This is a genomic window from Pseudomonas sp. AK-TSAG1-1 (genome assembly GCF_056821665.1).
In genome coordinates, this window is sequence record NZ_CM165965.1 from 4,317,672 (window position 1) to 4,372,519 (window position 54,848).

The window sequence follows — 54,848 nt, forward strand, 5'->3', positions numbered from 1 at the left end:
AGCCTGCTGCAACATCCGCAGTTCATCAGCGGCGAATTCAGTACCGCGTTCATCGCCCAACACTTCACCGACCACGCTTGCCTGCACGCCTACGTGCCCGGTGCCGAGGAACTGGCCATCGCCGCCGTGCTGTTTTATCAGTCTGGCGCGCAGGCCCATCGTGCGCCGCTCAAGGGTTGGCGCAACAATGCCGGGGCGCCGCTCAATTACCGCCTTGGCCTTGAAGAACAGGACTGGACGCTGCAACTGCTGGCGGACAGCGATGGCCACTTCACCGTGAACGTGATGGAGCGCTCGCTGGCGCTGAACATTATCGATTGCAACGAGCGCTCGCTGACCCTGGAAATCGACGGCCTGCGCCAGCGTCACGCCTATCGGCTGGAGAGCGGACAACTCTGGCTGTTCACCCGCCCCGGCAACCTGCGGCTGGAGGATCGAACTCATGCACTGATCAGCAGTCAGAGCAGCGTCAGCTCCGGCACGCTGAAGGCACCGATGGACGGTGCTATCGTCGACGTGCTGGTCAGCGAAGGCAGCCCGGTCAGCAAGGGTCAACTGCTGGTGGTGCTGGAGGCAATGAAAATGGAGCACCCGCTCAAGGCCGGCATTGACGGCGTGCTCAAGCGGGTGCAGGTCAAGGTCGGCGATCAGGTAAAAAATCGTCAGGTTCTGTTGCAGGTCGAGTGAGTCACCAAGCGCAAACGCGAGGTTTGACTACGCTCTGATCTATCAGGACGCGTAAATCAGGAAACCTGCGATGCCCCATTGGCTGGTCATTGATCTGGAAGCCACCACGGATGAAGGTGGCTGGCCGGTTACGGAAATGGAAATCATCGAAATCGGCGCCACGCTGGTCGATCGTGCCGGTCGTGAGCAGGATCACTTTCAGCGCTTCGTCAAACCGACACGGCGGCCGTTGCTGACGGCATTCTGCCGTGAGCTCACGCACATCACCCAGGCGAATATCGACGCCGCGCAGCCGTTGACCGAGGTCTGGCCGGCCTTCGAACGCTGGCTCGGCCAACACCAGACGCGCCTCGAAGGCTGGGCCAGTTGGGGTGACTACGACCGCAAGCAATTGCTTCAGGAATGGCAGCGCCTGCAACTCGACAGCGTGTTGAGCCGGGTGCCGCACATGAACCTCAAACAGCGCTTTGCCAAGGCCCGGCGCCTGGAGCGGCCGTTGGGGCTGAACGGGGCGCTGCAACTGGCTGGCATGCAGTTCAGCGGTCAGCAGCATCGAGCCCTGGAGGATGCGCGCAATACCGCGCGATTGTTGCCGCTGGTATTGCCACTCTAGAGTCAGGGCGGGAACTTGCCGGACACGCCCCGGGCAGGTGACGGCGCCAGGAGCCTTGTGCATACTGGCCAGCCTTTTTTAACCCTTTTTTGCCCTTTTCGAGAGGAATCGCCCATGTTCAAAGTCAACGAGTACTTCGACGGCACCGTCAAGTCGATCGCTTTTGGCACCGCTGAAGGTCCGGCGACCATCGGCGTCATGGCCCCGGGCGAGTACGAATTCGGCACCAGCCAACGGGAAATCATGCACGTGGTCTCCGGCGCACTGACCGTCAAACTGCCGGACAGCAGCGACTGGGAAACCTTCGCCGCCGGCAGCCAGTTCAACGTACCGGCCAACAGCAAGTTCCAGCTGAAAGTCGCCGTCGACACTGCTTACCTGTGCGAATACCGCGGCTGACGCTGCAGGTTTTTCCGGTGCAAAAAAATGCCCGTGTCGAAGGACACGGGCATTTTCATTTCAGGAACGGTTACTCGAGGACTTCCACCGGCATCCCGACTTCCAAGTGACCATTGCTGTCGTTGACCAGGTTCTGGCCAAACATTGCGCCATCGGCTTGGGCACGGTATTTCTGCAAGGTAGCCAGCGGTTCGCGATCAGCACTGCGTTCGCCAGTCTGCGGGTCGATGGTGGTCAGAATGCACCGTGAGCACGGCTTCACCACCCGAAACTCGACATCACCGATGCGGATCCGCTTCCAGCCATCCTCGGCGAACGGCGCGCTGCCTTCGATCACCAGATTGGGCCGAAAGCGCAGCATCTCCAGCGAACGCCCGACCCTTTGCGAAAGATCCTGGAGGGACGCCTCGCCGATCAGCAACAACGGGAAGCCATCGGCGAACGCAACCTGATCGTCGTCGCGGCCATAGCCGTCCTGAGTCATGCGGGCGCGGTTCAGTGGCACCTGCACCAGCCGGGTGGGTTTGCCAATGAAATCGCTGACCCAACGAGCCGCTGCGTCACCGGCATCCGGTACGCGCAAGGTGTCGCGCCAAATGGTCACGCCGCGCAGGCCGGTGTCAGTATCCTGCTCGGGCAACGGCACATCCAGCGCCGCGTGCCCTGGCGCGCTGAGGGTCAGGCCGCCCTGCGCATTCCACAGCGCCGACAGCTGGCTCATTTTCGCCTCGGCCCGCTGGGTCAGAAAGCGCCCGCTGGCCTCGTCCACCAGCATCCAGCGGCGGTCGCCTTCAAGGCCCAGTTTATCCAGACCAATCGATTGCAGAATCTCGGGTTTGCCGGATTTCAACGGGTAACGATAAAGCGCGCTCAGACGCAGCATGGCCAGCTCCCTGGAGGATGAAAACGCCACCCTATACGAGCTTTATTCGCGAATCAAAGAACAAACACTGCAGGCTCACTCCTGCAAGACGTTGTGATCAGGCCGGCACTTCATCAAGCATCAGACGCTGGCGCACCACATCGACCAGCTTGTCCGGCTGGAACTTGGAGAGGAAGTTGTCGCAGCCGACCTTCTTGACCATCGAGTCGTTGAAGCTGCCGGACAACGAGGTGTGCAACACCACGTACAGGCCACGCAGACGCGGGTCGTTGCGGATCTCGGTGGTCAGGCGGTAACCGTCCATTTCCGGCATTTCCGCGTCGGTGAACACCATCAACAACTTGTCGGTCATGTTCACGCCGGTATCGGCCCAGGCCTTGAGCATGTTCAGCGCTTTCAGACCATCGCTGGCAATGTGCATTTTCACCCCGAGCTGGCCGAGGGTGTCACGCAGTTGCGAGAGCGCGACGTTAGAGTCATCCACCAGCAACACTTCACGGCCACGGGCACGCTCCAGCACCGGATCATCCAGCTTGTCGCGCGAGACCTTGGCGTTGTACGGGACGATTTCGGCGAGGACTTTCTCGACGTCGACGATTTCCACCAATTGCTCGTCGACCTTGCTGATCGCAGTCAGGTAATGCTGGCGCCCGGCGCTGGTCGGCGGCGGCAGAATGGCTTCCCAGTTCATGTTGACGATGCGATCCACGCCACCGACGAGGAAGGCCTGCACTGAACGGTTGTACTCGGTGACGATAATCGTGCTGTTGGGACCCGGTACCAGCGGACGCATGCCGATCGCCTGGGACAGGTCGATCACCGGCAGCGTCTGGCCACGCAGGTTGACCACGCCGCAGACAAACGGGTGGCGCTGGGGCATCAGGGTCAGCTTCGGCAGTTGCAGAACTTCCTGAACCTTGAACACGTTGATCGCGAACAGTTGGCGTCCGGCCAGTCGAAACATGAGAATTTCCAGGCGATTCTCACCCACCAGTTGCGTGCGTTGGTCTACCGTGTCGAGAATGCCGGCCATCAATGACTCCTGGGCTTGTTCTGATGAATTCACTAAGAGGGGTTATCGGCTGTTCATGGTGAATCTTGATCCCCGCACAAATCACCAACAAAATGCCATACACAGGCATTGATGTCACATTAACATCATGCTTTACTGGCTCGGTGATTTCATCTGCTACATTCTCTTTTGGCGCGACCACGGTTTGCGCCACAGGTTCCCGCGTGTAAGGGAATCCCCTAGTAACAATCAGGCCCAACCTGATGTTCGCAATATCCAATAGCCATTAATGTGACGCCATTCTCATTGCATGAACGGAGTCAGGCTATTGTGTGCGATCGCAGTTCGGTGGAAACGCATCCTCTCGAAACCCTCAGCTTGTGCACTTGCACGCCGGGGCGCGGTCTCGCGACGATTCACGATCGTCGACACACACGGCATTCCCTCATCAGACATGACGCTGTGGAGATAAGCATGCCAATCGACCGTAAAGACTGGGCACAACGCTTTCCCGAATTTCTCGTCGAGGCAGAAACACTCCTGGCCAAATCCGAAGAATGCCTGAGCCACCTGCAACTGATCAGCAACGACAAGGACGCCATCGACTGCATGCTCAGCACCCTGCTAAAACTCGCAGGCCGGGCTGAAGCGTTGGCGCTGGAAGCGGTTTCCGAGTTTTCCTTGCACATTCACAGCCTGCTCACCCACGCGCCGGATCATATCGATCTGCACGCACAGGCACTGGATGCGCTCAAAGACTGCTTCACCCTGATGGCTTGGCAAATCGAACTGGTTGACCAGAACACCGGCCAGTTGAGCCTTGATGACAGCGAACAGACTTCCCTGATCGAAGCCTTTGCATTCCAGGTAGGCCAAAGCCAGTTTCAGCCATCGCTCTCGACCCGATCACTATCGTTCACGCCCTACTCGGAGCGTCAGGCCTGATTGGCCGCTGTTAATACGCAAATCGAGGCTGTATATCCGAGTCGCTGAATGTCGCAATTGAATAGTTCATACCTGCCAGCGACAAGCCGAATTAAATAATCACACCCGTCAGCAGCGGATATTTTCCCGCGGCCTCAGGGTTTTCCTGTGTCCGTGTAACGAACAACTTCGAGTGACGTGGATATCTACCGAGCACAATAAAGCGACTTTTTTCCATTATGGAACTCGCGTCCAACATGGGGTCTTTCCTGACTCGTTGGACATATATGGCAAACGCGACCAACGGTATCTTAAGTGGTATTATGCCGGCCATTAGTTGCTTTCAATTAATGGCACAGTGATTCAGTGACAGGCATCCACCAAACTTGGCGGTCAAATATCGCTCACTGAACCTCGTTAAATTCAATAACATAATTGACAGCATTTTCAGACAGAGATCCGCCCGCCACCGGCCGGTCTGCCCGCAGCGAACATCCATTGGCTCCATCCGTTATGTACGCCAGCCTCAAGTCAATCACTACATGGCCACCTTCCCGGGAAAATGCCCGCCGGTTCACGCTCATATTGAGTGTCGTCGCGACTGTCGGCAGCCTGCTGACCTACGGTTTGTCGGCGCCGCTGTCACTGGGATTGCTACTGCTGAACGTCGCGGCCACCGCTTGCGTCTGGGTGCAATATCGGCTGTCGCGCAAATCGATCAAGTTCCAGCCTCAGGAACTCGCAGACCGTCTGCTCGAAGTCCAGGAAAACGAACGGCACCGACTCAGCCGCGAACTGCATGACGATATCGGTCAGTTGCTGACGGCTGCCAAGCTGCAAAGCGAATGGCTGAAGAGACGCCTGCCGCAGGACTTGCAAGAACATTGCTCGACACTTTGCGACACGCTTGAAGAAACCCTCAACAAGGTGCGCGATGTTTCAGCCATTCTCAACCCGCGCCAACTGACCAGCCTCGGGCTCGAAGCCAGCCTGCGCGCGCACTTGCTCAAGGCTCTGGCGAACACCCCGGTGCACTGGAGCCTCGATTGCCAGCAACGCCTCAATGGCATTCCGGAAGAAATGGCGGTCGCCGCCTTTCGTATTACTCAGGAAGCGGTCACTAATATCCTGCGTCATGCGCAGGCGAAAAACCTGCTGATCCGCGTACAACGCCTGCCGCAAGGTCTGACGTTGTTTATCAGTGACGATGGCCTGGGATTTGCGCCTGCCGCCGACCCGGGCCGCGAAGGACAACGTGGCATGGCCGGGATGGCCGAAAGAATCGAACAACTGGGCGGCACACTGAACGTCATCAGCGAGCCGGGCAAAGGCACTCAAATCGAAGCACTATTCCCCTGGGCGCCCCGTGCACTCGAGCGGGCCAGTACGAATAAGGTTATGCGTTGACTTGTAACTTACTTCTGGTGGATGACCACTCGCTGATCAGGGCCGGCGTGCGCGCTCTGGTGCTCGATATTCCCGGTTACGCGGTCATTGGCGAAGCCAGCGATGGCTCGCAGCTGCTCGAAATGGTCGAGCAACTGACGCCCGACATCGTGTTGCTGGATATCTCGATGAAAGAAACCGGTGGACTGGAAGCCCTGCAACGACTCAAGCGGGTGCGTCCGCAAAGCAAGGTGCTGATCCTGTCGATGCACACCGATCCGGCGCTGATCATGCAGGCACTGGAGTCCGGCGCACACGGCTATCTGCTCAAGGACACCACGGCCACCGAACTTGAACATGCCCTTGAAGCGCTGCGCAACAACGAACGCTACCTGAGCCCGGCCATCGCCCATACCGTGATCAACCAGGCGCTGACCCGCACGCAGAAAAATCAGCCGGAAGTGGCCGATTCGCACAACCTGACGGCTCGTCAGCTGGAAATCCTGCGGTTGATCGTGCGCGGCAAGTCCACCCGGGAAATCGCCAACGGCCTGGGCTTGAGCATCAAGACCGTCGAAACCCACCGCTCACAGATCATGAAGCGCCTGCAGATCTACGATGTGGCGGGTCTGGTGCTGTTCGCTGTGCGCGAACAGATCATCAGTCTCGACGACTGACCGACCGCGCGCCGCCCAACAGCGGCGAATGCTCGGGCAAGTGCACCCGCAAGGCTGCGGGGCGCACCTCGAAGCGCAGGCTTTCACCTTCCAGCGGTTCGCCGTCAAGATTGATGCTCAACCCTTCGGCGACCTTGATTTCGACCCAGGGCAAGCGCGCCCGGACAAACATATTGTCGAGGCCGAAACCGTCGCTAAGCAGGTTCTTCAGCGTGCCGAACAACTCCTGCGGTGCCGGCAGGATGCTGATATCCAACAGGCCATCATCGGCCAATGCCTGCGGACACAATTCATGTCCGCCGCCCGCCTGGCGGCCATTGCCGATACCCAGCGCCAACAACTCGCCACTCCAGTGAAAATCCGGTCCATGCAATTCGCCATAGGCCGCGTGCAACTCACTGAACCGCGACAGACCAGTGAACAGATAGGCCGCCCCGCCGAGTACTTTTTTCAGATCCTCAGACGTATTGGCGGTGACCTGGCTGCCAAAACCACCCGTCGCCATGTTGAGGAAAATCTGTCCACCGACTTCACCCAGATCAATCTCGCGCGGTGGCACATCCAGCAGCTCCAGCGCCTCGGCCGGCTCCAGCGGGATCCCCGCTGCGCGGGAAAAATCGTTGGCCGTCCCCAGCGGCAGCAACACCAGACTGGCCTGATGCGGATGTGCGGCGAGCGCTTCGGCGATATCGCGTAACGTACCGTCCCCGCCGCCAGCGATAATCTGTTTGTACCCGGCCGCCAATGCCTCTTGCACCAGACGCTGAGCGTCACCGGCTTCCCAGGTCAGTCGCACCGCAAGCTCCCAGCCCTGTTTGCGTTTGCCTTCGACGGCGGTGCGAACCGCCTCATTGAGTGCCTGCTTGCCATGCAGAATCAACAGCGCCCTGCGTTCACTCATAACCATTACTCCCCACGTTTGACTCGGTCTGAGACATCTTGACCACTGGCGCACGTAAAAAAGCCGCAGGAATCACTTTTAATTCAAGCGACTGACCTGTTGCGTCCTACACAGCGGTATTTTTTCTTACAACATGTGAGGAATCGGCTCAATTGACCCGTCGCGTTCATTGATTCACCGTGTGCAGGTGATATCAATCTTCGATTTAACAACACAAGGATGTGCAGGTCATGAGTGGATACACCCTCCGAACGGGTAACAGTTTGAATCATGGAAAGCTTAGCGAGCTTACAATTGAAACAGCCGACGGACATTTCCATGCCAAGCCATGAAGCCAGAATTTCAACTAGTCCGCTGCCCTCTCTCACCGAAAGTCGCGCCAGTCACACATCCGATTTCAAAAAGAGCGCCAGAACCACTGGAGAAGTTGATATGGAACCGCGCGTGACTGAACTGGAAACCCACCTCAAATACATTCGCCGGGATATGGATGAAGTCCGCGGCGATGTCAAAACCATCAAGCACCGCCTCGCCTATTCGGCGGGGGCAACAGCGGTGGTGCTGGGGCTGCTTGGGTGGGTCGCCAATAGCCGGTTCGATCAACTGGTCACACTGATGAGCCATTGATTGGGAAATGCAGGCATCGACGCTGTATCGGTCGAGCCTGCACTTGCAAGGCGGGGGATCAGCCGAGCAGATCACTCAGAGGAATGAAGACAACTTGATCGTCTTCAACCAGTGTGCGTCCTTCAAGCACTTCTACCAGTCCATCCGCCCAGGCAGCACTGCGCAGTACCCCTGAACTTTGATTGCGGTAGATGATTGCGCGGCCTTGTTCGAGTCGACCGCGCAAGTATTCACGCCGATTGCCCGCCACAGGCCAGACAAAGCCTGCCGGTACCGTGAACTTCAGCGGTTCGACGTCCTTCACACCCTGACGCCGCAACAAGTAGGGCCGTGTGAGCAGGGCAAAGGTCACCAGCGTCGAAGCGGGGTTACCGGGCAAACCAATGACCGGCACATTGCGAAAATGGCCGAACGTCAGCGGTTTTCCAGGTTTGATTGCCAGTTTCCATAGCGCCAGTTCGCCCTCCTCTCTCAAGGCGATGCCCAGAAAATCCGCTTCGCCAACCGAGACCCCTCCCGTCGAGAGAATCAGGTCGACATTCTGCAACTCGCCCAGACGTGCACGGGTGGCATCCAGATCGTCCGGAAGAATGCCGGCATCGATCACCTCACAACCCAGACGCTGCAGCCAACTGCACAGCACCACTCGATTGCTGTTGTAGATCTGGCCCGGGCCCAACGCCTGGCCGGGTTCGACCAGTTCATCGCCGGTAGACAGCACCGCCACCCGCACCTTGCGCACCACACTCAGCCCGGCGCAACCCAGTGATGCCGACAAACCTTGTTCGATCGGTCCCAGCCGGGTACCTGCCGGCAGGATCAACTCACCGATGGTGGTTTCCTGGCCTTGCGGGCGAATGTTCTGGCCGACGGTGATAGTTTCGGTAAAACGCACCCGGCCGTCGGCCTGAACCTCGGCGTTTTCCTGCATCTCCACGCAATCTGCCCCGGCAGGCACGGGTGCGCCGGTGAAGATCCGCGCACAGGTACCGGGCTTCAAGGGCTCGGGCGCCTGCCCGGCGAACACCTTTTGGCTGACCGGCAAAGGCTCTCCGGTCCAGTCTGCGAGATTCAGGGCGTAACCATCCATGGCACTGTTTGGCCAAGGCGGCAGGTCCAGGGTCGAGATCAAGTCCTCGGCCAGCACCCGCCCCTCGACGTCAGCCAATGGCAGGAACTCTCGCTCGATAATCAGCGAGGCCTCGGCCATTGCCAGCAGGCGAGCCAGCGCTTCTTCGACAGGCATCAGACTGCCGGTCTTGCCCGGCTTACCCACGGGATTCACAAGGCGCCGCCTGTTTCAGGTGAGGTACGAAGTTGCAGGGGCGGTGCCGCGAGTCCAGTTGTTCAGCCAGAATGCCGTCCCAACCAGTGCGCACGGCGTTAGTCGAGCCTGGCAGACAGCATACCAGCGTGCCATTGGCCAGCCCCGCCAATGCCCGCGACTGCACGGTCGAGGTGCCGATATCGGCCACTGATATCTGGCGGAACAATTCGCCAAAGCCATCGACCTGCTTGTCGAGCAGACAGGCCACGGCTTCCGGTGTGCTGTCACGCCCGGTGAAGCCGGTACCGCCGGTAATCAGCACGACCTGCACCACGTCCTCGGCAATCCAGTGGGCAACTTGCGCGCGAATCTTGTACAGGTCATCTTTGAGCAAGACCCGTTCGGCCAGGCGGTGGCCGGCAGCGCTCAGGCGGTCGACAAAGACCTGGCCTGAGGTGTCGGTTTCCAGGGTTCGGGTATCGCTGACAGTCAGCACCGCAATGTTCAGCGGTGCAAAAGGTACATCGGCCTTGGCTTTCATTAGGCTCGTCCAGTTGTAGGAGAAACAGCCCGGTGTTATATCACAGCGCCTGAATTTTTCGCCGCCCTGCTGGAGAGCTGCCATGACCTCGAATACGCCATTGCCCCCCTGCTCCATTCTGCTCCTGGCGGGTGGACGCGGCCAGCGCATGGGCGGCCAGGACAAAGGCCTGATCGAATGGCAGGGTGAACCGCTGATTGCCCATCTGCAGCGCAAGGTACGGCCGCTGACCGACGACTTGATCATCTCCTGCAATCGCAATCACGAGCGCTACTCCGCGTACGCCGATCATCTGGTGAGCGATGCAGAAGGCGACTTTCCCGGCCCATTGGCCGGCATACTCGCCGGGCTCAAGGCCGCGCGCCGGTCACACCTGCTGGTCTTGCCCTGCGATGTACCGCGCATCGACGCCGCGCTGCTGCACGACATGCGAATAACCGCCTGCCAGTTTCCTGACAAACCTTTAATGTTGCGTCACGACGGGCACTGGGAACCGCTGCTGTGCGTGATTCCAGTAGCCCTGCTGGCCGCGTTCGAAGCGGCCTGGAACGCTGGTGAACGCAGCCCCGGCCGGGTCATGCGCGACCTTGACGTCACTGCCCTGCAATGCCCGGACAATGACCCGCGACTGGCCAACCTGAACACCCCCGAACTGTTAAATGCGCATAACACTGTGTCAGACTGACAGCATTCAAGGAACTCTCACGCCTTGTATACGTCTCAAGCTCAGTAACCAAAAGTATTCCCATTCGGAGACACACCCATGACTCAACGGACCCTCGCCACTTTCATGCTCGCACTGGGCCTGGCAACTCTCGCTGGTTGCTCCTCGCCAACAGTGATCACCTTGAATGACGGTCGCGAAATCCAGGCCGTCGACACCCCGAAATATGACGAAGATTCGGGTTTCTACGAGTTCAAGCAACTGGATGGCAAACAGACCCGCATCAACAAGGATCAGGTTCGTACCGTTAAAGAGCTGTAAGCTTTACGTCGACGCCGGATACAGAAAAGCCCGCATTAATGCGGGCTTTTTCATGGGCGCTGGAAAAGTCGGTGTCTCACCACTGCAGGGTGATCCGGCTCTCGAACGAGCGCTCTTCGCCCGTCACCGGGTCGATAAACCGCAACCCCTGCGCGAGCAGTTTCAGCGGATTGGCGTAGTCATCCTCAGCGTCTTTCAACACATCCGGGTAAAACGGATCATTGCAGATACTCGCCCCCAGCGCGGTCATGTGCACCCGCAACTGATGTTTCTTGCCGGTCACCGGATACAGTCCGTAGCGCCAGAGTTCACCGTTTTTCTCCCGCACCTCGACCGCCGTTTCCGTGTTGGCAACACCGGGGCCTTCCTGCATGCGGAAGAACGGTTCGCCATCGATCAGACGACTTTTGTGTACGAGGGGAAATTCCAGATCCGGCAGCGCGGGGGCAATGGCCTCATAGCGCTTATCGATCTGCCGGGTTGGAAACAGCGACTGATATGCCGAACGGGTCTGCGGATTGGCCGAGAAGATCACCAACCCCGCCGTGTGCCGGTCGATGCGGTGCAACGGCACCAGATGCGGATTGTCCAGGCGCCGGATCAGTCGGCGCAGCAAGGTTTGCTCGACATATTCGCCGGCGGGTGTCACCGGCAGAAAATGCGGTTTGTCCGCTACCACCAGATGGTCGTCGGCATAGAGGATCGATTCCAGCACCGGAATCGGCTTCTCATCCGGCACTTCACGGAAGTAGTGAATTCGCAGGCCTTCCTTGTACGGCAGGTCCAGCACAATCGGCTGGCCCTGACCATCCAGCACCCGCCCCCGCGCAATCCGGTCCAGCCATTGCTCGCGACTGATCGCACTGAAATGCTCGCACAGGCAATCAAGCACGGTGAGCCAGGCGCCTGGCGGCAGGTAAAGGGTACTGGCCTGATTCTGAGCAGCGGAAAATGTTGGTGTGGACATACGGAAATTCGAACCCTCGATGCAGGTCGGCATTATCCAACACTGAGCGATGCGAACCTAGCGCAGATTCCGCCGCCCGCCTCAGGCCGGGATCGACTTGAGCGCTGCGGCTTCGGTGAATTCCTTGAGCCAGCGCAGGACATCGACCGCCTCCCAGCGCCCCGGGTCGTACAAGGCGTACAACAGCCCCTGATAGCCGACCACATCCAGTTGCTTGTGATAACCGGCACGCTGGAACAGCGCCTCGATTTCGGCAAAGCAGGTGTTGAAATGCAATTTGTTGAACGGCGTCTTGCCCTCCGTGACCAGCCCGTCCAGGCGCAACTCGAGGACTGCCTCGCGCACCACGTCAACCGACATCCGGTTCACGCTGTTCTTCAACTGTTCGACATTGACCACGGTTCGTCCCTCTGACTGCCGGATTCACCTGCTCAAGTCATGCAAAGCAGCAGGCCAATCCAATTACTGTATGCACATACAGTAACTGAATAAACCGCAAAGTGCCAAGGGACGGATGCACGCTCGCGACCGGCGGAAGACAGTGGCACGCCAGCAGGAAACAGTTCAGCGCAGGAAGGCCACCACCTGATCGGCATTGAACGGCCAGCCCAGTTCTGCACCATTATCAATCCGGCGCAGCACCGGAATCCGCAGGCTGTAAGCCTCGTACCAGGATTCATCGTCGGCAATATCCACCAGTTCCACCAACAGACCGTGCTCGACAAAAGGCATCAACTCGGCCTCTGCCAACTCACACAAGTGGCATCCCAGGGTGCCGAACAGCTGACATTCAGGGGGCATGGTCGCTCAACCGGAAAAATGAGCGTTCATTCTAGGCCTGCCTCGAAAACCCGTCGAGCCACTGCAGCCCAAAGGTCCCGACACGGCACCCAGTACGCAAAACCCTGACGCAAATCAGCCCGCACAAAAGCCAATCAGGCGATGCTCCCGTGCTTTTTGCCTCTACGCTTGAGAAGCCAGAGCCTGACATCGGAGTGTTTTGTGTTTGCCAACCTGTTGATCATTCTTGCCTCATCCCTGGTGATGATTGCCCTGTTCCGTCGCTTGCGGTTGCCGCCAGTGCTGGGCTATCTGTGTGTGGGCTTGATGGTCGGGCCGACCGCATTCAACTGGGTCAACGAAAGCGAACACCTGCCTGACGTGGCCGAGTTGGGCGTGGTGTTCCTGTTGTTTTCGCTGGGCCTCGAATTTTCCCTGTCAAAGATGATCGCGCTGCGCCAGGTGGTGTTTCGCCTGGGCAGCCAACAGGTGTTGCTCAGCACCGGGGTGCTGGGCCTGGTGTTGATCCTGCTGGGCATGCCGGTGACCCCGGCACTGCTACTTGGCGCCGGACTGTCGTTGTCGTCGACGGCGATTGTCACCAAGGAGTTGAGCAGCCTGGGTGAGGTGTTCAGCAGTCACGGGCAGAATGCGGTCGGGGTCTTGCTGTTTCAGGATGTGGTTGCGGTGTTGCTGCTGACGCTGGTGCCGGTGTTCGCCGGGAGCAGCGCGCAAGCCTGGTACTGGGCGCTGCCGCTGACTCTGGGAAAAACCGTGGTGCTGTTTGTCGGTTTGCTGTTGGCCAGCCGCTGGTTGCTGCCACGACTGTTTCATGAGGTGGCCGCCTCGCGCTCGGCGGAACTGTTCGTGCTGCTGGCGCTGGTCATTGTGCTGCTGACCGCATGGCTGACGCACCTGTTAGGCCTGTCCCCTGCCCTCGGTGCATTTCTGGCCGGCATGTTGCTGGGCGAGAGCCACTACCGCCACCAGATCGAAGCCGACATCCGGCCGTTTCGCGACATTCTGCTCGGAGTGTTTTTCGTCAGCATCGGCATGCTGATCGACCTGCAACTGTTCGTCAGCCACAGCGTGCTGATCATCGGTCTTACCCTCGGCCTGATGCTGATCAAGGGCACTGTCGTGGCGCTGCTGGTGAAGTGGCGCGGCAACGATCACGAAACCGCCTGGCGCAGCGGCCTGGCCCTGGCGCAGGGCGGTGAGTTCTGCTTTGCGCTGATGGCGCAGATGCAGCAAAACAGGATGCTGCCCGACGAGCTGGGCGGCCTGCTGCTCGCGGCAACGTTCTGCTCGATGCTGCTGACCCCGCTGCTGCTGCGCGCGGCGCCGAACATTGCCTTGCGCCTGCATCGCAAGCCGAACCAGGAGGCGCAAATCGAAGAAATCAGTGCGCTCAACGCCGACCTCGACCAGCATGTGGTGATTTGCGGGTACGGGCGGGTCGGCCAGTCCATCGGCCGTTTCATGCGCAACGCGAATCAGCCTTACATCGCCCTGGACAACGACCCCGTGCGGATCCAGGAAGCTGCCGTCGGCGAAAGCAATGTGCATTACGGCGACTCGTCTCGGGCCGATCTGCTGATCGCCGTCGGACTGTTGCGCGCACGGCTGGTGGTGATCGCGGTGGATCAAGGCGACGTTGCCCTGCGCGTTCTCAAGGAAGCCCGCCGCCACAATGATCAGGTGCCGATTCTGGTGCGTACCCGCGACGATAGCCAATGGGCGGAACTCAAGGCTGCCGGCGCCACCGAAGTGGTGCCGGAGCTGCTGGAATCGAGCCTGATGCTCGGCTCACACGCACTGATCATGCTCGGATTGCCAGCGCGCCAGGTCCAGGAGCGAGTCGATCAGGTACGCAGTGACCGTTATCGTCTGTTGCACGGTTTTTACCCCGGCGCCGACGATGAGGAAACTTAATCCTGACTCACTGCGCCGATCTTGTGCAGCGACAGGTCGGCGCCGTAATACTCCTGTTCCTGACTCAGGCGCAGGCCGTGCAACGCCTTGATCAAACCGTAGACGGCGAATCCGCCAATCAGTGCGACCGCCACCCCCAGGGCGGTACCGATCAACTGACTGACCAGGCTGACACCGCCCAGGCCACCGAGCGCACTCTGGCCGAAGATGCCGCAGGCGATCCCGCCCCAGACCCCGCACAAGCCGTGCAACGGCCAGACACCCAGCACATCATCGATGCGCCATTTGACTTGCGCCGCGGTAAAGCACCAGACAAACAGCGCACCGGCAATCGCGCCAGTCACCAAGGCACCCACCGGATGCATCAGGTCGGAGCCGGCGCAGATCGCCACCAGCCCGGCCAGCGGGCCGTTGTGCAGAAAGCCCGGGTCGTTGCGCCCGACGATCAATGCCGCCACAGTGCCGCCGACCATCGCCATCAACGAGTTGACCGCGACCAGACCGCTGACACCCTGCAAGGTCTGCGCGCTCATCACGTTGAAGCCGAACCAGCCAACAATCAGAATCCACGAACCCAGCGCCAGAAACGGAATGCTCGACGGTGCGAACGCCACCAGGCGCCCGTCGCGATAGCGGCCGTTGCGCGGACCGAGCAACAGCACCGCCGCCAGCGCCAGCCAGCCGCCCATGGCATGGACCACCACCGAGCCTGCGAAATCATGGAACGCAGCGCCGAACCGGCCCGTCAGCCAGGCTTGCAGACCATAGTTGCCGTTCCAGACCATACCTTCGAAAAACGGATAGATGAACGCCACGATCAGCGCCGTCGCGCACAGTTGCGGAACGAATCGTGCGCGCTCGGCAATGCCGCCGGAAATGATCGCCGGAATCGCCGCCGCGAAGGTCAGCAAAAAGAAAAACTTCACCAGACCGTAACCGTGATCGGCACTGAGCACCGCGGCCGGTTGCATGAAGGTCACCCCGTAGGAGATCCAATAGCCTATAAAGAAATAGGCCAGGGTCGAGACCGCGAAGTCGCTGAGAATCTTCGACAGCGCGTTGACCTGGTTTTTCTGGCGAACCGTGCCGACTTCAAGAAAGGCGAAACCGGCGTGCATCGCCAGCACCATCACCGCACCGATCAGAATGAACAACGTGTTGGAGCTGTGAACCAGCGTGTCCACAGCGCTTTGCAGATTTTCCATAAAGAGGCAGACCTGAAGGCTGAAAAAGGCACCAAAGCGGTTCGCGCGGACAATTCATGCACCAAGTTGCGCCTTGCCGGGCACCGCACTGGAGCTGCGATGAACCGCTTTGGCGCACAAGGTCGATGCCCTGACACAAACCCGGATTATTTGAGTTAAGGTTTTCCTGCAAGTACGCCCGCCAACAGCGCACGGCGGTTGCAAGACGCACCACGACATAGCAAAAGCTGTACCAGTCATTTGTACTGAACCTTCGTGCAAGGCTCATACTCGAACGCTTCAGACGTCACTTACGGAGATCCACCCATGGCCAGCATCAAGGCAAAGACTGCTCAAGAAATCCTGATGAACGACTTCCAGACTCTGGTGGCCGACACCGAACGGTTGCTTGAGCACACCGCGACTCTGGCAGGCGATCAGGCCGACGAGCTGCGCGAACAGATCCACGACAGCCTGCTGCGCGCCCGGGAAACCCTGAAGCTGACCGAAGACACTCTGCGCGATCGCGGCCAGGCCGCCGTCACCGCGACCGAAGACTACGTGTCGGCCAACCCTTGGCAATCGGTGGGCATCGCCGCCGGGGTAGGTTTTCTGATTGGCCTGCTGGCCACTCGGCGCTGATCATGTCGATCGGAGAATCCGGCCTGGGGTCGGGCACCACTTCTTCCACGCGGCGTCTGGGCGCCGCTGTTCTTGGGTTGCTGCACAGCCATGTCGAACTGTTCGGCATTGAACTGCAGGAGCAGAAATCACGCACCGTCAGCCTGTTGCTGTTCGCAGGTCTGGCACTGGTGTTTGCACTGCTGTTGCTGGTCGGCCTGTCGACGCTGGTGCTGATCCTGTTCTGGGACACCTACCGTCTCCCCGCCATCATCGGCCTGTGCGTGTTCTACACATTGGCGGCCGCTTTCTGTGGACTGCGTCTGAAGGCTGCGGTCTTCGATGAATCCTCGCCCTTCCACGGCACCCTGGAAGAATTGGCCAACGATCGGGAGCGCCTGTTGCCATGAGCCTGCCTGAACTGCCACACAACAGCTCGCGCCGGGAAATGCGCAAGGCGCTGATCCGCCTGCGCATGGAAATGCATCGCCAGGAAATCCGCCATGAAGCCGGGCAAGTGCTGCAACCGCTGCAGCGCATGCGCGGCATGACGCAAAACCTGCAAGACGGTTTTGGCATCAAGCACGCGCCGCTATGGGGCGTGGCCGCCGTCACCCTGCTGGGTTTCATCACGGGCAAAGGCGCGAAAAGCGGTGGCGTCGGTGGCCTGACCCGGCTGATTCGTCTGGGGACCAGCCTCGGGCCGCTGATCAAACTGGTGATGCAGAACTCAGGCAAACGCTGAGCCGCGCATCTGGCTGCATTCTTGCAATACCCGCGGGATGAACCTCTTAGCTGGAGGCTCAATCCCGCGCGCCTACCCGGTCAACGCGGTTCAACCAGAACAAGAACGACTAAGGAGGCCCCGTGATCGACGGGCAACCGCTCGCCTGCTTTCAGCCTTTCATCGATACCGCCACCGGACGAATTGCAGGCGTCGAAGCACTGGGCCGCTTGCGCCAGATTGACGGCCAACTGGCCTCGGTCGGCCCACTGTTCGCCGATCCGCGCACACCCGCCATCGCCCTGCGGCGCCTCGACCGGCAAATCCGCGACAACGCCCTGAGTCGACTGCATGAAGCCCCCGCCGAGTGGTTTCTCAGCCTGAACATGTCGCCGCGCTGGATCAGTCGCCTGCGCACGGATCAGCCGCTGCCCAGCTTCAAGCAGATACTGCGCCATGGCGTCGACCCGCAACGCATCGTCTTCGAAATCACTGAACTGGGCGGCAACAGCCAGCGCCTGACCGAAGTGGTTGCGCGTTATCGCGACGCCGGCGCGCGGATCGCCATCGATGATTTCGGTGCCGGTTATTCACAGCTTGATCGGGTGTTGGCGTTGCAGCCGGACATTCTCAAACTCGACATGCGGCTGTTTCAGGCCGCAGCGCTGGGCGGGCCGAGCAGTGATGTGGTCAAGGCACTTGCGCAAATGGCCGAGAAGACCGGCTGCTGGATCATTGCCGAAGGCGTGGAAACCGAAGCACAACTCAATTTCGCGTTGGAATGCGGGTCGCGTTACGTCCAGGGTTTCCTGTTCGCCAGGGCGCAGGAAGCCTTCTACCCCACTGACGCCTTCGTGCAACGCTTCGCCGAACTGCGCCAGCGTTACGTGCGGCAGAAACTGGCCGAACGCGGGCGCCTCATGCAAATGCGTCAGCAGCTCGGCGAACTCATGTCGATTCTCCAGGCTTGGGCGCAGGCCCGCGCTCCGCTCAGTGCACTGCCGCAGCTGGACGCCTTTCCGTGGTTGCTGCGGTTCTATCAATGCGACCGCCACGGTACGCAGCTGACACCCAACCTGGAATGGCGCCAGCGCGGCTGGGTCGCCGACGACCGCTATCTGGGACACAACTGGTCATGGCGCCCGTACTTCTATCATTTGCTGGCCGAAGGCTGGGAGGAGCGTCGCCTGACCCTTTCCAACACCTACCGCGATGCCACCAGCAACCAGTATTGCCTGACCGCGGGCCAGTTCTTCGATAACGGCGAGCGCCTGCTGCTGATCGATATCGATGCCGCGGGCCTGTAGTTCCGCTTGCAGCTGGAGGCCCGAACCGGGAAGCTAGGGCAACAGTCATCCCAGTCACCGACGGAGAGAACCAGCCTTGGATTGGCAGACCCTGCTCAACCGCGAACGCCTTGGAAAACCGCTGCACAGCCCGCAAGAGCTGGGTCGCAGCCCGTTCCACAAAGACCATGACCGCATCATTTTCTCCGGCGCCTTCCGGCGTCTGGGACGCAAGACCCAGGTGCATCCGGTGTCGAGTAACGATCACATCCACACGCGCCTGACCCACTCGCTGGAAGTCAGCTGCGTGGGTCGTTCGCTGGGCATGCGCGTCGGTGAAACCTTGCGCAGTGCCCTGCCCGACTGGTGTGAGCCCAGTGATCTGGGCATGGTCGTGCAGTCGGCCTGCCTGGCCCATGACATCGGCAATCCACCCTTCGGCCATTCCGGTGAAGACGCGATTCGCCACTGGTTCCAGCAGGCGGCCGGGCGTGGCTGGCTCGACGCAATGAGCGAAGCCGAGCGCGGTGACTTCCTCAATTTCGAAGGTAACGCACAAGGTTTCCGGGTGCTGACCCAGCTTGAGTACCATCAGTTCGACGGCGGCACTCGTCTTACCTATGCCACCCTCGGCACCTATCTGAAATATCCGTGGACGGCGCGTCACGCCGACTCGCTGGGTTACAAGAAACACAAGTTCGGCTGCTACCAGAGTGAACTGCCGCTGCTGGAACAGATCGCCCACAAGCTCGGCCTGCCGCAGCTGGAAGACCAGCGCTGGGCGCGTCATCCATTGGTGTACCTGATGGAGGCCGCCGATGACATCTGTTATGCGCTGATTGACCTCGAAGACGGCCTGGAAATGGAGCTGCTGGACTACGCAGAAGTCGAATCGCTGCTGCTCGGTCTGGTGGGTGATGATCTGCCGGAAACCTATCGTCAGCTCGGCCCCCAGGATTCGCGTCGACGCAAACTGGCAATCCTGCGCGGCAAGGCCATCGAGCACTTGACCAATGCCGCCGCCCGGGCGTTCGTCGAGCAACAGGACGCGCTGCTGGCCGGTACCCTGCACGGCGACCTCGTCGAACACATGCACGGCCCGGCCAAACGTTGCGTGCTGAACGCCAAGGACATCGCCCGCAAGAAAATCTTCCAGGACAAGCGCAAGACGCTGCATGAAATCGGCGCCTACACCACCCTGGAAATCCTCCTCAATGCGTTCTGCGGCGCGGCGCTGGAGCAACACGGCGGCCGCACCCCGTCGTTCAAGAGCCGGCGTATCCTCGACCTGCTGGGCAACAATGCGCCGGACCCACACGGCCCGCTGCACAGTTCGTTTCTGCGCATGATCGACTTCATCGCCGGGATGACTGACAGCTACGCCAGCGACATGGCGCTGGAAATGACCGGGCGCTCCAGCCACTGACGAGACGCTTCGTCTCGACCGGTCAGTATGACTGTCCGGTCGAGCGACTTGCCCATTAAACTGGTTCTGCAGCGTTCGATTATCTTTTGATCAGCGAATAAAAACTCAAACAAAAACGCTGCATGCGCCACACTCTGCAAGCAACTTAAAGCATTCAGATAAACAAACATTCCCAACACTTCCTTACGCGACACAGAGCTTTGTCGTAGTAGATTTCCTTTTAGTGTGTAGGACTTATCCTATATTGCCGCTAATGCCATGCGAGTTCATGCGGCCGCTCATTTTTCTGAGCTAAGGTGCGCGCTTTATTCGCGCACGTATGGGATTTGATTATGAACTCCGTTTTTATTGTCGATGATCACCCCGTCATCCGGCTTGCCGTTCGAATGCTGCTCGAACATGAAGGTTACAAGGTCGTCGGCGAAACCGATAACGGGGTCGATGCCATGCAAATGGTCCGCGAATGCATGCCCGACCTGATCATCCTCGATATCAGCATCCCCAAACTGGACGGCCTGGAAGTCCTCGCGCGCTTCAACGCCATGGGCACTCCGCTCAAGACCTTGGTACTGACGGCGCAATGCCCGACATTGTTCGGTATTCGCTGCATGCAGTCCGGTGCGTCCGGTTATGTCTGCAAGGAAGAAGATCTGAGCGAACTGGTCAGCGCGATCAAGGCAGTTCTTTCCGGTTACAACTACTTCCCCAGCCAAGCGTTGAATCCGGTGCGCAGCGACGATGTGCGTTATGCCGAACTGGAACTGTTCAAGTCCGTCAATGACCGTGAACTTATGGTCTTGCAGTTATTTGCTCAAGGGCGCACCAACAAGGAAATTGCCAAGGGCATGTTTCTCAGTAACAAGACAGTCAGTACCTACAAGAAACGCTTGATGCAAAAACTCAAAGCCAGGTCTCTGGTGGAACTTATCGAGATGGCCAAGCGCAATGCGCTAGTGTGAGGGCCCGCATGCTCAGTCGTTTAAAGATCTATCTCGCTGGATTGTGCGCGAGCCTGTGCCTGACGCCCCAGGTGAATGCCGAGCTCATTACGGCGCAAGATTACGTGCTGCGCAGCCGTTCGAGTCACGAAACGCTGTCCGTGTCGCTGCAACCGGCGCAACGCCAATGGTTGCAGACTCGCAGCGAACTGGTACTGGGCACTTCCGCACCGGATTATCCGCCCTTCGACATGACCGCCAGCGGGCGCGATTATGAAGGTTTCACCGCCGACTACGCCGGCCTCCTCGGTCAGGTCATCGAGTTGCCGATCCGGGTCAAGCGTTTTGCCTCACGGGACATAGCCTTGCGCGCGCTGTTAGCCGGGCAAGTCGACATGCTCGGCACGGCCAATGGTTTCGAGGCGAGTAACGCAGACGTCCTGCTTTCAACCCCTTACGCCATTGACCAGCCCGTGTTGGTCACCCGTGAGGGCGAGACCCGCACACTCACCGAAGGCCTGGCCGGACTGCGGCTGAGCATGGTGTACCACTATTTGCCACAGGATGAAGTCAAGGCGCTGTACCCCAAAGCCATCCTGACCTCCTACCCCTCTTATCAAAACGCAATCAACGCGGTGGCGTTCGATCAGGCCGACGTGTTTCTGGGCGATACCATCTCCACCCACTACATGATCAACAAGGGCTATCTGAACAACATTCGCATGGCCAATTTCGGCAAACAGGAAGCCCACGGTTTCAGCTTCGCCGTGCGCGCAGACAACACGCAACTCCTCACCCTCATCAACACCGTGCTGCGGGCCGTTCCGGTCAGTGAACGGGACAGCGTTGCCAAACGCTGGAGCGCTGGCAGCGACATCCTGCTGACCGACCAGAAGCTGCAATTGACCGATCATGAAGAGCACTGGCTCAAGCAACATCCGGTGCTGCGTGTGGTAGTGAACGAAGCGTTCGCCCCGATGACTTTTTTCGACAGCGACGGCAATCTGCGCGGCATCACCGCAGACCTGCTGGAGCTACTGCGCCTGCGCACCGGCATGCGATTCGAACTGGTGCGCAGCCGCAGCGACGGCGACATGATCGAGCAGATCAATCAGCATCAGGCCGATCTGATCGCAGCGTTGCTCCCCACCCCCCAACGCGAAAAGACGCTGCAATTCAGTCGACCCTATCTGGAAAACTCGTTTGTCCTGCTGACTCGCAAATCCGCCGACAGCCCGACTCATCCGACCCAGCTCAAGGACAAGTACCTGGCAATCGCTCAGGGCAATCCCATGGCCGATTACCTGCGCCGCGAGTTCCCCAATATTCACCTGATAGAAACCTCCGACACCTTTGGTGCCGCGACCTTGCTCGCCGAAGGCAAGGCCGATGGCGCCGTCACCTCTCTGGTGATCGCCAACTATCTGATTGCATCGCGGCTCTTCGAGCACCCGTTGCAGATCACCACGACCCTGGGCACCCACCAGGCCGCCTTTTCACTGGCCACCGCCCGCGACAACACCGAATTGGGGTCGATCCTCGACAAGGCGCTGTTGAGCATCACGCCGGAAGAGCTGGGGGTCATCAACAGTCGCTGGCGTGGTTTTTCCAACGCCGCGCAAGGCAACTGGAATCACTATCAGCGTCTGTTCTACCAACTGATTGGCGCGGCGTGTCTGCTGTTGGTGCTGTCACTGTTGTGGAACGCCTACATGCGGCGCCAGATCAAGCAGCGTCAGGCGGCCGAGCGCGCCTTGAACGATCAGTTCGAATTCATGCGCTCGCTGGTTAACGGTACACCGCACCCGATCTACGTGCGCGACCGTCGTGGCCTGCTGCAAAGTTGCAACGACAGCTACCTCGAAGCCTTCAACGCCAAACGCGAAGACGTGATCGGCAAAAGTGTCATGCAGGGCACCCTGAGCAATGCCTTCGAAGCGCAGAGCTATCAGGCCGATTACCAACGGGTGGTGGCCGAAGGCACGCCCTTGGTGCTGGACCGACCACTGCACATTGGTGGCCGGCGGTTGACGATCTACCACTGGATCCTGCCGTACCGCGACTCCAGCGGTGATGTGCAAGGCATCATCGGCGGCTGGATCGACATCAGCGAGCGCCGCCAGCTGTTCGATGAACTGCGCACGGCCAAGGAGCAGGCGGACAACGCCAACCGCGCCAAAAGTACCTTTCTGGCGACCATGAGCCACGAAATCCGCACGCCGATGAATGCCATCATCGGCATGCTCGAATTGACCCTCAAACGCATGACCCGACAACACCCGGACCGCACATCCATCGAAACGGCTTACTCTTCGGCCAAGGACCTGCTGGGTCTGATCGGCGACATCCTCGATATCGCCCGGATCGAGTCAGGGCGCCTGAGCCTGAGTCCGGAGCGGGTCAATCTGGTCGATACGGTAACGTCGGTGGTCAGGATCTTCGACGGCCTGGCCCGACAGAAAAACCTCGCTCTGCCCCTGACCGTGAATCCTCCCGGACTCGAAGTCGATGTGGAACTGGACCCGTTACGCTTCAAGCAAATCCTCTCCAACCTGATCAGCAATGCCATCAAGTTCACCGAGTGCGGGCATGTCCGGATCACTCTGGACGTACTGCCCGGAGGGGTCGACGGTTGCTCGCTTATCCAGTTGACGGTTCAGGACACCGGAATCGGGATCTGCATCGAAGATCAGCAGCGCCTGTTCGAGCCCTTCGCCCAGGCCGACGGAGGTCGGCAGCAGGCACGCAGTGGCGCAGGTCTGGGGCTGGTCATCAGCCGCAACCTCTGTGAAATGATGGGCGGCCAGTTGCAATTGAGCAGCCAGCCCGGGATCGGCACCCAGGTCTGCCTGTCGCTGCCGCTGCAAACGCTACCGTGCACAGTCGCCACGACGAAATTCGAGCCGCCGATCCGTGCATCGTTTACCCCGCTGAATATTCTGGTGGTCGACGATCACCCCGCCAATCGCCTGCTGATGTGCCAGCAACTGGAGTTTCTGGGCCACCGCTTCAGCCTTGCCGAAGAAGGTCGAAGCGGGTTTGCACAGTGGCAGGCCGGCGAATTCGACCTGGTCATTGCCGACTGCAACATGCCAGTGATGAACGGCTACGAACTGACCGCCGCCATCCGCCAGCAGGAACAACGCACAGGGCGTGCACCTTGTACCGTGCTGGGCTTCACTGCCAACGCGCAGCCTGAAGAAGTGCAGCGCTGCAAGCAGGCCGGGATGAACGACTGCCTGTTCAAACCCCTGAGCCTCAGCGCGCTGAGCCAATGGGTCAACGGGTTGCAGCCCGTAGCGTCCGAGCCACCTTTCAATCTTCAGGGCTTGCATCAGTTGACTGGCGGCAATCCGCTGCAGGCCCGGCGCCTGCTCAGCGAATTGCTCAAGAGCAGCCGCCTTGACCGCCAGGAACTGTTGGCCCTGGCCCCGCACAATGACCGTGAAGCATTGGCAGTGGTAGCGCACAAGATCAAGGGGGCTGCACGGATCGCCCAGGCCTCGCGCCTGATCGCCTGTTGCGACGCACTCGAACAAGCCTGCACGCCCACATCTCCCGTCCCCGTTATCGTGCGTTGCGTTCAGGCCACCGATACTGCCATGGTCGAACTGGAGCAGGCGTTGCAGCAACAACTGGAGTCGTTTGAACAAAGCACAATGACCGAGCCTTAACTATGCTTGAACGCTGAGCAGTGTGTTTACCTCAATGGAGAGTCAGCAATGCCCAGCCCACTGCGCCCGGATCAACGCCGGTTCCCGTTGCACGTGCATATCAGCGTCATGTTTACCTTTCTGCTATTGCTGACGGGCATCGTGCTGGGATTGTTCAATTATCGCCAGACCACCAAAATCATCCTGTCGAGCAGCGAAAACCTGTTCAATCGCATCGAGCAGGATGTGCGCCTGGATCTGCACGCCACTTATGAACCGATCCGACATTTGCTGAGCCTTTTGGCCGACAATCAGGCGGCCGAGGCCTCAAACCTGCAACAGCGTCTGGCATTGCTCAAGCCGTTCAGTCAGTCGCTCAAGGACAACACCGATCTCGCCTCTCTGTATCTGGGGTATGGCAATGGCGACTTCTTCATGGTCCGCCCCTTGCGTACCAGCGCTCTGAAGGCTCTGGTCAAGGCACCGCCGACAGCGGCTTATCAAGTCTGGAGTATCGAGCACGCTGCCAGCGGGACAACGTCTTCACAATCGTTGTTTTTCGACGAAGCGCTGAACCCGGTCGGTCGTCAGGACAACACTGAAGACAGCTACGACCCCCGCACCCGCAAGTGGTACAGCAACGCCCTGCAACAAGGCGATCAGATCACCACCGAGCCCTATGTGTTTTTCTCCACGCACAACGTGGGCACTACCCTGGCCCGACGCAGCAGCGAAACCACAGTGATCGGTGCCGACCTGACCCTGGCCGCGCTCTCGGCCACCTTGATCAAGCACGTAGTGACCCCCTCCACCGAAATCGTCCTGTTTGATGCCGATGGCAATGCCGTGGCCTATCCGGACAGCCGCCGGTTGATTGTCGACGACAGCAGCGCACGCCTGGCCAAGGCCGCCGACCTGAGCCCGACCCTGCATGCACTGCTGTCCTCGGCGCACCCGAGCAAGCGACTTGACGTCGATGGACGCCACTGGATCGTCGCCCGCAGCAACCTGCAGGAAGGTGGGCCGAAAGGTCTGCAGATGGCCCTGCTGGTGCCGGAGGACGAGTTGCTCGCCGACGCCTACCGCATGCGCTGGCAGGGTGCGCTGATCACCTTGGCGACATTGTTGTTATGCCTGCCGCTGGGGTGGCTGACCTCACGGATTCTGGTCAAGCCGCTGCATGCGCTGGTCAAGGAAGCCGACGCGATTCGCAGTTTCGATTTCAACTTTCCGGTCACGCGCCGCTCGCCGGTGCTGGAGGTCGACCAGTTGAGCCTGTCGATGGCGCGCATGAAGGACACCCTCGCCAGTTTCTTCCGCATCACTGACAGCCTGTGCGCCGAAACCCGCTTCGTCCCGCTGCTGCAACGGGTGCTGTTCGAAACGGTGCAGATCGCCCAGGCCCAGGCAGGCTTGATCTACCTGCGCGAAAGCGATGGCAGCCGGATGGAGCCCTACGGACTGGTCATCGATGGCGTCGCGCAGGAGCCGGGCGAGTTCGATGTGCTGGGCCAGGATCTGCTGGCAGGCCAGGGGCCTGGATGGTTCCAGCAACTGACAAATAGCGACAACGTGGTGACCAGCCTTGGCTTCGAACAGGCCGCAGACCTGCAGAGAGTGCTGCTGGCGATGCAGTCACCGCGTATCCACTTGATCGGCCTCCGCCTGCGCAACCGGCACAATGAAACCATCGGCCTGTTGATTCTGCTGGTCAACGACAGCGGCGCCACGCAAGACCTGGAGAAGTTGCGCCCGGATCGCATCGCCTTCCTGCAGGCAGTCTCTGGCGCCGCTGCAGTGAGTATCGAAAGCCAGCGCCTGCAGGCCAAGCAGAAGCAGTTGCTCGATGCGTTCATTCAGTTGCTTGCCGGCGCCATCGATGCCAAGAGCCCCTACACTGGTGGCCACTGCCAGCGCGTCCCCGAACTGACCCTGATGCTCGCGCAGGCCGCTGCCGCCAGTCAGGCGCCGGCCTTCCAGAGCTACCAGCCAAACGAAGACGATTGGGAGGCGCTGCACATCGCCGCCTGGCTGCACGATTGCGGCAAGGTCACGACGCCGGAATATGTCGTCGACAAAGCCACCAAGCTGGAAACCCTCAACGATCGCATCCACGAAATCCGCACCCGCTTCGAGGTGCTCAAACGCGACGCCTGGATCAGCTACTGGCAGGCGCTGGCCTTGGGCGGTGAGGAGGTGCGACTGAGTGAACAGCGTGACGCCACGCTGACGGAACTGGACGACGACTTTGCATTTGTCGCCCGCTGCAATCTGGGCAGCGAGGCCATGGCGCCGGACGATCTGCAACGCCTTGAGCGCATCGCCGAGCGCCGCTGGACGCGCACCCTCGATGATCGACTGGGCGTGTCATGGGAAGAAAACCGGCGGCAGACGCGAACCCCGGCACCGACGCTTCCAGCCAGCGAACCACTGCTGGCGGACAAACCCGAACACCTGATCGAACGCGCCGACAGCGAACTGATTCCGCAAGACAACCCGTGGGGGTTCAAGCTGGATGTGCCTCGCTACAAATACAATCGCGGCGAACATTACAACCTGAGCATTGCGCGCGGCACGCTGACCCGCGAAGAGCGCTACATCATCAATCACCACATGGTGCAGACGATCCTGATGCTCAGCCACCTGCCTTTCCCCGGGCATCTGGACAGCGTCGCGGAAATCGCCGGCGGGCATCACGAAAAGATGGACGGCAGCGGCTACCCCAAACGCTTGAAGCGCGAAGACATGAGCCTGCCGGCGCGGATGATGGCGATTGCCGATATTTTCGAAGCACTGACGGCCGCTGACCGGCCGTACAAGAAGGCAAAGTCCCTGAGCGAGGCCCTGGGGATCATGGCCACCATGTGCCGCGAAGCACACATCGACGCCGAGCTGTTTGGGCTGTTCATCAACGACGGGGTGTACCTGCAGTATGCCGCGCGTTTTCTCGACCCGCGGCAAATCGATGCAGTGGAACCGGCCAGCCTGCTGCTCAAGGCTGGCCTGAGCACCTGATCAGCAGTCGGTCAGACGCAGGAAGATCGCCGCCAGGTGCTCGATACCGGCCTGATCGTGCGCCGCGAAACGCGCCAGCTTCGGGCTGTCGAGGTCGAGCACGCCGATCAACCGGCCGTCCTTGACCAGCGGCACCACCAGCTCGCTGTTCGAGGCGCTGTCGCAGGCGATATGCCCGGCAAATGCATGCACATCTTCGACGCGCTGGGTCTGCAGGCTGGCCGCCGCCGCGCCACACACGCCGCGCCCGAATGGAATGCGCACGCAGGCGATCTGGCCCTGGAACGGGCCAAGCACCAGTTCTTCGTTGCGATTGAGGTAGAAGCCAGCCCAGTTCAGATCATCGAGCTGGTTGAACAGGAACGCCGAAAACTGCGCGGCGTTGGCGATAAAATCGCGTTCGTCCGCCAGCAGCGACTCCAGTTGCGCGGCCAACAGGCCATAGCCTTCAAGGCCCTGGCCGCTTTGTTGCAAATCAATCATGCCTTGTGCTCCAGCAATTTCAGTCCCACCCAGTAACGGGCGAATTGGTACGCGCAACGTCCGTTGCGATTGCCGCGCCCGGTTGCCCAGCGCACAGCGAGGATGTCCAGCGCTTCGTCACGCTGCCAGCTCAAGCCGGCCTTGGCCGCCAACTGGCCGATCCAGTGTTCGACGACGTTGAGAAAGTGTTCCTGGGTAAACGGATAAAACGACAGCCACAGGCCGAACCGATCCGACAGCGCGATCTTGTCTTCCACCGCTTCGCTGGGGTGCAGTTCGCCGTCGACGCGTTTCCAGTTTTCGTTGTCGCTTTCCTTCTCCGGCACCAAGTGGCGACGGTTGGAAGTGGCGTACAGCAAGACGTTGTCCGGGGCTTGTTCGAGCGAGCCGTCGAGGACGCTTTTCAGTACGCGATAATCGCCTTCGCCGGATTCGAACGACAGGTCATCGCAGAACAGCACGAAGCGCTGCGGCAGTTTGGCGATCTGCTCCACCACCCGCGGCAGGTCGGCCAGGTGATCGCGCTCGATCTCGATCAAACGCAGCCCAGCCTTGGCGTGCTCGGCCAGCAGCGCCCGCACCAGCGAGGATTTGCCGGTACCGCGCGAGCCCCAGAGCAGCGCGTGGTTGGCCGGCATGCCGTCGAGGAACTGTTGGGTGTTACGCCCCAGTTGCTCCAGTTGTCGGTCGACGCCGATCAGATCGGACAGACGCATATCGAGGCTGACTTCCAGCGGCAGCAGATAGCCACTGCGCCCGTCACGCTGCCAGCGCGCCGCCAGGCATGTGCCCCAGTCGATCAACGGACGCGGCGCCGGCAGCAACGGTTCGATGCGCGCCAGAACCGACTCGGCACGTTCAAGAAAAGCATTCAATCGGGAATCCACGTCTTCTCCTCGGGCACGTTCACAGTGATGATGTCGATCCAGCGACGACAGACAGATCTCAATCCCCGCTCAGGCCTTGTTACAAGGCGATTCGGGAACCTCGGTATCCATACATGATCGACTATGCTTGAGCAGCGAAGGGAAACGGAAGTGGTTCAACACCCCATGGATATCAAATTCACCCACCGGCTGTCTTACAAGCAAGCCAGATTCACTGTGCTGGTAGGGTTCGTTCTGGGCACGCTGCTCAGCCTGCTGCAAATCGGCATCGATTATGCCAGCGAAGACGCCTCCATCAACCGTGAAATCCTGTCTTTACTGGAAATCAGCCACAATCCGGCGTCGCGGATCGCCTACAACATCGACGCGGAACTGGCTCAGGAACTGACCCTGGGCCTGTTGCGTTCGCCGGCGATCATCTCGGCGCAACTGACCGACAACAATGGCAACGTTCTGGCCAACGTCAAACGCCCGGAGCTGCAGAGCGGCTATCGAGTGATCAGCGACTTCCTGTTCGGCGCCAAACGCGAGTTCGAAGACCGCCTCTACCTCGACCACCTGCCCAACGAATCGCTGGGTATTCTGAGCCTGGAAGTCGATACCTATGCGTTCGGCAGCCGGTTCCTGCGTCGTGCCGAGATCACCCTGCTCAACGGGTTTGCCCGTAGCCTGATCCTTACCGGAATCCTGCTGGCATTGTTCTACGTGATGCTGACCAAGCCACTGGTGCGGCTGATCCGCGAACTCAGCGGCCGCGATGCGCGCAGTGCAGAACCCACGACGCTGGAATGCCCGGCCGGGCACGCCAACGACGAGATCGGCGTGCTGGTCAGGGTTGCCAACCAGCAGTTCGACAACATCGCCACGGAAATCCAGCAAAGACGCAACGCCGAAAACCGCCTCACGGAGTACCTCGGGCAACTGGAGCACATCGTTTCGGCGCGCACCGCCGAGCTCAAGGCGATCAACGCCCGGCTCAGCCAGTCCAACCAGGAACTGGAAGTCGCCCGCAGCACCGCCCTGGACATGGCCGAAGCGCGTTCGGTGTTCCTCGCCAACATGAGCCACGAGATCCGCACCCCGCTCAACGGCTTGCTGGGCATGATCGCCCTCTCCCTCGACGGGCCACTGAATGCCGAACAGCAACAACAGCTGTCGATTGCCCATGACTCGGGTAAGGTCCTGGTGGAATTGCTCAACGATATTCTCGACTTGTCCAAGTTCGACGCCGGGCAGTTGGAGCTGGAACACATCCCGTTCGACCTCGGCTCGCTGATTGAGGACACCGCCAACCTGTTATCGCAGAACGCGGCGCCCAGCGTCGAACTGACGTGCCTGATCGACCCGCACTTCCCGGCGCTGGTGCTGGGGGATCCGACCCGGGTGCGGCAGATCGTCAGCAATCTTTTGTCCAACGCCCTGAAGTTCACCCGGTTCGGCCGGGTCGATGTGCGTCTTTGCGCCCACAAGGACGGGGTGCGCATCGAAGTCTGCGACACCGGCATCGGAATCGCCCAGGAAGCCCAGGTGAAAATCTTCCAGCCGTTCACCCAGGCCGGTGCGGGCATCACCCGTCAGTACGGTGGCACCGGCCTCGGCCTGGCGCTGACCTACAACCTGTGCGAAGCCATGCAGGGCCGGCTGACCATCAGTTCCGAAGCTGGTTTCGGCAGTCAGTTCTGCGCCGAACTGCCGCTGCCGTGCCACACCCGCGCGATCGCACCGCCACCGCTGCACGGCAAAGTCCTGGCGATCACCGCCGCCAGCAGCGGGTTGGCCGAGCTGCTCAAATCCTTGCTGCCGGTGTGGGGCGTGACCTACGAACAGCGCACGATGGACGAGCCGTTGCTGGGCCTGTCCCCTGACCTGGTGATCACCGATTGCCCGGAATGCCTGTTCAGTCTGCGCCCGACCCTCAGCGCACCGATCCTGGTGGTCACCGCCTATGGCAGCTTCATGCCCGGTGAAGAAGCCGCGGCGCTGGCTCCGCTGCAACAACAGGCCCGACCGCTGGCACGCAACGCGCTGTATCAGATCCTGCGGCGCATCCTGCTCGCCGACCTCACCACGATCAACGACGCACGTCTTGAGAGCCTGCCGATCCAGCGGCGCGGCAAGGTATTGCTGGTGGAAGACAATCCGGTCAACCAACTGGTGGCCAAAGGCATGCTCGGCAAACTCGGCTGCGACGTGGTGGTCGCCGCCCACGGTGCCGAAGCGCTCGATCAACTGGAGCACGATGAGTTCGATCTGGTGCTGATGGACTGCAACATGCCGGTGATGGACGGTTACGAAGCGAGCCGGCAGATCCGCCAGAGCGGGCGCTGGCCACATCTGCCGATCGTCGCACTGACCGCCAACGCCATGTCCGAGGAACGCGAGCGCTGCCGTGCCGCCGGCATGAGCGATTACCTGGCCAAGCCGTTCCGCCGCGAAGAGCTGGCGGCGCTGCTCGACCAGTGGATTCCGACTACGACAGCGCTTTGATCTGCCCCAGCAGGTGATCAAGGCCGTTGCGCAAATCGTTGAGCCGATCGAGGTCCACCCCGCTGTCGCACAACAATCGGGCCTTGAGCGGCCCGACCTGCTCGCGCAGCGCCTGCCCTTGCGATGTCAGGCTCAGGTGGACTTCGCGTTCATCGAGCGCCGAGCGCTGACGCTGCACCAACTGCAGTTGCTCAAGACGCTTGAGCAGCGGCGTCAGGGTGCCGGAATCCAGCAGCAGCCGCTCGCCCAACGCCTTGACCGTCGGTTGCTCTGGCGCATTCTGCTGCCATTCCCACAGCACCAGCATCGCCAGGTATTGCGGGTAGGTCAGGCCGAGCTGATCGAGCATCGGCTTGTAAGCGCGAATCACCGCCCGGGACGCGGCGTACAACTTGAAGCACAACTGACTGTCGAGCTTCAGCGAATCGACGGGCAGGCTATTCATTTGAGCAAGGCTTCAATCTCGCTGGTCAGGTCCTGCGGCTTGGTGGCCGGGGCGAAACGCTTGACCAGTTGACCATTCTTGCCAATCAGGAACTTGGTGAAGTTCCACTTGATGCCTTGTGAGCCGAGCAGACCCGGAGCGCGCTTTTTCAACTGCACGAACAGCGGATGCGCGTCGGTACCGTTGACGTCGATCTTCTTGAACAGCGGGAAGCTGACGCCGTAGTTCAGCTCACAGAACTCGCTGATCGCGCCCTCGTTGCCCGGCTCCTGTTTGCCGAACTGATTGCACGGGAAGCCCAGCACCACCAGGCCCTGATCCTTGTAGGTCTGCCAGAGTTCTTCCAGACCTTTGTATTGCGGGGTGAAACCGCATTTGCTGGCGGTGTTGACCACCAGCACCGCTTTGCCGGCGTATTCGGCGAGGGTCTTTTGCTCGCCCTTGATGTTCGTGACAGGGATATTCAGCAGGTTGTCGCTCATGAGTCGGCTCCACGGGTGATCGGGAAAAACCAAACATAGCGAGCAATTAAATTGTGTGCAATTTAATTATCCGAAAGGCGGCCCGCAGGTCGCCCGTTCGATTACTCGCGCGGCTCGAGATTCAGGCACACCGAGTTGATGCAATAACGCAGGCCAGTCGGTGGCGGACCGTCAGGGAATACGTGGCCCAGATGCGCATCGCAGCGAGCGCACTTGACCTCGGTGCGAATCATGCCGTGGCTGGTATCGCGAATCTCGGTCATGGCGCTCTCGCCGATCGGCGCGTAGAAGCTTGGCCAGCCGCAGCCGGAATCGAATTTGGTCCTGGAGTCGAACAGCGCTTCATTGCAGCAGACGCAGTGATAGACGCCATCGGTTTTGGTGGCGTTGTATTTGCCGGAGAACGGCCGTTCGGTAGCACTGAGTCGGCAAACGTTGTATTGCTCCGGGTCGAGCATCGCACGCCATTCTTCCAGGGTTTTTTCCAACTTTTCCATCATCACACCTCAGCGGCTGAAAAAGCCCGATCTGTACCTTTTCCACGGATCGGGTGGCACGTATGATTGCGCCTCGTCACACGCCAGTCTGGCAGCCAGACCGGGCGCATTCAAACGGATTCTCGGCGCCACGGCGCAAGACTCCGCCTGTGCGAAGACGCAGGAATCCCAGCACGGTTGTCCATTCGCCGTCTGGATCGTTCATTTTCGGGATCACATCGCCATGCAGTTCAGCAAATCGAACAAGCTCGCCAACGTCTGCTACGACATTCGCGGCCCGGTGCTCAAGCACGCCAAACGTCTGGAAGAGGAAGGCCAGCGCATCCTCAAGCTGAACATCGGCAACCCGGCGCCGTTTGGTTTCGAAGCGCCGGACGAAATTCTCCAGGATGTGATCCGCAACTTGCCGACGGCCCAGGGCTACAGCGACTCCAAAGGCCTGTTCAGCGCACGTAAAGCGGTGATGCAGTACTACCAGCAAAAAAATGTTGAAGGTGTCGGCATCGAAGACATCTACCTGGGCAACGGCGTGTCCGAACTGATCGTGATGTCGTTGCAGGCGCTGCTCAACAACGGTGACGAAGTTCTGGTGCCAGCGCCGGACTACCCGCTGTGGACCGCCGCCGTGAGTCTGGCCGGCGGTAACGCCGTGCATTACCTGTGCGACGAAGGTGCCGGCTGGTTCCCGGACCTGGCCGACATCAAGGCCAAGATCACCCCGAACACCAAGGCCATGGTGATCATCAACCCAAATAACCCGACCGGTGCGGTGTATTCGAAGGAAGTCCTGCTGGGCATGCTGGAAATCGCCCGTGCACACAACCTGGTGGTGTTCTCCGACGAGATCTACGACAAGATCCTCTACGACGATGCCGTGCACATCTGCACCGCCTCGCTGGCCCCGGACCTGCTATGCCTGACCTTCAATGGTCTGTCGAAATCCTACCGCGTCGCCGGCTTCCGCTCCGGCTGGATCGCCATCTCCGGGCCGAAACACAATGCCCAGAGCTACATCGAAGGCATCGACATGCTGGCGAACATGCGCCTGTGTGCCAACGTGCCGAGCCAGCATGCGATCCAGACCGCCCTCGGTGGTTACCAGAGCATCAATGACCTGGTACTGCCGCAGGGCCGCCTGCTGGAGCAGCGCAACCGCACATGGGAGTTGCTCAACGACATTCCGGGCGTCAGCTGCGTCAAGCCGATGGGCGCGCTGTACGCGTTCCCGAAGATCGACCCGAAGGTCTGCCCGATCCACAACGACGAGAAGTTCGTGCTGGACCTGCTGCTCTCCGAGAAGCTGCTGGTGGTGCAAGGTACAGCGTTCAACTGGCCGTGGCCGGATCACTTCCGCGTGGTGACCCTGCCACGTGTCGACGACCTCGAGATGGCCATCGGGCGCATCGGCAACTTCCTCAAGTCCTACCGCCAGTAACGACCAGACAGTGCGCAACGGGCCGAACGTTGCGCACTGTCTGATTCAGCAACACTTCTGCCCTCCCCGCCTCGCTGCGCCTTCTACACTTGCGATTCGTATGGCTTACACGCATCTGACGTAATGGCGGCGGGTGGCGGCTGTCTGTCAGTCCTTTCGGTTTTGCTCGTGGGGAATGACCTGCCCGCCATGGATTCCGCTGTAGGACACAGTTTGAAATAGTCACTCGGTTGAATCACCCGGTGCCGCACCTTATATACCCCGCAGTACGCTACATCTTTAGCTTGAGGAGATTTCTACAACCATGATGCGCATCCTGCTGTTTTTGGCCACTAACCTGGCGGTCGTGCTGATAGCCAGCATCACCCTGAGCCTGTTCGGCTTCAACGGGTTCATGGCGGCCAACGGGGTTGATCTCAACCTCAGTCAGCTGCTGGTTTTCTGTGCGGTCTTTGGTTTCGCCGGTTCGCTGTTCTCGCTGTTCATCTCCAAGTGGATGGCGAAGATGAGCACCAGCACCCAGATCATCAGCCAGCCACGTACCCGGCATGAGCAATGGCTGCTGCAAACCGTCGAGCAACTGTCCCGCGAAGCCGGGATCAAGATGCCCGAAGTCGGTATTTTCCCGGCCTACGAAGCAAACGCCTTCGCCACCGGCTGGAACAAGAACGACGCGCTGGTCGCGGTCAGCCAGGGCCTGCTCGAGCGCTTTTCGCCGGACGAAGTGAAAGCCGTACTGGCCCATGAAATCGGCCACGTCGCCAACGGTGACATGGTCACCCTGGCGTTGATCCAGGGCGTGGTGAACACCTTCGTGATGTTCTTTGCGCGGATCATCGGCAACTTCGTCGACAAGGTGATCTTCAAGAACGAGGAAGGCCAGGGTATCGCCTACTACGTGGCGACCATCTTCGCCGAATTGGTACTGGGCATTCTCGCCAGCGCCATCGTCATGTGGTTCTCGCGCAAACGCGAATTCCGTGCCGACGAGGCCGGTGCACGGCTGGCCGGCACCAACGCAATGATCGGCGCCCTGCAACGCCTGCGCGCCGAACAGGGCCTGCCGGTACACATGCCCGACACCCTGAATGCCTTCGGCATCAACGGTGGCATCAAGCAGGGCTTCGCCCGCATGTTCATGAGCCACCCGCCGCTGGAAGAGCGCATCGACGCCCTGCGTCGTCGCGGTTGATCGGTTTGGCGCAGTAAAGAAAAGGCCCGCAGCGACGCGGGCCTTTTTTATGCTCTGGATTATGCGGCGCCTATCCTGGCCTCTTCGGGAGCAAGCCCCCTCCCACAGTGATTTTTGTGTATTCAAGATGCCAAGAACGCCCGCGATCCCCCTGTGGGAGTGGGCTTGCTCACGAAGAGGCCATTAATACCGACAAAAAACTACCGGCCAGTGATGCGGTAAACAGCCGCCTCACTCCCACCTGCTCTTCAAGCATCTGCACCTGCCAGACACCCGTTCTGGCCCCTTCGGGAGCAAGCCCCCTCCCACAATGTTTTTGTGTATTCAAGATGCCGAGAACACCCGCGATCCCCCTGTGGGAGCGGGCTTGCTCGCGAAGAGGTCGTTAATGCCGACAAAAAACTACCGGCCAGTGATGCGGTAAACAGCCGCCTCACTCCCACCTGCTCTTCAAGCATCTGCACCTGCCAGACACCCGTTCTGGCCCCTTCGGGAGCAAGCCCCCTCCCACAATGTTTTTGTGTCTTCAAGATGCCGAGAACACCCGCGATCCCCCTGTGGGAGCGGGCTTGCTCGCGAAGAGGCCATTAATGCCGACAAAAAACTACCGGCCAGTGATGCGGTAAACAGCCGCCTCACTCCCACCTGCTCTTCAAGCATCTGCACCTGCCAGACACCCGTTCTGGCCCCTTCGGGAGCAAGCCCCCTCCCACAGTGATTTTTATGTACTGGAGATGCCGAGAACACCCGCCCCCCCTGTGGGAGCGGGCTTGCTCGCGAAGAGGCCGTTAATACCGACAAAAAACTACCGGCCAGTGATGCGGTAAACCCGCTCCTCCAGCCGCGTCACTCCCGCCTGCAGGAACTTCCAGCTCTCCCCCAGCACATCCTGCTCTTCAAGCATCTGCACCTGCCACGCATGTCCCAGCAAGCGCTGCACCTCATCATCACCCACCGCAAACGGCGGCCCGGGCATCTGCGCCTGATCGTAATCCAGCGTGATCAGCAACCCTTGCACCGCCTGCGGCAGGATCTGCTGCAGATGCGTCGCATAGCGCTCACGCATCGCCGGCGGCAAGGCAATCAGCGCGGCCCGATCATACAGCGCCGCGCAATCTGCCACGTCGCCTGCGGTCAATGCGAAGAAATCGCCACACCACAACTCAATACCGTCACCACGATAGACCTTGAACGCGCCCTTTTCGCTGATCTGCGGCGCTATCTGATGCTCACTGAAGAAGTCCTCAATAGCCCTTTCCGATAATTCGATCCCTAGCACCTGATGACCGCGCCCAGCCAGCCATGCCAGATCCAGACTTTTCCCGCACAACGGCACCAACACCCGCACCTGTGCCTGGAGGGCCAGTTGCGGCCAGTGACGCTGCAAATACGGGTTTACCTCAGGCAAATGAAAGCCGATCTGATTGGACTCCCACTTCTTGTGCCAAAACTCAGGCTGCATGCATCCCTCCAATAAATTCGATCAAAAGGCGTTAAAACTTATATTAGATTTAGATCAATGATCTGACTGAAGATGAGGCCATCCTACCGCTCAGGAACCCATCATGTTTCCCAGCCTGTTTATTTCCCATGGCTCACCCATGCTTGCTCTGGAGCCAGGCGCCAGCGGCCCGGCCCTGAAGCGCCTGGCGGCCGAGCTGCCCCGACCGAAAGCCATCGTGATCGTCTCCGCACACTGGGAGAGCCACGAACTGCTGGTCAGCAGCCACGCGCAGCCGGAAACCTGGCATGACTTCGGTGGCTTCCCGCGCGCCCTGTTCGACGTGCAGTACCCGGCACCGGGCGACCCGCAACTGGCGACCGAGGTCGCCCAATTGCTGCAGGCCGCGCATCTGCCAGCACGTCTCGATCCGCAACGCCCGTTCGATCACGGTGTGTGGGTGCCACTGTCGCTGATGTATCCGCAAGCGGATATCCCGGTGGTGCAGGTTTCGCTGCCGAGTCGCGGCGGCCCGGCGCTGCAAACCCGCGTGGGGCAAGCGCTGGCGGGCCTGCGCGATCAGGGCATTTTGCTGATTGGCTCTGGCAGCATCACACACAATCTGCGTGAACTGGACTGGCACGCCGGCCCGGACAGCGTCGAGCCGTGGGCCAGGGACTTTCGCGACTGGATCATCGACAAGCTTGCCGCTGACGATGAGACGGCACTGCACGACTACCGTCAGCAGGCGCCGAACGCGGTGCGCAGCCATCCGAGTGACGAGCATTTGTTGCCGTTGTATTTTGCCCGCGGTGCCGGGGGTGAGTTCAGCGTGGCGCACCAAGGGTTCACCATGGGGGCGCTGGGTATGGACATTTATCGCTTCGGCTGACGCCTTCGCGAGCAGGCTCGCGTACAGGCTGGTGTGGCAACCCAAAAGGCAGGCATAAAAAATCCCCGAACCAGTCGGGGATTTTTTATGTTCGATCAATCAGCCCAAGGGCGGATCAATCTTCGCGGTAGCGACGCAGTTTCAGCTGCTTGCCAGCGACACGGGTGTCCTTCAGCTTGGTCAGGAGTTTGTCCAGACCATCTTCCGGCAGCTCGACGAGGCTGAAGCTGTCACGCACCTGGATGCGACCGATCGCTTCGCGGGCCAGACCACCTTCATTGAGGATGGCGCCCAGCAGGTTCTTGGCGGCGATACCGTCACGCGCACCCAGCGCGGTACGGCAACGGGCACGACCTTCGCCCAAAGGCATTGGCGCACGACGCTCGCGGTCACCACGATCCGGACGATCGCCGGAACGCTCAGGACGGTCGCCACGCGGTGCGTTGTTCGGCACCAGTGGACGTTCCTTCTCGATCGCAGCCAGGTTCAACGCTTGACCGTTGGTAGCCTTGCGCAGCAGAGCAGCAGCCAGAGCACGCGGAGTGCAGCCGATGTCTGCAGTCAGACGATCGAGCAGCTCACCGTGAGTCGACTCGGCATCAGCGACCAGCGGCGACAGGCTGTTGGTCAGTTTCTTGATGCGTGCATCGAGAACAGCCTGAGCGTCCGGCAGACGCACTTCGGCAACTTTCTGACCGGTTACACGCTCGATTACCTGCAGCATGCGGCGCTCACGTGGAGTCACCAGCAACAGCGCGCGGCCTTCGCGACCGGCACGGCCGGTACGGCCGATACGGTGCACGTAGGACTCTGGGTCGTACGGCATGTCCACGTTGAATACGTGGGTGATGCGCGGAACGTCCAGACCACGGGCAGCCACGTCGGTCGCCACAACGATGTCCAGACGGCCATCTTTCAGCGAGTCGATCACGCGCTCACGCTGGTTCTGGGCGATGTCGCCGTTCAACGCTGCGGCTTTGTAGCCTTTGGCGTCGAGGGCGCTGGCCAGATCCAGGGTCGCTTGCTTGGTGCGCACGAACATGATCAGAGCGTCGAAATCTTCCACTTCCAGCAAGCTGAGAACGGCAGAGGTCTTCTGGTCAGCGTGAACCAACAGGTGAGCCTGTTCGATCGCGGTAACGGTCTGGGTCTTGCTCTGGATCTTCACGTGCTTTGGATCGCGCAGGTGACGCTCGGCGATGGCACGGATCGATTGCGGCAGGGTTGCCGAGAACAATACGGTCTGACGGGTTTCCGGCATGGCCTTGAAGATAACTTCCAGGTCGTCCATGAAGCCCAGTTTGAGCATTTCGTCTGCTTCGTCCAGAACCAGGTGGTTCACGGTAGCGAGGACTTTTTCGTCGCGACGCAGGTGGTCGCACAGACGGCCCGGAGTGGCGACAACGATCTGTGCGCCATTACGGATTGCTTTCAATTGTGGGCCCATCGGCGCGCCGCCGTAGACAGCCACAACAGTTACGCCCGGCATTTGCTTGGCGTAGGTTTCGAAAGCGGTTGCAACTTGTAGCGCCAACTCACGAGTTGGGGCCAGGATCAGAGCTTGCGGCTCGCGCTTGGACGGATCAATGCGGTGCAGGATAGGCAGGGCAAAGGCAGCGGTTTTACCGGTACCGGTTTGCGCCTGACCAATCATATCGTGACCGGCGAGGATGATCGGGATCGACTGCTGCTGAATGGCCGAAGGCTCTTCATAGCCGGTAGCGACTACTGCAGCGACAATATTGGGATGAAGTTCAAGAGCGGCGAAGCCGCCGATTTCCTGGGTCATGGGTCTGCCTCTAAGTGCATCCGCAAAGACCCATGCTCCAAAGCTGCACATGCCGTGTTGAGACTCAAGAGTCGCCCTGGCAGCTTTGTCGGCGGGGATTTGCGAAAACGTATGAATGAAAAAGAATCGTCAAGGAAGAGCCCGCAGTGCGGACGTGCAGCCGAAGCTGACTTCGGGGAATTGCGCTACCTAAACGCGGCCCGGTTAAAGGCCGGCGCGCACTATACCGGAATTTGCCAAAAAAGGGAGCTTTTTTTATCGCCTGAATCCGTGTGTCACCGCTGTGTAATGGGGTTTTGCGGATAATCGTGCGAAGGTCTATTTTGCAAAGGCCCGGCCCTGCGGGTGATGACGCTTAAACGATTCATCGATGTGCGGCATACCGTCGCTGCACCCGCCCTTCCCGCCCGAGGATTTACCCATGAATCAGCCCTGCCCCGGCCGCGTCAGCCGTGAACGTCGTGGTCATGTCCACCTGATCGGCCTGGATCGGGCCGCCAAACGCAATGCGTTCGACCTCGACCTGCTCAATGCGCTGAGCCTGGCCTACGGTGAATTCGAGGCCAACAGCGAAGCGCGGGTGGCCGTGGTGTTCGGGCATGGCGAGCACTTTACCGCCGGTCTGGATTTGTTGAACGCGAGTGCTGCGCTCGCCGAAGGCTGGCAGGTTCCGACCGGCGGTTGCGATCCGTGGGGCGTTTTCGTTGGGCCACGGGTCAGCAAACCGGTGATTGTCGCCGCGCAGGGTTACTGCCTGACCATCGGAATCGAGTTGATGCTCGCGGCGGATATCAACCTGTGCGCAAGCAATACCCGCTTCGCGCAAATGGAAGTGCAGCGTGGGATTTTTCCTTTTGGTGGCGCGACCTTACGCTTTCATCAAGTGGCCGGCTGGGGCAATGCCATGCGCTGGCTGCTGACCGGTGATGAGTTCGATGCGCATGATGCGCTGCGCCTGGGACTGGTGCAGGAAGTGATGGCCAGTGAGGACCTGTTGCCCCGAGCGATCGAACTGGCCGAGCGCATTGCCCGACAGGCCCCGCTGGGCGTGCAGGCGACGCTGATGTCGGCGCGGCAGGCACGCTATGAAGGCGAGACGGCGGCGGCGCAAGGGTTGCCGGCGCTGGTGAAGAAGTTGCTCGGCAGTGAGGATGCCAAGGAGGGGGTGCGTTCGCTGGTTGAGCGGCGGCCGGGGATTTTCAAAGGGATCTGAAAATCATGGCGCCTGTCAGGGCGCCATCGCGAGCAGGCTCACTCCCACAGGGGGAATACATTCCAAAGTGGGAGCGAGCCTGCTCGCGAAAGGGCCATCACTGACGACTCAAGTCGCCGGGCGAATCGCCTTGATCAGCGACTGCAACGAATACCCCAACTGTGGCGCCAGCGCTTCAGCCCGGGCCGTCAGAGCTTGCATGTCCAGCGCCTGATCGAGGTCGGCCGGCACAATCAGAATCACATTGCCCTCCTTCACCGGCAGCTCCCAGTAGTGCCGGTGATAAAGACCGCGCAACAGCGCCGCACCCAGTGGTTTGCCGTCATCGGTGGCCCACTGGTTGATCACCAGCCAGCCGCCCGGATTCAGGCGCTTCTGACAGTCACCGAGAAAACTCCAGGCCAGATGCCCGACACCCGGGCCGACATCGGTATACAGGTCGACAAAGATCAGATCCGCAGGCTCGGCCGTCGGCAGCAGTTCCAGCGCATCGCCGACACGAATGTAGAGGCGCGGGTCATCATCCAGCCCGAGGTATTCGATGGCCAGGCGCGGTACATCCGGGCGCAGTTCGATGGCTTCGACGTCTTCCAGCGGCAGGAACTTGAGGCAGGCCTGAGTCAGCGTGCCGGCACCGAGGCCGAGAAACAGCGCGCTCTCCGGTTGTTCGTGGCACAACGCGCCAATCAGCATTGCCCGGGTGTAGTCGTACTCCAGCCAGCTCGGATCGGCGGTAAACACGCAGCTCTGCTCGATGGCATCGCCGAACTCCAGAAAGCGGTAATCGGCCACTTCCAGCACGCGAATCACGCCGAACTCATCCTGTACCTCGGCGAGCAACAGCTCGACGCGCTCCTCAGTCATTTCGTCTCCTGATGGTCACCGGGCGCGGTGACGCGATGGCACCGCTCAGGCGCCGTGGCAAAGCGGCGATTGTCGGTGATGGGGCGGGAGCAGGTCACGCACTAATTGCTGCTACCATGGGCTTCCCGTGCGTAGAACCAATTAGAGACCGTGATGAGCCAACCGTGGAGCCCTGACAGCTGGCGCGCCCTGCCGATCCAGCAACAACCCCAATACCCCGACGCTGCGCATCTGCGCCAGGTCGAGCAGACCCTCGCCAGCTACCCGCCACTGGTGTTTGCCGGCGAAGCGCGGGAGCTGCGCCGACAGTTTGCCGAAGTGACTCAGGGCCGGGCGTTCCTGCTGCAGGGCGGCGATTGTGCGGAAAGCTTCGCCGAGTTCTCGGCAGCGAAGATTCGCGATACGTTCAAAGTGTTGCTGCAGATGGCGATCGTCATGACCTTTGCCGCCGGTTGCCCGGTGGTCAAGGTCGGGCGCATGGCCGGCCAATTCGCCAAGCCGCGCTCGGCCAACGATGAAACCATCGATGGCGTAACCCTGCCGGCCTACCGTGGCGACATCGTCAACGGCATCGGTTTCGACGAAAAAAGCCGCGTGCCGGATCCTGAGCGTCTGCTGCAGTCGTATCACCAGTCCACCGCCACCCTCAATCTGCTGCGCGCCTTCGCCCAGGGCGGTTTTGCCGACCTGCATCAGGTCCACAAGTGGAACCTCGATTTCATCGCCAACTCGGCACTGGCCGAGAAATACAGCCACCTCGCCGACCGCATCGATGAAACCCTGGCGTTCATGCGCGCCTGCGGCATGGACAGCTCGCCGCAACTGCGCGAAACCAGTTTCTTCACCGCCCACGAAGCGCTGCTGCTGAACTACGAAGAAGCCTTCGTGCGCCGCGACAGCCTGACCAACGATTACTACGACTGCTCGGCGCACATGCTGTGGATCGGTGACCGCACCCGTCAGCTCGACGGCGCCCACGTCGAATTCCTGCGCGGGGTGAACAACCCGATTGGCGTAAAAGTCGGCCCGAGCATGAACCCGGACGACCTGATCCGTCTGATCGACGTGCTCAATCCGGACAACGACCCCGGGCGCCTGAACCTGATCGCGCGGATGGGCGCGAACAAGGTCGGCGATCACCTGCCGGCACTCCTGCGCGCGGTGCAGCGTGAAGGCAAACAGGTGCTGTGGAGCTCGGACCCGATGCACGGCAACACCATCAAGGCCAGCAGCGGCTACAAGACCCGCGACTTCGCGCAGATCCTTGGCGAAGTGAAGCAGTTCTTCCAGGTGCACGAAGCCGAAGGCACTTATGCCGGCGGGATTCACATCGAGATGACCGGACAGAATGTCACCGAGTGCATCGGGGGGGCGCGACCGATTACTGAAGACGGGTTGTCGGACCGTTATCACACTCACTGCGATCCGCGGATGAATGCCGATCAGTCGCTGGAGCTGGCGTTTTTGATCGCGGAAACCCTGAAGCAGGTTCGGCGCTGAATCCGTCAGGTATCTAGCGTCTGACCGGCCGCCTTCGCGAGCAAGCCCGCTCCCACATTGGATCTGTGTCGTTCACAAGTCCCCTGCTCGCGAAGAGGCCAGCTCAAGCCCCGGCCAATCGGCCATCCGCCGCAAATTCAAGGCCAGCGCCGGCATCCCCTCATCTCCCAGTCCCGGCTCCTCCTCCCACATTGGATCTGTGTCGTTCACAAGTGCCCTGTGGGAGCGAGCCTGCTCGCGAAGAGGCCAGCTCAGTCACAGCCAATCTGCGCCAATGCCACCCGCAACCGCCCCGCACTCTCTCGCTGACAATTCAGTTGCACCCGCTCAAGCCCCAGCCAATCGGCCATCCGCCGCAAATTCAAGGCCAGCGCCAGCATCCCCTCATCTCCCAGCCCCGGTTCCTCCTCGTGCACCGCGTGCACCGCCAGGCGTCCCGACGCCCGTTCGGCGCGTAGATCGACCCGTGCGGCAATCCGCTCGTTGTGCAAGAACGGCAATACGTAATAGCCGTAGACCCGCTTGTCCTGCGGCGTGTAGATCTCCAGTCGATAGCGGAAATCGAACAAACGCTCGGTGCGACTGCGCTCCCAGATCAACGAGTCGAACGGCGACAACAGCGCACTGGCGACAACTTTGCGCGGCACTTTCGGTTCCGGCAGGCAATAGGCGATCTGTCGCCAACCGGCAACTTCGCAGGTCTGCAATTGCCCGTCCTCGACCAGTTCCGCCAGTCGCGGTCGAGCATCTCCCGGATTCAGGCGAAAGTAATCGCGCAGGTCTTTTTCAGTGCCGACACCCAACGCCTGGGCCGCATGCAGCAGCAAACCGCGCTGGGCTTCGGCTTCATCCGGCAGCGGCTGCTGCAGAACCGGCGCCGGGATGACCCGCTCCGGCAAATCATACAAACGCTCAAACCCCCGGCGGCCGGCCACAGTCACTTCACCGGCAGCAAACAACCATTCCAGTGCATGCTTCTCCGCGCTCCAGTCCCACCACGGCCCGGCCTTGTCTTCGCGGGTCGACAGACTGCCGGCGCCCAGTGCGCCTTGCTCTTCGACAGATGCCAGCACCCGGCGAATCGTCTCCTGCTGCTCACGCCCGAACCTGGCCAATTGTTGATAGATGTCTTCACCACGCCTGGCGCGCTGCATGCGCCAGCCGAGTAACGGATACATCGACAGCGGCAACAATGACGCTTCATGGCCCCAGTATTCGAACAACGTGCGACGTCGCCCCGAACTCCAGGCAGCCTGGTCGAGCAAATCAGAGGAATAGGCACCCAGACGGGAAAACAGCGGCAGGTAGTGCGAGCGCACCACGGCATTGACGGAGTCGATCTGCAGCAGGCCCAGCCGTTCGATCAACCGGTTGAGCTGCGGCGCCTTGACGGTCGGCGGCTGGCGCCCGTTGAACCCTTGGGCAGCCAGCGCCAGACGTCGCGCCTGTTTGAGGGAAAAGGCCAGAGTCGCGGGCATGAACATCTCCTTGTCTGCTCGCAACCTACCTCACTTGAAAGTGGTTTGTGTAGTAAGGCCCTGATCATTTATGCATCGGATCGTCCCAGAACGGCCGGATGGCCTCGTGCTCAACGTCGGCACGGCTGACCCCGATGTCCTTCAGTGCTTCGTCGCTCAGACTGGCGAGCAACTCGCGTTCGCGGTGTAGTTCATACCAGCGGCTAAACTTGTGCAGCAGGTCGGAAACGATATGGCCGTGGCCGGAAAATTTTGTTTCGTCTACATACTCTCTTTGACCTTTCATCGTGTTGCCCTCCTTGTGGATGGCTCAAGTCTCGCGCTGGCGCTAAGATCAATCCAACGAATGTTTCTGATGGCATTCATCACGGAGATTCATCAATTGTCGGCCTACCCCAGTATCGATACCGATGTCCTGCGCACCTTCGTCGCGATTGCTGACCAGGGCGGTTTTACCCGCGCCGGCGAAATGGTCAACCGCACGCAATCGGCAGTGAGCATGCAGATGAAGCGTCTGGAAGAAGACGTGCTGCAGCGCCAGTTGTTCGAGCGTGACGGCCGTCAGGTACGACTGACCGCTGAGGGCCAAGTGCTGCTCGGGTATGCGCGGCGCATCCTCAAGTTGCACAGCGAGGTGTTCAACACCCTGCGCGAACCGCACATGGTCGGCACCGTGCGCATCGGTACGCCGGATGATTACGTGATGCGATTTCTGCCGGGGATCCTGTCGCGGTTTGCCCAGTTCTATCCGCTGATCCAGATTGAAGTGCACTGCGAATCCAGCAAGCAGTTGTTGCAGCGCACTGACCTCGACTTGTCGATCGTCACGCGTGAGCCGGGCAACGAGATTGGTCAGTTGCTACGCAAGGAGCGTTTCGTCTGGGCCGAGGCGCAAAACTTCAGCGCTCACGAGCAGACGCCGCTGCCGCTGGCGATGTTCAACAGTGATTGTTTTTGCCGCTTGTGGGCCTGCAATGCGCTGGACGCAATGGGCCGTGATTACCGCATCGCCTATAACAGCACCAGCCTGTCGGCGCTGATGGCGGTGGTGAGCGCGGGTCTGGCGATCACTGCGCAACTGGAAAGCCTGATCACCCCCGACATGCGCATTCTCGGCGCTGCCGAAGATCTGCCGCTGCTGCCCGAAGCCAGCATCATGCTGATCCGCAACCTGAACAATCCGTCGCCGATCACCGAATGCCTGGCCGAGCACATCGTCGAAGGCTTCAAACTTTAAGGGCGAGCATTACCGCACACAGCACCAGAAAACCGCAGAACAGCCCGCGCAGCAGCCTTTCCGGCATGGCGTGGGCCACTTTCACGCCCCAACTGATGCTCGCCAGACCGCCGGCGGCCAGCGGCAGGCCGATCATCCAGTCCACCTCGTGATGCACCGCGTACGTCACCAGCGTCACGCCGGTGCTCGGCAACGCCAGAGCCAGCGACAGGCCCTGAGCAACCACTTGGGTGGTGCCGAACAGGCTGGTCAGCACTGGCGTCGCCACCACGGCCCCGCCGACACCAAACAGTCCGCCCATGGTTCCGGACGCCGCGCCTAGCACGCCGAGCCACGGCCAGGAATAACGCATCTCGGAAGTGGCAGACGGTTGCTTGCCGAACATCTTCAGCAAGTTGTACGCCGAGAGCACCACGAGGAAAGCGACAAAGCCGATGCGCATGGTTTGTGCATCGATGCCCACCGCCCAGATCGAACCGATCCAGGCAAAACAGAAGCCCATGAGCGCCAACGGCAGTGCATGGCGCAGTTCGATGCGATTGCGCTGGTGATAGCGCCACAGCGCCAGCATCACGTTGGGCACGACCATCACCAGCGCCGTGCCTTGGGCGATCTGCTGATCGAGACCGAACCAGACACCCAGCAGCGGAATCGCGATCAGCCCACCGCCGATGCCGAATATGCCGCCCAATGTGCCAAGGGCGGCGCCAAACAGCAGGTACAACAAAAACTCGAGCACAGCGATTCCCTCATCCGTCAGGCGATTCATCCTACGCAGTCGAGGCTGGCGGGGAAACGCACAGCAACGCACAATGGCTATGCCAACTTTGCACAAGCACTGAACACTCATGAACCCCAATCAATTGACCGACCAGCTCGGGCTGTTTCTCGACGTGTTGGAAAGCGGCAGTTTTTCTGCGGCTTCCCGTCGTCATCCATTGACGCCTTCCGCCGTGGCGCGGCGCATCGACAGCCTGGAAAGTGCAGTCGGCAGCCAGTTGTTCATCCGCAGCACCCACGCCGTGCGGGCTACACCGGCCGGGCTGGCGTTTGCCGAACGGGCACGGCGCATCGTCAGCGAACTGCAACTGGCCCGGGCCGAAGCGGTGTCGTTGAGCAGTGCGCCGGAAGGCTTGATCCGCATTGATGCCCCAGCTGCGTTCGGTCGCCGCCATCTGGCGCCAGTGATTGCCGACTTTCTGGTGTTGTACCCGGGCCTCGACGTGCAATTACACCTGATCGACAGCTTCATCGACATGCACGGCTCGAACCTGGGCAAGGTCGACCTGGTCTTGCGTGCCGGGCAAATGGCCGATACGCGGCTGGTCGCTACCCCGCTGGCCAGCATGGTGCGCATTGCTTGCGCCAGCCCCGACTACCTCAAGCGGCGCGGTGCGCCGAGCCATCCCGGTCAGTTGAGTGAACATGACGGACTGGATTGGGAAGGCCTTGCCCCGCCCTTCGCCTGGCGCTTCGAACAGGACGGGCAGATGCAGTTGCATCGCCCCTCGCGTATCCGCATGAGCGCCAACAATGCCGAGGCGCTGGTGTGCGGTGCACTGGCCGGGCTGGGCATCGCGCATTTGCCGACCTGGCTGGCCAGTGAGTACCTGCTGCGTGGCGAGCTATTGCCGCTGTTCTGCGAGAACGGTCTGCCACAACCGGAGACCACCGGCATTTATGCACTGCGCATGGAACAGCAGACCCACTCGCGCAGCCGCTTGCTCCTCGAATACCTGAAGACTCGCTTCAGCCCGGTACCACCGTGGGATCTGGCGCTGCAACGAGAACTGGGCCGGCACTAGATTCGGGATAATTATCTGGCGCCTTAAACATTCGCGCGCTAGATTCAAACCCTTCATCGAACCAGGCTTTGCCATGACCACCGAACGCGACATCACCGACAACTGCGATCAACTGCTGCTGGATAACCAGGCCTGCTTCGCCCTGCATTCCACTTCGCTGATGATGACCAAGGTCTACAAGCCGCTGCTGCAAGCGCTGGGCCTGACCTATCCGCAATATCTGGCGATGATGGTGCTGTGGGAAAAAGACGGTTTGACCGTGGGTGAAATCAGCGCGCGGTTGCTGACCGATCCGGGGTCATTGACGCCGTTGCTCAAGCGCCTGGAAGGCGAAGGCCTGCTCAGCCGTACGCGCAGTCGCGAGGATGAGCGGGTGGTGATCGTCGAATTGACCGCACAGGGCCGGGCCCTTCGTGACCAGGCCAAGCGCGTTCCGCAATGCATCCTGGGCGCCAGCGGCTTTACCGTCGAGCGCCTGCAACACCTGCAGTCGGAGCTGCAAGCCCTGCGCAGCCACCTGCAAGACAGCCTGACCGAGTCCACCTGATTTCCCTTTGTGGGAGCGAGCCTGCTCGCGAAGGCGTTCTTCCAGCCCACACCTTCGCTGACTGACGCACCGCTTTCGCGAGCAGGCTCGCTCCCACAGGAACCTCCTGCTGATCTGAAAATATTGACGCTGCGAAAATTATTTTGCTGGCTTTGATTCGCCTTAAGCCGCTCTAGAACAAACCTTCCAGCCGGCCGCACCACCGCGCTTGGTGGCATATCCCGATTTTCCTCAATAAATTATCTTGCGCACTAAACATTAGCGAGCTACATTCATCTCGCACTTACTTAGCGCGCAAACAATTAGCGCAACAAAATACACCCAACGAGGCCCACACCATGCAAACTCTCTACACTGCAATCGCAACCTCCACTGGCGGCCGTGACGGTCGTGCGATCTCCAGCGACAACATCCTCGATGTCAAACTCGCCACTCCGAAAGAACTCGGCGGTGCCGGCGGCGCAGCGACCAACCCGGAGCAACTGTTCGCGGCTGGCTACTCGGCCTGCTTCATCGGTGCACTGAAATTCGTGGCCAGCCAGACCAAACGTAAAATCCCCGACGACGCCTCGATCACCGCCCATGTCGGTATTGGTCAGATCCCTGGCGGTTTCGGTCTGGACATCGACCTGCACATCAGCCTGCCGGGTCTGGAACAAGCGGATGCGCAGAGCCTGGTCGAGGCGGCGCATCAGGTCTGCCCGTACTCCAATGCGACCCGCGGCAACGTCGATGTGCGCCTGCACACCACCGTTTAAAGATCAAGCCCCTCCCCTGTGGGAGCGGGCTTGCTCGCGAATGCGGTGTGTCATCCAGCGAAGTGTTAACTGCCAGGACGCCTTCGCGAGCAGGCTCGCTCCCACGGGGCCGGTGTTGAAGGTGAAATCGCAGGCACAAAAAAGCCCGGCTCAATGGCCGGGCTTTTTCTTTCCGCGAAAAGCCGTGCTTATTTGGCACGGCCTTTGTAGGAACCGCCTTCGCGGGTGTCGATCTCGATCTTGTCACCGATTTCGATGAAATCAGCAACCTGCAGCTCAGTACCGTTGCTCAGCTTGGCTGGCTTCATGACTTTGCCGGAAGTGTCGCCGCGAGCCGAACCTTCGGTGTAGTCAACTACGCGCACGATGGTGGTCGGCAGCTCTACGGAAACCAGACGCTCTTCGAAGAACACGGCTTCGCAAACGTCGGTCATGCCTTCTTCAACGAAAGGCAGAACGCTTTCGATGTCTTCGGCGTTCAGCTCGTACATGGTGTAGTCAGTGGTGTCCATGAACGTGTAGGTGTCACCGCTGATGAAAGACAGGGTGGCTTCTTTACGATCCAGGATCACGTCGTCCAGCTTGTCGTCCGCACCGTAAACGGTTTCGGTCTTGTAACCGGTCAGCAGGTTCTTCAGCTTGGTCTTCATGATCGCGCTGTTACGGCCCGATTTGGTGAATTCAGCTTTCTGAACCAGCCAAGGATCGTTGTCGATACGGATCACGGTACCGGGTTTGAGTTCTTTACCAGTTTTCATTGCGAATATCCGAATTTGGATGGGATTTACAAAAATCTAGGCCGCGTATCATATCCAATTTAGGTAAAACTGTACCAGCGCCGTGGCAAGATCCGCCTGCAAGCCTTGTTCCAGACACCATTGCTCGGCGTTTTCCTGCAGCTGCGGCCAATGTTTACGGGCCTCTAGCCAGTGCTCGCCGATCGGTTGCCCGGCACTCCAGGCTCGCCACAGACCGTTCATCGCCTCGGCCGCCGCCGGCGAAAGACCTTTCGTGTACAGCGCAAGGAAGGCGTCGAGCTTGTCCAGATGGATGTCTTCGTCCTGCTGGTAGATGTGCCAGAGCATCGGGCGCCCGGCCCACTGTGCCCGGACAAATGAATCTTCCCCGCGCACCGCATTGAAGTCGCAGCACCACAGCAACTGATCGTATTGATCCTGGCGGACGAACGGCAACACTTGCACCGTCAGCGCCTGCCGTACGTTGAAGTCGCCGGCGGCCAGCGAATCGACTCCGAGCCAGCGCGCGACGTCGCCGAGAATCCGCCCTTCCGGCACCAGCAGGTGGGTTGGCACAGCGTCGGCAGCCAGCACGTCCAGCCAACTGGCAAGCCCGGCATTTTCGTAGGCAAACAAGGAGATCAATTGTGCATCCGGTGCACGATCAACCCCCAGCCCCAGCAGGAATTGTCGCTGCGCCCCGTCGTCGGCCTGAAACGCACGACGCCGCTCTAGCAAGCCCCGTTCACGTAGCAACCCGCCAGTGCCTGGCTGAAACCCCGGAAAGAAGAAAAACTTCTGCACCGATTTGTACTTCACCGAGGGCAAGCCGTGACAACCGCTTACCCAGTCTTCGGCGCTGAGGTAATCGAGGTTCATCCACAGCGGCGGTTGTTGCCGCTCGGCCATGGCGTCCATATAAGCGGGTGGCAACTGGCAAGCGAAAGCGGCGATCACCACGTCCGCCGCGGCCGTCTGCGGCCAGTCACTCGGCCAGTGCCGCACCTCGACCCCCTGCTGCGATTGCTGCGCAACATGGATATCGATCTCGGGGCAGATACGCTCGAAGGCGCGCAAGTCATCGACCCACAGGCGCACAGTCATGCCATGCTCGGCCACCAGTTGCCGGGCCAGACGCCAGGTCACGCCGATGTCGCCATAGTTGTCGACCACGGTGCAAAAAATATCCCAGCGGGTTTCCGATACCGACATGCAAGACTCCCGTTGGCAAAAGCGCTGATTGTCCGCATAAATGACGTCGCGCAGAAGAGCCGACGGCGATTAATCTTCGTGCGACAATCGCCACTTGCCCGCAATCATCCGCCAGGAGGCAGCCATGCCCTATCGTCCCAACCCACGTCGTCCGTTGCCTGTTCAGCTTAGCGCGCTGCAACTGACCGGCAGTATTGCCCTGGGCATGTGGCTGGGCTTTCTGGCCATCGCCCTGACCTGCTGGCTGCTCTCGCGTTTCATGTTCACCGAACAACTGGCGCCTGTCGCTCAGGCGGTGCAGCAGCTGGCCAAGCCGCCAGCGGCCGTCCAGGTACAACCGGACATTCCGCCACAGAGCCCGCTGTTCGAGCAGTACGAAGAGAACCTGCGCAAGAACGAACAGCAGGCACGTCTGGATCAGGCTCGCGGTAGCAGTCGCAACCAGTCGAATGCGAAATGCCAGTTCTGGCTGCAACAGGACCAGACCGCGCCGAGCGAAAAGAGCCGCGCCAACGTTTTGCAATTCTGCGATTGATCATGAACAAGCACACCGTCCACCAACTGATCCTCGACAAACTGCGCGTCGACCTCGACATCGCCGAGCGTGCCGCGCAGACCGCTTACGAAACCGCGACCCACGAAGAGAACATCGCCGAGAACAAATACGACACGCTCGGGCTTGAGGCGTCTTATCTGGCGGCGGGTCAGGCGAAACGGGTCGAGGAAATCCGCCAGTCGCTGGCGCTGTGCCAGAACCTGGCGCTGCGCGCCTACGATGAAAATCGCGGCATCGAGATCGGCGCCCTGCTCGGTCTGGAAGACGAAAAGGGTCGCGAGCAATGGCTGTTTCTGGCGCCGGATGCGGCAGGCCTGAAAGTCGATGTGGTGGGTCAGCCGATTACCGTCATCACCCCGCGCTCACCGCTGGGTAAAAGCCTGCTGGGCAAGTTCGAGGGTGACGAGGTGGAGATTCTGGTGGCGGGCACCCGGCAACAGTTCGCTGTCACCGAGGTGCTCTGAGGCAGGTTCTTAGTGGACCGGCAGTTCGACGCCGTCGAACAGCTCTTCCAGCTCCTGCTTGTTGTGGCACTGAATGGCTTTGGCCATCACTTCACGGGTCAGGTGCGGAGCGAACTTCTCGATGAAGTCGCACATGAAACCACGCAGGAACGTGCCGCGACGGAAACCGATCTTGGTGATACTCGACTCGAACAGCTCGCTGGCATCCAACACCACCAGGTCGTTGTCCAGTTTGGTGTCGACAGCCATCTTGGCCACGATGCCCACACCCAGGCCCAGGCGCACGTAGGTTTTGATCACGTCGGCGTCGGCAGCGGTGAACACCACTTTCGGCGTCAGGCCACGATGGCTGAAGGCCTCGTCAAGTTTCGAACGGCCGGTGAAACCGAACACGTACGTCACGATCGGGTATTCGGCCAGCGCTTCAAGGGTCAGCTTCGGCAGCTTGGTCAGCGGGTGCCCCTGCGGCACCACCACGCAGCGGTTCCAGCGGTAGCACGGCATCATCACCAGGTCACCGAACAGCTCGAGCGCTTCGGTGGCAATGGCGAAATCAACGGTGCCGTCAGCGGCCATTTCGGCGATCTGCATCGGCGACCCCTGGTGCATGTGCAGCGCCACGTCCGGGTATTGCTTGATGAAATTGCTGATCACCGGCGGCAGTGCATAACGCGCCTGGGTGTGGGTGGTGGCGATCGACAGGGTACCTTTCTTCTCGTTGGAGAATTCCTGGGCAATCTGTTTGATGCTTTCAACTTTGCGCAGAATCTCGCCAGCGGTGGTGATGATACGCTCGCCGGCCGGCGTGACGCGGGTCAGGTGCTTGCCGCTGCGGGCGAACACTTCAACGCCAAGTTCGTCTTCCAGCAGGCGGATCTGTTTACTGATACCCGGTTGCGAGGTGTAAAGGCTTTGGGCTGTAGCGGAAACGTTGAGGTCGTGGTGCGCCACTTCCCAGATGTAGCGCAATTGTTGAAGCTTCATATGTATCCCTCAAAGCAGGTAGACGCCACGGGCATCAGCGACGGTATATAACTATATTAATGGTTTGATGAATAAATCTAGAACTTTTTTATCAAAACGCCATTATTACCGCTTCAGCGATCCCCCCGACGCCGACGCTCCACCAACGGCACCAGATAAACCGGCACCTTGGCCAATTGCAGGACTCGCGTGGCCGTGCGCCCCAACGGCGTTTCCACCCCCACACCGTGGCTATGCGTGCCGACGATCAGCAAATCCACCGAGAGCTTTTGCACCTGGTCGAGAATCACCTGCGCCGGATCGCCCTGCAGCACCCGAACCGCGCGAATCCGCTGCAGATCCTGCTCGCCCTCGTCCCCCAGCTCTTCGCGAAAACTGTCGAGCACCCGCTGTTCGATATTGGCGATGACAGTTTTCAGACCCTGACTGTGGAATTCGTTCAATGCCTGCTCGTCGAGATAGCTTTGCAACACCGACTCGGCAAACAACCCCATAGGCTCCACCGCATGCACCACATACAAGTCGGCATTGAATGTTCGCGCCAACGCCAGGGCATGCTGCATCACTAACGGTGCGTACAGACCGAGGTCAGTGGCATACAGCATCGAACGAATCATATGACCTCCTCGCGTGCCAACATGGCGGAGATTTGATTCAGCTTAGCAGTGCCCAGGCGAGTACGACGTGCGACGCAACGTCTTGAAGCACAGGGGCTTTAGATCGACGGTTCGTTGCTGATGCCGTGCGGCACGTGGCCGGTGGCGACCACTTCGCGGGCGAGCTCGCAGTGGCCGGCCTGATCGTCGAAAAACACATCGGCAGCAAAGGCTTCGAGAAACGCCGATTTGGTCAGCCCGCCGAGGAACAACGACTCGTCGAGACGGATGTCCCACTCGCGCAAGGTGCGGATCACCCGCTCGTGGGCCGGCGCCGAACGTGCGGTCACCAGCGCCGTGCGAATCGGGCAATCGTCCTCGGGGAACTCGCGCTGCAGCGCATTGAGCGCCGCCAGGAAGCCTTTGAACGGCCCGCCGCGCAATGGCTCGCGCGCCGCCTCACGCTCCTTGGCCTGAAACGCCTCCAGCCCGCCGGACTGATAAATGCGCTCGGACTCATCGGAGAACAGCACCGCGTCGCCATCGAAGGCAATGCGCAACTCCTCACTGGCAGCACGACTGGCGCCACCGGACAGAATTGTCGCGGCAGCAAATCCGGCGTCCAGCGCGGCGCGTACATCTTCGGCGTGCGTGGACAGAAACAGATCACAGCCAAAGGCTTTGAGGTACGGATACGGACTGCGCCCGCCGACGAATGCCGCCCGAGAGATGTCCAGCCCATAGTGATGGATCGAATTGAACGCGCGCAGACCGGTGTCGGCACTGTTACGCGAGACCAGAATCACCTCGACCCGGGCGCGGTCGAGGCGACTGTTGAGGCTGAGAAGTTTTTCCACCAGGGGAAAGGCATCGCCGGGGGCGAGAATCTCGTCTTCGTGCTCGATCTGATATTGCCGGTAGGCTTCGACGCCGCTCGACAGGTAGACCTTGTGACTCTCGCTCAGGTCGAACAAGGCGCGAGACGAAATCGCCAGCACCAGCTTGTCATCGATGTTCTTGGCCATGCCTTCCCCCACTTCCCGAAAAACCGACTCAGGTGTTGCGTCGGTCGATGAAACTCAACGTGCGATACAGCGCTTCAATACGCGGCAGTTCACACCCTGCCGCCTTGGCTGCCGCCAATGGCCGGGCATAAATCGCTTCCAGCTCCAGCGGCCGCTTGTGCAGAAAATCGTGGTACATGCTCGGCCAATAGTCGGGCATTTTCTCGGTCATCATGAACAGGTACTCGGCGTAACCGGGCGGCATGTCGTGACCACAGGCCCTGGCGCCCTGCACCACTTCGGCCATCAAGGCCTGGATCAGCGCGCGACTGTCGGCATCAGCCATCAGCGGCGAGGTACTGGCACCGAGCAACACCGAGAGGCCGTTGTAGGGAATATTCCAGACCAGTTTCTGCCAGCGCGCCTGATGCA

Annotated in this window: 56 protein-coding genes (2 of these 56 cut by a window edge); 30 read left to right on the forward strand and 26 right to left on the reverse strand. The window is 60.3% G+C overall.

The window, feature by feature from the left end; all coding sequences use genetic code 11:
- The 3 genes from AC1UK9_RS19375 to ppnP all read left to right on the forward strand — a co-directional run.
- Positions 1 to 687 carry the 3' end of an acetyl/propionyl/methylcrotonyl-CoA carboxylase subunit alpha gene (locus tag AC1UK9_RS19375; protein WP_473013158.1) on the forward strand. Its footprint begins 1,275 nt before the window's first position, so only the last 687 of its 1,962 coding nucleotides appear in the window; the start codon falls outside the window, past its left edge; the stop codon is at positions 685 to 687.
- A 70-nt stretch (positions 688 to 757) separates the two neighbouring features.
- A complete protein-coding gene (locus tag AC1UK9_RS19380; RefSeq protein WP_025113182.1) occupies positions 758 to 1,300 on the forward strand; it encodes a 3'-5' exonuclease in 543 nt (180 codons plus the stop codon).
- Positions 1,301 to 1,414: 114 nt separating this feature from the next.
- Positions 1,415 to 1,699 carry a pyrimidine/purine nucleoside phosphorylase gene (gene ppnP, locus AC1UK9_RS19385; RefSeq protein ID WP_007940055.1) on the forward strand — a complete coding sequence of 95 codons (285 nt, stop codon included), beginning with the start codon at positions 1,415 to 1,417 and terminating at the stop codon, positions 1,697 to 1,699.
- 70 nt (positions 1,700 to 1,769) lie between these two features.
- Here the strand turns inward: ppnP and AC1UK9_RS19390 are convergent, their stop codons facing one another.
- Positions 1,770 to 2,582, reverse strand: coding sequence for an MOSC domain-containing protein (locus tag AC1UK9_RS19390; RefSeq protein WP_025113181.1), 813 nt, complete (start codon positions 2,580 to 2,582; stop codon positions 1,770 to 1,772).
- A 97-nt stretch (positions 2,583 to 2,679) separates the two neighbouring features.
- On the reverse strand, positions 2,680 to 3,615 hold the full coding sequence (locus AC1UK9_RS19395; protein WP_482578315.1) for a chemotaxis protein CheV: 936 nt from the start codon (positions 3,613 to 3,615) through the stop codon (positions 2,680 to 2,682).
- A 453-nt stretch (positions 3,616 to 4,068) separates the two neighbouring features.
- On the opposite strand from AC1UK9_RS19395, the gene AC1UK9_RS19400 reads away from it, so the two are divergent.
- From AC1UK9_RS19400 to AC1UK9_RS19410, 3 genes are all read left to right on the forward strand, one after another.
- Positions 4,069 to 4,539: a hypothetical protein gene (locus AC1UK9_RS19400; RefSeq protein ID WP_025113179.1), complete on the forward strand. Its 471-nt coding sequence runs from the start codon at positions 4,069 to 4,071 to the stop codon at positions 4,537 to 4,539.
- A 492-nt stretch (positions 4,540 to 5,031) separates the two neighbouring features.
- A complete protein-coding gene (locus AC1UK9_RS19405; RefSeq protein ID WP_482580503.1) occupies positions 5,032 to 5,925 on the forward strand; it encodes a sensor histidine kinase in 894 nt (297 codons plus the stop codon).
- Positions 5,922 to 6,581 (forward strand): response regulator, encoded by a 660-nt coding sequence (locus tag AC1UK9_RS19410; RefSeq protein WP_025113176.1) that lies wholly within the window; start codon positions 5,922 to 5,924, stop codon positions 6,579 to 6,581. Before AC1UK9_RS19405 ends, AC1UK9_RS19410 begins: the two co-directional genes overlap by 4 nt.
- On the opposite strand, the gene yegS is transcribed toward AC1UK9_RS19410, so the two are convergent.
- Positions 6,565 to 7,482 (reverse strand): lipid kinase YegS, encoded by a 918-nt coding sequence (gene yegS, locus AC1UK9_RS19415; protein WP_025113175.1) that lies wholly within the window; start codon positions 7,480 to 7,482, stop codon positions 6,565 to 6,567. The genes AC1UK9_RS19410 and yegS overlap by 17 nt on opposite strands.
- A gap of 318 nt (positions 7,483 to 7,800) precedes the next feature.
- Between yegS and AC1UK9_RS19420 the strand changes: the two genes are divergently transcribed.
- A complete protein-coding gene (locus AC1UK9_RS19420) occupies positions 7,801 to 8,109 on the forward strand; it encodes a hypothetical protein (protein WP_482578316.1) in 309 nt (102 codons plus the stop codon).
- Between the two features lie 58 nt (positions 8,110 to 8,167).
- On the opposite strand, the gene AC1UK9_RS19425 is transcribed toward AC1UK9_RS19420, so the two are convergent.
- Both AC1UK9_RS19425 and moaB read right to left on the reverse strand, forming a co-directional pair.
- The gene (locus tag AC1UK9_RS19425) at positions 8,168 to 9,394 is read right to left on the reverse strand and encodes a molybdopterin molybdotransferase MoeA (RefSeq protein WP_473013161.1); all 1,227 of its coding nucleotides are present in this window, start codon (positions 9,392 to 9,394) and stop codon (positions 8,168 to 8,170) included.
- Complete coding sequence (gene moaB / locus AC1UK9_RS19430) at positions 9,378 to 9,917, reverse strand: molybdenum cofactor biosynthesis protein B (RefSeq protein ID WP_025113173.1); 540 nt, start codon at positions 9,915 to 9,917, stop codon at positions 9,378 to 9,380. The genes AC1UK9_RS19425 and moaB overlap by 17 nt, the downstream gene beginning before the upstream one ends.
- An 82-nt stretch (positions 9,918 to 9,999) precedes the next feature.
- Between moaB and mobA the strand changes: the two genes are divergently transcribed.
- Positions 10,000 to 10,602, forward strand: a complete 603-nt coding sequence (gene mobA, locus AC1UK9_RS19435; protein WP_482578317.1) for a molybdenum cofactor guanylyltransferase MobA — start codon at positions 10,000 to 10,002, stop codon at positions 10,600 to 10,602.
- A gap of 78 nt (positions 10,603 to 10,680) precedes the next feature.
- Entirely contained in the window at positions 10,681 to 10,902 is a 222-nt protein-coding gene (locus tag AC1UK9_RS19440) for a YgdI/YgdR family lipoprotein (protein WP_025113171.1), read from the forward strand.
- A 76-nt stretch (positions 10,903 to 10,978) separates the two neighbouring features.
- On the opposite strand, the gene AC1UK9_RS19445 is transcribed toward AC1UK9_RS19440, so the two are convergent.
- The 3 genes from AC1UK9_RS19445 to AC1UK9_RS19455 form a co-directional block, all read right to left on the reverse strand.
- Positions 10,979 to 11,869 carry a pseudouridine synthase gene (locus AC1UK9_RS19445; RefSeq protein ID WP_482578318.1) on the reverse strand — a complete coding sequence of 297 codons (891 nt, stop codon included), beginning with the start codon at positions 11,867 to 11,869 and terminating at the stop codon, positions 10,979 to 10,981.
- An 81-nt stretch (positions 11,870 to 11,950) separates the two neighbouring features.
- Positions 11,951 to 12,268, reverse strand: coding sequence for a transcriptional regulator (locus AC1UK9_RS19450; RefSeq protein WP_003226726.1), 318 nt, complete (start codon positions 12,266 to 12,268; stop codon positions 11,951 to 11,953).
- A 165-nt stretch (positions 12,269 to 12,433) separates the two neighbouring features.
- Positions 12,434 to 12,670 carry a glutaredoxin family protein gene (locus AC1UK9_RS19455; protein WP_473013164.1) on the reverse strand — a complete coding sequence of 79 codons (237 nt, stop codon included), beginning with the start codon at positions 12,668 to 12,670 and terminating at the stop codon, positions 12,434 to 12,436.
- A gap of 201 nt (positions 12,671 to 12,871) precedes the next feature.
- Between AC1UK9_RS19455 and AC1UK9_RS19460 the strand changes: the two genes are divergently transcribed.
- Positions 12,872 to 14,584 (forward strand): cation:proton antiporter, encoded by a 1,713-nt coding sequence (locus AC1UK9_RS19460; RefSeq protein ID WP_482578319.1) that lies wholly within the window; start codon positions 12,872 to 12,874, stop codon positions 14,582 to 14,584.
- On the opposite strand, the gene AC1UK9_RS19465 is transcribed toward AC1UK9_RS19460, so the two are convergent.
- Complete coding sequence (locus tag AC1UK9_RS19465) at positions 14,581 to 15,789, reverse strand: ammonium transporter (RefSeq protein WP_473013166.1); 1,209 nt, start codon at positions 15,787 to 15,789, stop codon at positions 14,581 to 14,583. The two genes, AC1UK9_RS19460 and AC1UK9_RS19465, sit on opposite strands and share 4 nt — an antisense overlap.
- 306 nt (positions 15,790 to 16,095) lie before the next feature.
- Here AC1UK9_RS19465 and AC1UK9_RS19470 point away from each other — a divergent pair, with 306 nt between their 5' ends.
- The 8 genes from AC1UK9_RS19470 to AC1UK9_RS19505 all read left to right on the forward strand — a co-directional run bounded on the left by AC1UK9_RS19470 (position 16,096) and on the right by AC1UK9_RS19505 (position 27,431).
- Positions 16,096 to 16,410 (forward strand): ElaB/YgaM/YqjD family protein, encoded by a 315-nt coding sequence (locus AC1UK9_RS19470; RefSeq protein WP_025113166.1) that lies wholly within the window; start codon positions 16,096 to 16,098, stop codon positions 16,408 to 16,410.
- Positions 16,411 to 16,412: 2 nt separating this feature from the next.
- A complete protein-coding gene (locus AC1UK9_RS19475; protein ID WP_025113165.1) occupies positions 16,413 to 16,799 on the forward strand; it encodes a phage holin family protein in 387 nt (128 codons plus the stop codon).
- Positions 16,796 to 17,134 (forward strand): hypothetical protein, encoded by a 339-nt coding sequence (locus AC1UK9_RS19480; RefSeq protein ID WP_473013167.1) that lies wholly within the window; start codon positions 16,796 to 16,798, stop codon positions 17,132 to 17,134. Before AC1UK9_RS19475 ends, AC1UK9_RS19480 begins: the two co-directional genes overlap by 4 nt.
- A 122-nt stretch (positions 17,135 to 17,256) precedes the next feature.
- Positions 17,257 to 18,420, forward strand: a complete 1,164-nt coding sequence (locus tag AC1UK9_RS19485; protein WP_473013168.1) for an EAL domain-containing protein — start codon at positions 17,257 to 17,259, stop codon at positions 18,418 to 18,420.
- Positions 18,421 to 18,496: 76 nt separating this feature from the next.
- Positions 18,497 to 19,825: a deoxyguanosinetriphosphate triphosphohydrolase gene (locus AC1UK9_RS19490; RefSeq protein ID WP_025113162.1), complete on the forward strand. Its 1,329-nt coding sequence runs from the start codon at positions 18,497 to 18,499 to the stop codon at positions 19,823 to 19,825.
- Positions 19,826 to 20,157: 332 nt separating this feature from the next.
- A complete protein-coding gene (locus AC1UK9_RS19495) occupies positions 20,158 to 20,784 on the forward strand; it encodes a response regulator transcription factor (RefSeq protein ID WP_041069609.1) in 627 nt (208 codons plus the stop codon).
- Between the two features lie 8 nt (positions 20,785 to 20,792).
- Positions 20,793 to 24,437: a transporter substrate-binding domain-containing protein gene (locus tag AC1UK9_RS19500; RefSeq protein ID WP_482578320.1), complete on the forward strand. Its 3,645-nt coding sequence runs from the start codon at positions 20,793 to 20,795 to the stop codon at positions 24,435 to 24,437.
- Positions 24,438 to 24,485: 48 nt separating this feature from the next.
- Positions 24,486 to 27,431 carry an HD domain-containing phosphohydrolase gene (locus AC1UK9_RS19505; RefSeq protein WP_482578321.1) on the forward strand — a complete coding sequence of 982 codons (2,946 nt, stop codon included), beginning with the start codon at positions 24,486 to 24,488 and terminating at the stop codon, positions 27,429 to 27,431.
- Here the strand turns inward: AC1UK9_RS19505 and AC1UK9_RS19510 are convergent, their stop codons facing one another.
- Together AC1UK9_RS19510 and AC1UK9_RS19515 are read right to left on the reverse strand one after the other, a co-directional pair.
- The gene (locus tag AC1UK9_RS19510; RefSeq protein WP_473013171.1) at positions 27,432 to 27,914 is read right to left on the reverse strand and encodes a GAF domain-containing protein; all 483 of its coding nucleotides are present in this window, start codon (positions 27,912 to 27,914) and stop codon (positions 27,432 to 27,434) included.
- Positions 27,911 to 28,801, reverse strand: coding sequence for an ATP-binding protein (locus AC1UK9_RS19515; protein WP_473013172.1), 891 nt, complete (start codon positions 28,799 to 28,801; stop codon positions 27,911 to 27,913). Before AC1UK9_RS19515 ends, AC1UK9_RS19510 begins: the two co-directional genes overlap by 4 nt.
- Positions 28,802 to 28,966: 165 nt before the next feature.
- Between AC1UK9_RS19515 and AC1UK9_RS19520 the strand changes: the two genes are divergently transcribed.
- Entirely contained in the window at positions 28,967 to 31,288 is a 2,322-nt protein-coding gene (locus AC1UK9_RS19520; protein WP_473013173.1) for a hybrid sensor histidine kinase/response regulator, read from the forward strand.
- Here the strand turns inward: AC1UK9_RS19520 and AC1UK9_RS19525 are convergent.
- The 3 genes from AC1UK9_RS19525 to msrB form a co-directional block, all read right to left on the reverse strand.
- Positions 31,272 to 31,733, reverse strand: a complete 462-nt coding sequence (locus AC1UK9_RS19525) for a MarR family winged helix-turn-helix transcriptional regulator (protein WP_473013174.1) — start codon at positions 31,731 to 31,733, stop codon at positions 31,272 to 31,274. The genes AC1UK9_RS19520 and AC1UK9_RS19525 overlap by 17 nt on opposite strands.
- Entirely contained in the window at positions 31,730 to 32,215 is a 486-nt protein-coding gene (locus AC1UK9_RS19530) for a glutathione peroxidase (protein ID WP_482578322.1), read from the reverse strand. Before AC1UK9_RS19530 ends, AC1UK9_RS19525 begins: the two co-directional genes overlap by 4 nt.
- Positions 32,216 to 32,316: 101 nt before the next feature.
- The gene (msrB, locus tag AC1UK9_RS19535) at positions 32,317 to 32,712 is read right to left on the reverse strand and encodes a peptide-methionine (R)-S-oxide reductase MsrB (protein ID WP_025113153.1); all 396 of its coding nucleotides are present in this window, start codon (positions 32,710 to 32,712) and stop codon (positions 32,317 to 32,319) included.
- Positions 32,713 to 32,935: 223 nt separating this feature from the next.
- Between msrB and AC1UK9_RS19540 the strand changes: the two genes are divergently transcribed.
- Together AC1UK9_RS19540 and htpX are read left to right on the forward strand one after the other, a co-directional pair.
- A complete protein-coding gene (locus AC1UK9_RS19540) occupies positions 32,936 to 34,147 on the forward strand; it encodes a pyridoxal phosphate-dependent aminotransferase (RefSeq protein WP_025113152.1) in 1,212 nt (403 codons plus the stop codon).
- A 304-nt stretch (positions 34,148 to 34,451) separates the two neighbouring features.
- Positions 34,452 to 35,339 carry a protease HtpX gene (htpX, locus tag AC1UK9_RS19545; protein WP_007964827.1) on the forward strand — a complete coding sequence of 296 codons (888 nt, stop codon included), beginning with the start codon at positions 34,452 to 34,454 and terminating at the stop codon, positions 35,337 to 35,339.
- 805 nt (positions 35,340 to 36,144) lie between these two features.
- Here the strand turns inward: htpX and AC1UK9_RS19550 are convergent.
- Positions 36,145 to 36,801 (reverse strand): thiopurine S-methyltransferase, encoded by a 657-nt coding sequence (locus AC1UK9_RS19550; RefSeq protein ID WP_482578323.1) that lies wholly within the window; start codon positions 36,799 to 36,801, stop codon positions 36,145 to 36,147.
- Positions 36,802 to 36,904: 103 nt separating this feature from the next.
- On the opposite strand from AC1UK9_RS19550, the gene AC1UK9_RS19555 reads away from it, so the two are divergent.
- Positions 36,905 to 37,672 carry a DODA-type extradiol aromatic ring-opening family dioxygenase gene (locus AC1UK9_RS19555; RefSeq protein WP_482578324.1) on the forward strand — a complete coding sequence of 256 codons (768 nt, stop codon included), beginning with the start codon at positions 36,905 to 36,907 and terminating at the stop codon, positions 37,670 to 37,672.
- Positions 37,673 to 37,787: 115 nt separating this feature from the next.
- On the opposite strand, the gene AC1UK9_RS19560 is transcribed toward AC1UK9_RS19555, so the two are convergent.
- A complete protein-coding gene (locus AC1UK9_RS19560; RefSeq protein WP_007964821.1) occupies positions 37,788 to 39,461 on the reverse strand; it encodes a DEAD/DEAH box helicase in 1,674 nt (557 codons plus the stop codon).
- A gap of 421 nt (positions 39,462 to 39,882) precedes the next feature.
- On the opposite strand from AC1UK9_RS19560, the gene AC1UK9_RS19565 reads away from it, so the two are divergent.
- Positions 39,883 to 40,674, forward strand: a complete 792-nt coding sequence (locus tag AC1UK9_RS19565; RefSeq protein WP_482578325.1) for a crotonase/enoyl-CoA hydratase family protein — start codon at positions 39,883 to 39,885, stop codon at positions 40,672 to 40,674.
- 108 nt (positions 40,675 to 40,782) lie between these two features.
- Here the strand turns inward: AC1UK9_RS19565 and AC1UK9_RS19570 are convergent, their stop codons facing one another.
- Complete coding sequence (locus tag AC1UK9_RS19570) at positions 40,783 to 41,538, reverse strand: spermidine synthase (protein WP_025113149.1); 756 nt, start codon at positions 41,536 to 41,538, stop codon at positions 40,783 to 40,785.
- A gap of 153 nt (positions 41,539 to 41,691) precedes the next feature.
- Here AC1UK9_RS19570 and AC1UK9_RS19575 point away from each other — a divergent pair, with 153 nt between their 5' ends.
- The gene (locus AC1UK9_RS19575) at positions 41,692 to 43,038 is read left to right on the forward strand and encodes a class II 3-deoxy-7-phosphoheptulonate synthase (RefSeq protein WP_204895215.1); all 1,347 of its coding nucleotides are present in this window, start codon (positions 41,692 to 41,694) and stop codon (positions 43,036 to 43,038) included.
- 251 nt (positions 43,039 to 43,289) lie between these two features.
- Here AC1UK9_RS19575 and AC1UK9_RS19580 read toward each other — a convergent pair whose 3' ends face one another.
- Together AC1UK9_RS19580 and AC1UK9_RS19585 are read right to left on the reverse strand one after the other, a co-directional pair.
- Positions 43,290 to 44,516 carry a winged helix-turn-helix domain-containing protein gene (locus tag AC1UK9_RS19580; RefSeq protein WP_025113147.1) on the reverse strand — a complete coding sequence of 409 codons (1,227 nt, stop codon included), beginning with the start codon at positions 44,514 to 44,516 and terminating at the stop codon, positions 43,290 to 43,292.
- 64 nt (positions 44,517 to 44,580) lie between these two features.
- Complete coding sequence (locus AC1UK9_RS19585; protein ID WP_025113146.1) at positions 44,581 to 44,802, reverse strand: DUF1127 domain-containing protein; 222 nt, start codon at positions 44,800 to 44,802, stop codon at positions 44,581 to 44,583.
- Between the two features lie 96 nt (positions 44,803 to 44,898).
- Between AC1UK9_RS19585 and AC1UK9_RS19590 the strand changes: the two genes are divergently transcribed.
- Complete coding sequence (locus AC1UK9_RS19590) at positions 44,899 to 45,753, forward strand: LysR substrate-binding domain-containing protein (protein WP_025113145.1); 855 nt, start codon at positions 44,899 to 44,901, stop codon at positions 45,751 to 45,753.
- On the opposite strand, the gene AC1UK9_RS19595 is transcribed toward AC1UK9_RS19590, so the two are convergent.
- On the reverse strand, positions 45,743 to 46,492 hold the full coding sequence (locus tag AC1UK9_RS19595; protein ID WP_482578326.1) for a sulfite exporter TauE/SafE family protein: 750 nt from the start codon (positions 46,490 to 46,492) through the stop codon (positions 45,743 to 45,745). The two genes, AC1UK9_RS19590 and AC1UK9_RS19595, sit on opposite strands and share 11 nt — an antisense overlap.
- Positions 46,493 to 46,601: 109 nt before the next feature.
- Between AC1UK9_RS19595 and AC1UK9_RS19600 the strand changes: the two genes are divergently transcribed.
- From AC1UK9_RS19600 to AC1UK9_RS19610, 3 genes are all read left to right on the forward strand, one after another.
- Positions 46,602 to 47,558 (forward strand): LysR family transcriptional regulator, encoded by a 957-nt coding sequence (locus AC1UK9_RS19600; RefSeq protein ID WP_025113143.1) that lies wholly within the window; start codon positions 46,602 to 46,604, stop codon positions 47,556 to 47,558.
- 73 nt (positions 47,559 to 47,631) lie between these two features.
- A complete protein-coding gene (locus AC1UK9_RS19605; RefSeq protein WP_473013180.1) occupies positions 47,632 to 48,105 on the forward strand; it encodes a MarR family winged helix-turn-helix transcriptional regulator in 474 nt (157 codons plus the stop codon).
- Between the two features lie 338 nt (positions 48,106 to 48,443).
- Positions 48,444 to 48,863: an organic hydroperoxide resistance protein gene (locus AC1UK9_RS19610; protein WP_007964807.1), complete on the forward strand. Its 420-nt coding sequence runs from the start codon at positions 48,444 to 48,446 to the stop codon at positions 48,861 to 48,863.
- Positions 48,864 to 49,051: 188 nt separating this feature from the next.
- Here the strand turns inward: AC1UK9_RS19610 and AC1UK9_RS19615 are convergent, their stop codons facing one another.
- On the reverse strand, positions 49,052 to 49,621 hold the full coding sequence (locus tag AC1UK9_RS19615) for an elongation factor P (protein ID WP_025113141.1): 570 nt from the start codon (positions 49,619 to 49,621) through the stop codon (positions 49,052 to 49,054).
- Positions 49,622 to 49,669: 48 nt separating this feature from the next.
- Positions 49,670 to 50,812, reverse strand: a complete 1,143-nt coding sequence (gene earP / locus AC1UK9_RS19620) for an elongation factor P maturation arginine rhamnosyltransferase EarP (protein WP_025113140.1) — start codon at positions 50,810 to 50,812, stop codon at positions 49,670 to 49,672.
- A gap of 124 nt (positions 50,813 to 50,936) precedes the next feature.
- On the opposite strand from earP, the gene AC1UK9_RS19625 reads away from it, so the two are divergent.
- Positions 50,937 to 51,347, forward strand: a complete 411-nt coding sequence (locus tag AC1UK9_RS19625) for a hypothetical protein (RefSeq protein WP_025113139.1) — start codon at positions 50,937 to 50,939, stop codon at positions 51,345 to 51,347.
- A 2-nt stretch (positions 51,348 to 51,349) separates the two neighbouring features.
- The gene (locus tag AC1UK9_RS19630; protein WP_025113138.1) at positions 51,350 to 51,832 is read left to right on the forward strand and encodes a GreA/GreB family elongation factor; all 483 of its coding nucleotides are present in this window, start codon (positions 51,350 to 51,352) and stop codon (positions 51,830 to 51,832) included.
- Between the two features lie 9 nt (positions 51,833 to 51,841).
- Here AC1UK9_RS19630 and cysB read toward each other — a convergent pair whose 3' ends face one another.
- The 4 genes from cysB to AC1UK9_RS19650 form a co-directional block, all read right to left on the reverse strand.
- Positions 51,842 to 52,816, reverse strand: a complete 975-nt coding sequence (cysB, locus tag AC1UK9_RS19635; RefSeq protein ID WP_007908591.1) for an HTH-type transcriptional regulator CysB — start codon at positions 52,814 to 52,816, stop codon at positions 51,842 to 51,844.
- 113 nt (positions 52,817 to 52,929) lie between these two features.
- A complete protein-coding gene (locus AC1UK9_RS19640) occupies positions 52,930 to 53,433 on the reverse strand; it encodes a universal stress protein (protein ID WP_025113137.1) in 504 nt (167 codons plus the stop codon).
- Between the two features lie 98 nt (positions 53,434 to 53,531).
- The gene (locus AC1UK9_RS19645) at positions 53,532 to 54,437 is read right to left on the reverse strand and encodes a 5'-nucleotidase (protein WP_482578327.1); all 906 of its coding nucleotides are present in this window, start codon (positions 54,435 to 54,437) and stop codon (positions 53,532 to 53,534) included.
- Between the two features lie 28 nt (positions 54,438 to 54,465).
- Positions 54,466 to 54,848: the end of a putative 2-dehydropantoate 2-reductase gene (locus AC1UK9_RS19650; protein WP_473013183.1), read on the reverse strand. The gene runs 574 nt beyond the window's last position; only the last 383 of its 957 coding nucleotides appear in the window; its start codon lies off the right edge, out of view; its stop codon occupies positions 54,466 to 54,468.

What these genes read in the sequence shown, in the direction of transcription:
- htpX (WP_007964827.1), top strand. Translation starts at nt 34,452, where the DNA reads ATGATGCGCATCCTGCTGTTTTTGGCCACTAACCTGGCGGTCGTGCTG.
- AC1UK9_RS19405 (WP_482580503.1), top strand. Translation starts at nt 5,032, where the DNA reads ATGTACGCCAGCCTCAAGTCAATCACTACATGGCCACCTTCCCGGGAA.
- earP (WP_025113140.1), bottom strand. Translation starts at nt 50,812, where the DNA reads ATGTCGGTATCGGAAACCCGCTGGGATATTTTTTGCACCGTGGTCGAC.
- AC1UK9_RS19420 (WP_482578316.1), top strand. Translation starts at nt 7,801, where the DNA reads ATGCCAAGCCATGAAGCCAGAATTTCAACTAGTCCGCTGCCCTCTCTC.
- AC1UK9_RS19495 (WP_041069609.1), top strand. Translation starts at nt 20,158, where the DNA reads ATGAACTCCGTTTTTATTGTCGATGATCACCCCGTCATCCGGCTTGCC.
- AC1UK9_RS19575 (WP_204895215.1), top strand. Translation starts at nt 41,692, where the DNA reads ATGAGCCAACCGTGGAGCCCTGACAGCTGGCGCGCCCTGCCGATCCAG.
- AC1UK9_RS19615 (WP_025113141.1), bottom strand. Translation starts at nt 49,621, where the DNA reads ATGAAAACTGGTAAAGAACTCAAACCCGGTACCGTGATCCGTATCGAC.
- AC1UK9_RS19465 (WP_473013166.1), bottom strand. Translation starts at nt 15,789, where the DNA reads ATGGAAAATCTGCAAAGCGCTGTGGACACGCTGGTTCACAGCTCCAAC.
- AC1UK9_RS19390 (WP_025113181.1), bottom strand. Translation starts at nt 2,582, where the DNA reads ATGCTGCGTCTGAGCGCGCTTTATCGTTACCCGTTGAAATCCGGCAAA.
- AC1UK9_RS19475 (WP_025113165.1), top strand. Translation starts at nt 16,413, where the DNA reads ATGTCGATCGGAGAATCCGGCCTGGGGTCGGGCACCACTTCTTCCACG.
- AC1UK9_RS19550 (WP_482578323.1), bottom strand. Translation starts at nt 36,801, where the DNA reads ATGCAGCCTGAGTTTTGGCACAAGAAGTGGGAGTCCAATCAGATCGGC.
- AC1UK9_RS19645 (WP_482578327.1), bottom strand. Translation starts at nt 54,437, where the DNA reads ATGGCCAAGAACATCGATGACAAGCTGGTGCTGGCGATTTCGTCTCGC.
- AC1UK9_RS19445 (WP_482578318.1), bottom strand. Translation starts at nt 11,869, where the DNA reads ATGTCCACACCAACATTTTCCGCTGCTCAGAATCAGGCCAGTACCCTT.
- ppnP (WP_007940055.1), top strand. Translation starts at nt 1,415, where the DNA reads ATGTTCAAAGTCAACGAGTACTTCGACGGCACCGTCAAGTCGATCGCT.
- AC1UK9_RS19395 (WP_482578315.1), bottom strand. Translation starts at nt 3,615, where the DNA reads ATGGCCGGCATTCTCGACACGGTAGACCAACGCACGCAACTGGTGGGT.
- AC1UK9_RS19525 (WP_473013174.1), bottom strand. Translation starts at nt 31,733, where the DNA reads ATGAATAGCCTGCCCGTCGATTCGCTGAAGCTCGACAGTCAGTTGTGC.
- AC1UK9_RS19640 (WP_025113137.1), bottom strand. Translation starts at nt 53,433, where the DNA reads ATGATTCGTTCGATGCTGTATGCCACTGACCTCGGTCTGTACGCACCG.
- AC1UK9_RS19570 (WP_025113149.1), bottom strand. Translation starts at nt 41,538, where the DNA reads ATGACTGAGGAGCGCGTCGAGCTGTTGCTCGCCGAGGTACAGGATGAG.
- AC1UK9_RS19560 (WP_007964821.1), bottom strand. Translation starts at nt 39,461, where the DNA reads ATGACCCAGGAAATCGGCGGCTTCGCCGCTCTTGAACTTCATCCCAAT.
- yegS (WP_025113175.1), bottom strand. Translation starts at nt 7,482, where the DNA reads ATGAGTGAACGCAGGGCGCTGTTGATTCTGCATGGCAAGCAGGCACTC.
- mobA (WP_482578317.1), top strand. Translation starts at nt 10,000, where the DNA reads ATGACCTCGAATACGCCATTGCCCCCCTGCTCCATTCTGCTCCTGGCG.
- AC1UK9_RS19440 (WP_025113171.1), top strand. Translation starts at nt 10,681, where the DNA reads ATGACTCAACGGACCCTCGCCACTTTCATGCTCGCACTGGGCCTGGCA.
- moaB (WP_025113173.1), bottom strand. Translation starts at nt 9,917, where the DNA reads ATGAAAGCCAAGGCCGATGTACCTTTTGCACCGCTGAACATTGCGGTG.
- msrB (WP_025113153.1), bottom strand. Translation starts at nt 32,712, where the DNA reads ATGGAAAAGTTGGAAAAAACCCTGGAAGAATGGCGTGCGATGCTCGAC.
- AC1UK9_RS19600 (WP_025113143.1), top strand. Translation starts at nt 46,602, where the DNA reads ATGAACCCCAATCAATTGACCGACCAGCTCGGGCTGTTTCTCGACGTG.
- cysB (WP_007908591.1), bottom strand. Translation starts at nt 52,816, where the DNA reads ATGAAGCTTCAACAATTGCGCTACATCTGGGAAGTGGCGCACCACGAC.
- AC1UK9_RS19510 (WP_473013171.1), bottom strand. Translation starts at nt 27,914, where the DNA reads ATGATTGATTTGCAACAAAGCGGCCAGGGCCTTGAAGGCTATGGCCTG.
- AC1UK9_RS19540 (WP_025113152.1), top strand. Translation starts at nt 32,936, where the DNA reads ATGCAGTTCAGCAAATCGAACAAGCTCGCCAACGTCTGCTACGACATT.
- AC1UK9_RS19520 (WP_473013173.1), top strand. Translation starts at nt 28,967, where the DNA reads ATGGATATCAAATTCACCCACCGGCTGTCTTACAAGCAAGCCAGATTC.
- AC1UK9_RS19470 (WP_025113166.1), top strand. Translation starts at nt 16,096, where the DNA reads ATGGCCAGCATCAAGGCAAAGACTGCTCAAGAAATCCTGATGAACGAC.
- AC1UK9_RS19610 (WP_007964807.1), top strand. Translation starts at nt 48,444, where the DNA reads ATGCAAACTCTCTACACTGCAATCGCAACCTCCACTGGCGGCCGTGAC.
- AC1UK9_RS19500 (WP_482578320.1), top strand. Translation starts at nt 20,793, where the DNA reads ATGCTCAGTCGTTTAAAGATCTATCTCGCTGGATTGTGCGCGAGCCTG.
- AC1UK9_RS19555 (WP_482578324.1), top strand. Translation starts at nt 36,905, where the DNA reads ATGTTTCCCAGCCTGTTTATTTCCCATGGCTCACCCATGCTTGCTCTG.
- AC1UK9_RS19585 (WP_025113146.1), bottom strand. Translation starts at nt 44,802, where the DNA reads ATGAAAGGTCAAAGAGAGTATGTAGACGAAACAAAATTTTCCGGCCAC.
- AC1UK9_RS19630 (WP_025113138.1), top strand. Translation starts at nt 51,350, where the DNA reads ATGAACAAGCACACCGTCCACCAACTGATCCTCGACAAACTGCGCGTC.
- AC1UK9_RS19480 (WP_473013167.1), top strand. Translation starts at nt 16,796, where the DNA reads ATGAGCCTGCCTGAACTGCCACACAACAGCTCGCGCCGGGAAATGCGC.
- AC1UK9_RS19505 (WP_482578321.1), top strand. Translation starts at nt 24,486, where the DNA reads ATGCCCAGCCCACTGCGCCCGGATCAACGCCGGTTCCCGTTGCACGTG.
- AC1UK9_RS19400 (WP_025113179.1), top strand. Translation starts at nt 4,069, where the DNA reads ATGCCAATCGACCGTAAAGACTGGGCACAACGCTTTCCCGAATTTCTC.
- AC1UK9_RS19605 (WP_473013180.1), top strand. Translation starts at nt 47,632, where the DNA reads ATGACCACCGAACGCGACATCACCGACAACTGCGATCAACTGCTGCTG.
- AC1UK9_RS19455 (WP_473013164.1), bottom strand. Translation starts at nt 12,670, where the DNA reads ATGCCCCCTGAATGTCAGCTGTTCGGCACCCTGGGATGCCACTTGTGT.
- AC1UK9_RS19565 (WP_482578325.1), top strand. Translation starts at nt 39,883, where the DNA reads ATGAATCAGCCCTGCCCCGGCCGCGTCAGCCGTGAACGTCGTGGTCAT.
- AC1UK9_RS19380 (WP_025113182.1), top strand. Translation starts at nt 758, where the DNA reads ATGCCCCATTGGCTGGTCATTGATCTGGAAGCCACCACGGATGAAGGT.
- AC1UK9_RS19625 (WP_025113139.1), top strand. Translation starts at nt 50,937, where the DNA reads ATGCCCTATCGTCCCAACCCACGTCGTCCGTTGCCTGTTCAGCTTAGC.
- AC1UK9_RS19530 (WP_482578322.1), bottom strand. Translation starts at nt 32,215, where the DNA reads ATGAGCGACAACCTGCTGAATATCCCTGTCACGAACATCAAGGGCGAG.
- AC1UK9_RS19580 (WP_025113147.1), bottom strand. Translation starts at nt 44,516, where the DNA reads ATGCCCGCGACTCTGGCCTTTTCCCTCAAACAGGCGCGACGTCTGGCG.